Source organism: Paraburkholderia sp. IW21 (assembly GCF_041321145.1).
Classification (GTDB): domain Bacteria; phylum Pseudomonadota; class Gammaproteobacteria; order Burkholderiales; family Burkholderiaceae; genus Paraburkholderia.
In genome coordinates, this window is the sequence record NZ_JBGGWA010000014.1 from 1 (window position 1) to 55,624 (window position 55,624).

General features: G+C 62.3%; 53 protein-coding genes, 1 tRNA gene and 1 pseudogene (1 of these 55 cut by a window edge). 35 read left to right on the forward strand and 20 right to left on the reverse strand.

The window, feature by feature from the left end; translation table 11 throughout:
- Positions 1-392: 392 nt before the first annotated feature.
- Positions 393-1,169 (reverse strand): enoyl-CoA hydratase, encoded by a 777-nt coding sequence (locus ACAX43_RS27330; RefSeq protein ID WP_370711524.1) that lies wholly within the window; start codon positions 1,167-1,169, stop codon positions 393-395.
- 131 nt (positions 1,170-1,300) lie between these two features.
- Here ACAX43_RS27330 and paaN point away from each other — a divergent pair, with 131 nt between their 5' ends.
- The 5 genes from paaN (at position 1,301) to paaK (ending at position 7,074) form a co-directional block, all read left to right on the forward strand.
- Complete coding sequence (paaN, locus tag ACAX43_RS27335; protein WP_370711525.1) at positions 1,301-3,001, forward strand: phenylacetic acid degradation protein PaaN; 1,701 nt, start codon at positions 1,301-1,303, stop codon at positions 2,999-3,001.
- 126 nt (positions 3,002-3,127) lie between these two features.
- Complete coding sequence (gene pcaF / locus ACAX43_RS27340) at positions 3,128-4,330, forward strand: 3-oxoadipyl-CoA thiolase (RefSeq protein ID WP_370711526.1); 1,203 nt, start codon at positions 3,128-3,130, stop codon at positions 4,328-4,330.
- Between the two features lie 46 nt (positions 4,331-4,376).
- Positions 4,377-5,168 carry a 2-(1,2-epoxy-1,2-dihydrophenyl)acetyl-CoA isomerase PaaG gene (gene paaG, locus ACAX43_RS27345; RefSeq protein ID WP_370711527.1) on the forward strand — a complete coding sequence of 264 codons (792 nt, stop codon included), beginning with the start codon at positions 4,377-4,379 and terminating at the stop codon, positions 5,166-5,168.
- Position 5,169: 1 nt separating this feature from the next.
- Positions 5,170-5,631 carry a hydroxyphenylacetyl-CoA thioesterase PaaI gene (gene paaI / locus ACAX43_RS27350; protein WP_370711528.1) on the forward strand — a complete coding sequence of 154 codons (462 nt, stop codon included), beginning with the start codon at positions 5,170-5,172 and terminating at the stop codon, positions 5,629-5,631.
- Between the two features lie 138 nt (positions 5,632-5,769).
- Positions 5,770-7,074 carry a phenylacetate--CoA ligase PaaK gene (paaK, locus tag ACAX43_RS27355; protein ID WP_370711529.1) on the forward strand — a complete coding sequence of 435 codons (1,305 nt, stop codon included), beginning with the start codon at positions 5,770-5,772 and terminating at the stop codon, positions 7,072-7,074.
- A gap of 52 nt (positions 7,075-7,126) precedes the next feature.
- On the opposite strand, the gene ACAX43_RS27360 is transcribed toward paaK, so the two are convergent.
- Complete coding sequence (locus ACAX43_RS27360; RefSeq protein WP_370711530.1) at positions 7,127-8,251, reverse strand: murein transglycosylase A; 1,125 nt, start codon at positions 8,249-8,251, stop codon at positions 7,127-7,129.
- A gap of 28 nt (positions 8,252-8,279) precedes the next feature.
- On the opposite strand from ACAX43_RS27360, the gene ACAX43_RS27365 reads away from it, so the two are divergent.
- A complete protein-coding gene (locus tag ACAX43_RS27365) occupies positions 8,280-8,444 on the forward strand; it encodes a hypothetical protein (protein WP_370711531.1) in 165 nt (54 codons plus the stop codon).
- A 45-nt stretch (positions 8,445-8,489) separates the two neighbouring features.
- Here ACAX43_RS27365 and apaG read toward each other — a convergent pair whose 3' ends face one another.
- On the reverse strand, positions 8,490-8,864 hold the full coding sequence (gene apaG, locus ACAX43_RS27370; protein WP_370711532.1) for a Co2+/Mg2+ efflux protein ApaG: 375 nt from the start codon (positions 8,862-8,864) through the stop codon (positions 8,490-8,492).
- Positions 8,865-9,137: 273 nt separating this feature from the next.
- On the opposite strand from apaG, the gene rpe reads away from it, so the two are divergent.
- The 8 genes from rpe to ACAX43_RS27410 all read left to right on the forward strand — a co-directional run bounded on the left by rpe (position 9,138) and on the right by ACAX43_RS27410 (position 16,533).
- A complete protein-coding gene (gene rpe, locus ACAX43_RS27375) occupies positions 9,138-9,821 on the forward strand; it encodes a ribulose-phosphate 3-epimerase (protein WP_370711533.1) in 684 nt (227 codons plus the stop codon).
- Positions 9,822-9,858: 37 nt separating this feature from the next.
- Positions 9,859-10,575, forward strand: coding sequence for a phosphoglycolate phosphatase (locus ACAX43_RS27380; RefSeq protein WP_370711534.1), 717 nt, complete (start codon positions 9,859-9,861; stop codon positions 10,573-10,575).
- Positions 10,576-10,945: 370 nt separating this feature from the next.
- Positions 10,946-12,439 (forward strand): anthranilate synthase component I, encoded by a 1,494-nt coding sequence (gene trpE, locus ACAX43_RS27385; RefSeq protein WP_370711535.1) that lies wholly within the window; start codon positions 10,946-10,948, stop codon positions 12,437-12,439.
- A 13-nt stretch (positions 12,440-12,452) separates the two neighbouring features.
- On the forward strand, positions 12,453-13,046 hold the full coding sequence (locus ACAX43_RS27390; protein ID WP_370711536.1) for an aminodeoxychorismate/anthranilate synthase component II: 594 nt from the start codon (positions 12,453-12,455) through the stop codon (positions 13,044-13,046).
- A gap of 17 nt (positions 13,047-13,063) precedes the next feature.
- On the forward strand, positions 13,064-14,095 hold the full coding sequence (trpD, locus tag ACAX43_RS27395) for an anthranilate phosphoribosyltransferase (protein ID WP_370711537.1): 1,032 nt from the start codon (positions 13,064-13,066) through the stop codon (positions 14,093-14,095).
- Positions 14,096-14,113: 18 nt separating this feature from the next.
- Entirely contained in the window at positions 14,114-14,899 is a 786-nt protein-coding gene (trpC, locus tag ACAX43_RS27400) for an indole-3-glycerol phosphate synthase TrpC (protein WP_370711538.1), read from the forward strand.
- A 39-nt stretch (positions 14,900-14,938) separates the two neighbouring features.
- A complete protein-coding gene (locus tag ACAX43_RS27405; RefSeq protein WP_370711539.1) occupies positions 14,939-15,565 on the forward strand; it encodes a CYTH domain-containing protein in 627 nt (208 codons plus the stop codon).
- 116 nt (positions 15,566-15,681) lie between these two features.
- Positions 15,682-16,533, forward strand: a complete 852-nt coding sequence (locus ACAX43_RS27410) for a uracil-DNA glycosylase (RefSeq protein WP_370711540.1) — start codon at positions 15,682-15,684, stop codon at positions 16,531-16,533.
- A gap of 307 nt (positions 16,534-16,840) precedes the next feature.
- Here the strand turns inward: ACAX43_RS27410 and ACAX43_RS27415 are convergent, their stop codons facing one another.
- The 4 genes from ACAX43_RS27415 to ACAX43_RS27430 form a co-directional block, all read right to left on the reverse strand.
- A complete protein-coding gene (locus ACAX43_RS27415; RefSeq protein ID WP_370711541.1) occupies positions 16,841-17,437 on the reverse strand; it encodes an FMN-dependent NADH-azoreductase in 597 nt (198 codons plus the stop codon).
- Between the two features lie 154 nt (positions 17,438-17,591).
- Complete coding sequence (locus ACAX43_RS27420; protein ID WP_370711542.1) at positions 17,592-19,382, reverse strand: M61 family metallopeptidase; 1,791 nt, start codon at positions 19,380-19,382, stop codon at positions 17,592-17,594.
- A 94-nt stretch (positions 19,383-19,476) separates the two neighbouring features.
- Positions 19,477-20,202 carry a DsbC family protein gene (locus tag ACAX43_RS27425; RefSeq protein WP_370711543.1) on the reverse strand — a complete coding sequence of 242 codons (726 nt, stop codon included), beginning with the start codon at positions 20,200-20,202 and terminating at the stop codon, positions 19,477-19,479.
- 121 nt (positions 20,203-20,323) lie between these two features.
- The gene (locus ACAX43_RS27430) at positions 20,324-21,496 is read right to left on the reverse strand and encodes a UbiH/UbiF family hydroxylase (protein ID WP_370711544.1); all 1,173 of its coding nucleotides are present in this window, start codon (positions 21,494-21,496) and stop codon (positions 20,324-20,326) included.
- Between the two features lie 305 nt (positions 21,497-21,801).
- On the opposite strand from ACAX43_RS27430, the gene ychF reads away from it, so the two are divergent.
- Complete coding sequence (ychF, locus tag ACAX43_RS27435) at positions 21,802-22,896, forward strand: redox-regulated ATPase YchF (protein WP_370711545.1); 1,095 nt, start codon at positions 21,802-21,804, stop codon at positions 22,894-22,896.
- Between the two features lie 83 nt (positions 22,897-22,979).
- Here the strand turns inward: ychF and ACAX43_RS27440 are convergent, their stop codons facing one another.
- Positions 22,980-23,957: a glycerophosphodiester phosphodiesterase family protein gene (locus ACAX43_RS27440; protein ID WP_370711546.1), complete on the reverse strand. Its 978-nt coding sequence runs from the start codon at positions 23,955-23,957 to the stop codon at positions 22,980-22,982.
- A 310-nt stretch (positions 23,958-24,267) separates the two neighbouring features.
- Between ACAX43_RS27440 and ugpB the strand changes: the two genes are divergently transcribed.
- From ugpB to ACAX43_RS27470, 6 genes are all read left to right on the forward strand, one after another.
- Positions 24,268-25,593, forward strand: a complete 1,326-nt coding sequence (ugpB, locus tag ACAX43_RS27445) for a sn-glycerol-3-phosphate ABC transporter substrate-binding protein UgpB (protein ID WP_370711547.1) — start codon at positions 24,268-24,270, stop codon at positions 25,591-25,593.
- A gap of 71 nt (positions 25,594-25,664) precedes the next feature.
- Positions 25,665-26,549, forward strand: a complete 885-nt coding sequence (gene ugpA / locus ACAX43_RS27450; protein ID WP_370711548.1) for a sn-glycerol-3-phosphate ABC transporter permease UgpA — start codon at positions 25,665-25,667, stop codon at positions 26,547-26,549.
- Positions 26,546-27,391, forward strand: a complete 846-nt coding sequence (ugpE, locus tag ACAX43_RS27455) for a sn-glycerol-3-phosphate ABC transporter permease UgpE (RefSeq protein WP_370711549.1) — start codon at positions 26,546-26,548, stop codon at positions 27,389-27,391. Before ugpA ends, ugpE begins: the two co-directional genes overlap by 4 nt.
- Positions 27,392-27,471: 80 nt before the next feature.
- A complete protein-coding gene (locus ACAX43_RS27460) occupies positions 27,472-28,560 on the forward strand; it encodes a sn-glycerol-3-phosphate import ATP-binding protein UgpC (RefSeq protein ID WP_370711550.1) in 1,089 nt (362 codons plus the stop codon).
- Between the two features lie 206 nt (positions 28,561-28,766).
- The gene (gene ettA, locus ACAX43_RS27465; protein ID WP_370711639.1) at positions 28,767-30,431 is read left to right on the forward strand and encodes an energy-dependent translational throttle protein EttA; all 1,665 of its coding nucleotides are present in this window, start codon (positions 28,767-28,769) and stop codon (positions 30,429-30,431) included.
- 310 nt (positions 30,432-30,741) lie between these two features.
- Positions 30,742-31,863, forward strand: a complete 1,122-nt coding sequence (locus ACAX43_RS27470) for a DUF748 domain-containing protein (RefSeq protein ID WP_370711640.1) — start codon at positions 30,742-30,744, stop codon at positions 31,861-31,863.
- A gap of 85 nt (positions 31,864-31,948) precedes the next feature.
- Here the strand turns inward: ACAX43_RS27470 and ACAX43_RS27475 are convergent, their stop codons facing one another.
- From ACAX43_RS27475 to ACAX43_RS27485, 3 genes are read right to left on the reverse strand one after another with little or no spacing between them, the layout of a single operon-like run.
- The gene (locus tag ACAX43_RS27475; RefSeq protein ID WP_370711551.1) at positions 31,949-32,572 is read right to left on the reverse strand and encodes an HAD family hydrolase; all 624 of its coding nucleotides are present in this window, start codon (positions 32,570-32,572) and stop codon (positions 31,949-31,951) included.
- A gap of 35 nt (positions 32,573-32,607) precedes the next feature.
- The gene (locus tag ACAX43_RS27480) at positions 32,608-34,422 is read right to left on the reverse strand and encodes an aminopeptidase P family protein (protein ID WP_370711552.1); all 1,815 of its coding nucleotides are present in this window, start codon (positions 34,420-34,422) and stop codon (positions 32,608-32,610) included.
- Between the two features lie 19 nt (positions 34,423-34,441).
- Complete coding sequence (locus tag ACAX43_RS27485) at positions 34,442-34,696, reverse strand: hypothetical protein (protein WP_370711553.1); 255 nt, start codon at positions 34,694-34,696, stop codon at positions 34,442-34,444.
- A 201-nt stretch (positions 34,697-34,897) separates the two neighbouring features.
- On the opposite strand from ACAX43_RS27485, the gene ACAX43_RS27490 reads away from it, so the two are divergent.
- The 7 genes from ACAX43_RS27490 to ACAX43_RS27520 all read left to right on the forward strand — a co-directional run bounded on the left by ACAX43_RS27490 (position 34,898) and on the right by ACAX43_RS27520 (position 40,976).
- Positions 34,898-35,608, forward strand: a complete 711-nt coding sequence (locus tag ACAX43_RS27490; protein WP_370711554.1) for a response regulator transcription factor — start codon at positions 34,898-34,900, stop codon at positions 35,606-35,608.
- 62 nt (positions 35,609-35,670) lie between these two features.
- Positions 35,671-36,957, forward strand: a complete 1,287-nt coding sequence (hemA, locus tag ACAX43_RS27495) for a glutamyl-tRNA reductase (RefSeq protein ID WP_370711555.1) — start codon at positions 35,671-35,673, stop codon at positions 36,955-36,957.
- Between the two features lie 123 nt (positions 36,958-37,080).
- Positions 37,081-38,163, forward strand: a complete 1,083-nt coding sequence (prfA, locus tag ACAX43_RS27500; RefSeq protein ID WP_370711556.1) for a peptide chain release factor 1 — start codon at positions 37,081-37,083, stop codon at positions 38,161-38,163.
- 6 nt (positions 38,164-38,169) lie between these two features.
- Entirely contained in the window at positions 38,170-39,012 is an 843-nt protein-coding gene (gene prmC / locus ACAX43_RS27505; RefSeq protein ID WP_370711557.1) for a peptide chain release factor N(5)-glutamine methyltransferase, read from the forward strand.
- 114 nt (positions 39,013-39,126) lie between these two features.
- A complete protein-coding gene (gene grxD / locus ACAX43_RS27510; RefSeq protein WP_370711558.1) occupies positions 39,127-39,438 on the forward strand; it encodes a Grx4 family monothiol glutaredoxin in 312 nt (103 codons plus the stop codon).
- 43 nt (positions 39,439-39,481) lie between these two features.
- Positions 39,482-40,078, forward strand: a complete 597-nt coding sequence (locus ACAX43_RS27515) for a UbiX family flavin prenyltransferase (protein WP_370711559.1) — start codon at positions 39,482-39,484, stop codon at positions 40,076-40,078.
- 112 nt (positions 40,079-40,190) lie between these two features.
- The gene (locus ACAX43_RS27520) at positions 40,191-40,976 is read left to right on the forward strand and encodes a class III extradiol ring-cleavage dioxygenase (RefSeq protein ID WP_370711560.1); all 786 of its coding nucleotides are present in this window, start codon (positions 40,191-40,193) and stop codon (positions 40,974-40,976) included.
- A gap of 126 nt (positions 40,977-41,102) precedes the next feature.
- Here ACAX43_RS27520 and ACAX43_RS27525 read toward each other — a convergent pair whose 3' ends face one another.
- Entirely contained in the window at positions 41,103-42,698 is a 1,596-nt protein-coding gene (locus ACAX43_RS27525; protein WP_370711561.1) for an APC family permease, read from the reverse strand.
- A gap of 485 nt (positions 42,699-43,183) precedes the next feature.
- On the opposite strand from ACAX43_RS27525, the gene ACAX43_RS27530 reads away from it, so the two are divergent.
- Positions 43,184-43,387 carry a cold-shock protein gene (locus tag ACAX43_RS27530; protein WP_060858913.1) on the forward strand — a complete coding sequence of 68 codons (204 nt, stop codon included), beginning with the start codon at positions 43,184-43,186 and terminating at the stop codon, positions 43,385-43,387.
- A 109-nt stretch (positions 43,388-43,496) separates the two neighbouring features.
- Here the strand turns inward: ACAX43_RS27530 and ACAX43_RS27535 are convergent, their stop codons facing one another.
- Positions 43,497-44,747, reverse strand: a complete 1,251-nt coding sequence (locus tag ACAX43_RS27535; RefSeq protein ID WP_370711562.1) for an Hsp70 family protein — start codon at positions 44,745-44,747, stop codon at positions 43,497-43,499.
- 189 nt (positions 44,748-44,936) lie between these two features.
- Between ACAX43_RS27535 and ACAX43_RS27540 the strand changes: the two genes are divergently transcribed.
- Positions 44,937-46,412 carry an MFS transporter gene (locus ACAX43_RS27540; RefSeq protein ID WP_370711563.1) on the forward strand — a complete coding sequence of 492 codons (1,476 nt, stop codon included), beginning with the start codon at positions 44,937-44,939 and terminating at the stop codon, positions 46,410-46,412.
- A gap of 58 nt (positions 46,413-46,470) precedes the next feature.
- On the opposite strand, the gene ACAX43_RS27545 is transcribed toward ACAX43_RS27540, so the two are convergent.
- Together ACAX43_RS27545 and ACAX43_RS27550 are read right to left on the reverse strand one after the other, a co-directional pair.
- Positions 46,471-47,064, reverse strand: coding sequence for a nitroreductase family protein (locus ACAX43_RS27545; RefSeq protein ID WP_370711564.1), 594 nt, complete (start codon positions 47,062-47,064; stop codon positions 46,471-46,473).
- Positions 47,065-47,257: 193 nt separating this feature from the next.
- Positions 47,258-48,541 carry an MFS transporter gene (locus ACAX43_RS27550; RefSeq protein ID WP_370711565.1) on the reverse strand — a complete coding sequence of 428 codons (1,284 nt, stop codon included), beginning with the start codon at positions 48,539-48,541 and terminating at the stop codon, positions 47,258-47,260.
- Between the two features lie 155 nt (positions 48,542-48,696).
- Here ACAX43_RS27550 and ACAX43_RS27555 point away from each other — a divergent pair, with 155 nt between their 5' ends.
- Positions 48,697-49,335, forward strand: coding sequence for a TetR/AcrR family transcriptional regulator (locus tag ACAX43_RS27555; RefSeq protein ID WP_370711566.1), 639 nt, complete (start codon positions 48,697-48,699; stop codon positions 49,333-49,335).
- Positions 49,336-49,421: 86 nt separating this feature from the next.
- On the forward strand, positions 49,422-49,976 hold the full coding sequence (locus ACAX43_RS27560) for a DUF1415 domain-containing protein (RefSeq protein ID WP_370711567.1): 555 nt from the start codon (positions 49,422-49,424) through the stop codon (positions 49,974-49,976).
- Between the two features lie 46 nt (positions 49,977-50,022).
- On the opposite strand, the gene ACAX43_RS27565 is transcribed toward ACAX43_RS27560, so the two are convergent.
- Positions 50,023-50,865, reverse strand: a complete 843-nt coding sequence (locus ACAX43_RS27565) for an SAM-dependent methyltransferase (RefSeq protein ID WP_370711568.1) — start codon at positions 50,863-50,865, stop codon at positions 50,023-50,025.
- 385 nt (positions 50,866-51,250) lie between these two features.
- On the opposite strand from ACAX43_RS27565, the gene ACAX43_RS27570 reads away from it, so the two are divergent.
- Positions 51,251-51,571 (forward strand): hypothetical protein, encoded by a 321-nt coding sequence (locus ACAX43_RS27570; protein ID WP_042329129.1) that lies wholly within the window; start codon positions 51,251-51,253, stop codon positions 51,569-51,571.
- Between the two features lie 93 nt (positions 51,572-51,664).
- On the opposite strand, the gene ACAX43_RS27575 is transcribed toward ACAX43_RS27570, so the two are convergent.
- Positions 51,665-51,874 (reverse strand): DUF1059 domain-containing protein, encoded by a 210-nt coding sequence (locus tag ACAX43_RS27575; RefSeq protein WP_370711569.1) that lies wholly within the window; start codon positions 51,872-51,874, stop codon positions 51,665-51,667.
- A gap of 371 nt (positions 51,875-52,245) precedes the next feature.
- On the opposite strand from ACAX43_RS27575, the gene ACAX43_RS27580 reads away from it, so the two are divergent.
- Positions 52,246-53,529, forward strand: coding sequence for a TIGR03862 family flavoprotein (locus ACAX43_RS27580; protein ID WP_370711570.1), 1,284 nt, complete (start codon positions 52,246-52,248; stop codon positions 53,527-53,529).
- A 39-nt stretch (positions 53,530-53,568) separates the two neighbouring features.
- Here ACAX43_RS27580 and ACAX43_RS27585 read toward each other — a convergent pair whose 3' ends face one another.
- Positions 53,569-54,693, reverse strand: coding sequence for a methyltransferase (locus ACAX43_RS27585; protein WP_370711571.1), 1,125 nt, complete (start codon positions 54,691-54,693; stop codon positions 53,569-53,571).
- A 129-nt stretch (positions 54,694-54,822) separates the two neighbouring features.
- On the opposite strand from ACAX43_RS27585, the pseudogene ACAX43_RS27590 reads away from it, so the two are divergent.
- Positions 54,823-54,927 (forward strand): annotated as a pseudogene (locus ACAX43_RS27590) (BBE domain-containing protein); the annotation flags it as partial.
- Positions 54,928-55,230: 303 nt separating this feature from the next.
- Here ACAX43_RS27590 and ACAX43_RS27595 read toward each other — a convergent pair.
- A tRNA-Thr gene (locus tag ACAX43_RS27595) sits at positions 55,231-55,306 on the reverse strand.
- Positions 55,307-55,325: 19 nt separating this feature from the next.
- Positions 55,326-55,624, reverse strand: partial view of a ClpXP protease specificity-enhancing factor gene (locus ACAX43_RS27600; protein WP_370711572.1) — the 3' portion only. 232 nt of this gene lie beyond the right edge of the window; only the last 299 of its 531 coding nucleotides appear in the window; the start codon falls outside the window, past its right edge; it ends in the stop codon at positions 55,326-55,328.

The following is a 55,624-nucleotide window of genomic DNA, read 5'->3' on the forward strand; positions in this document are numbered from 1 at the left end:
AGGAAAACCTTCCTTTAATACTCGTGTGAGTCTTGATACTTTCGCTTCCGGCAGACCCCGAAAAGTCCACCGCGCGTCGCGCATCAAGCGCCCACACTTATCGGCTGTTAATTTTTAAAGATCGAATACGCAATCACCACCGAACCGTGCCAACCTCACCTACCCGGCACCGCTTCGTTCTGCGTCGCTGCATCAGCAGCAGAGAAACGAGATTATGGAGAACTTTCGCTACGTCGTCAACAGGTTTCTTCAGCTTCATCACCCTGCCCGACGCACCGGAAACCCCCGCCATTGCTGGCTCTCCCGCCCCCGTGCTCCGGTGTCCGAAGCACGAAAGAGCGAGATTCTAGCGAGCCAGACGGTGGCTTGCAAGCGTTATTTTGACAAGCGTATTACCGATGCTTGAAAACCGGTTTGCGCTTCTCAACGAAGGCGGCCATCCCCTCCTTCTGATCTTCCGTCGCGAAGAGCGAATGGAAGAGGCGACGCTCGAAATGCACGCCTTCCGCGAGCGTAGTTTCATATGCGCGGTTGATCGACTCCTTCACCATCATCACTGCCGGCAGCGGGAATTCGGCGATGGTGGCCGCCGCAGCTATCGCTTCGTCGATCAGGGAAGCGGCAGGAATCACCCGCGAGACCAATCCGGCGCGTTCAGCCTCAGCTGCATCCATGAAGCGAGCGGTAAGACAGAGGTCCATTGCTTTCGCCTTGGAGACGGCGCGCGGCAGCCGTTGCGTGCCGCCAGCGCCCGGCATGATGCCGAGCTTGATTTCGGGCTGGCCGAACTTGGCAGTATCTGCGGCGAGAATGATGTCGCACATCATCGCCAACTCGCAACCGCCGCCAAGCGCGAAACCCGCCACTGCGGCAATGATCGGCTTGCGGATAGATCGCACCGTTTCCCAGTTGCGGGTGATGTAGTCGCCCTTATACACGTCCATATAGGTATAGGTCGCCATCATGCCGATGTCGGCGCCAGCGGCAAACGCTTTCTCGCTGCCCGTGACCACAATTGCACCAATCGCCTCGTCGGCATCGAACGCGCGCAGCGCAGCGCCCAATTCATCCATCAACGCGTCGTTCAGCGCGTTCAACGCCTTGGGGCGATTCAACGTGACCAAACCAACCCGTCCTCGCGTCTCAACCAGAATGTTCTCGTAAGCCATGCCGCCTCCTAGTGTTAATGGCGCGCGAAAACGCTTCGCGCGGCCGTCTTAATAATGCTAACATTCACCAACCAACCGGTCGGTCAATTATTCGACAGGCTTTCCCCAACGCACAGCCAAGCCCCTCTGCCATGACACATCCGCTATTCACCAAGCACGAAGACACGCTGCAAAAGGCACTCACCGCGATCGAAACGCGCGGTTACTGGAGTCCGTTCGTCGAGATGCCCAGTCCGAAAGTGTACGGGGAAACAGCTAACGCGGACGGCGAAGCCGCATTCAAGACGCATCTGAACAAGCCATTCGAACTGGACCAGCCGTCGACCGGAGAAACCGTCGGCGCTGAAGTCTCGCCGTTCGGATTTCCGCTCGGCGTGCGCTATCCGAAGGCCGATCTTGACGCGCTGATCTCAGCGGCGGCCGCCGCGCAGCGCGACTGGCGCACGGCGGGCCCGCAAGCGTGGATCGGTGTCTGCCTCGAAATCCTCGCGCGCGTGAATCGCGCCAGCTTCGAGATCGGCTACAGCGTGATGCACACGACCGGCCAGGCATTCATGATGGCCTTTCAGGCCGGCGGCCCGCATGCGCAAGACCGTGCGCTTGAAGCAGTCGTGTACGCGTGGGACCAATTGCGCCGCATCCCCCCGAACGCCCACTGGGAAAAGCCGCAAGGGAAAAACCCGCCGCTCGCAATGCACAAGCGCTACAGCGTCGTGCCGCGTGGCACGGGCCTTGTACTCGGCTGCTGCACCTTCCCGACGTGGAACGGCTATCCGGGCCTCTTCGCTGATCTGGCCACGGGCAACACGGTCATCGTCAAACCGCATCCAGGCGCGATTCTGCCACTCGCGCTGACCGTAAAAATCGCGCGCGAAGTCTTGCGCGAAGCCGGCTTCGATCCGAATATCGTCACGCTGCTGGCCACCGAGCCAAACGACGGCCCGCTCGTCCAGGACCTGGCACTGCGCCCTGAAATCAAGCTCATCGACTTCACGGGCAGCACGCAAAATGGCACCTGGCTCGAGCGCAATGCGCATCAGGCTCAGGTCTACACCGAAAAAGCCGGCGTCAACCAGATCGTGATCGACTCGGTCGAGGACATCAAAGCCGCTGCTCGCAATATCGCCTTCTCGCTCGCGCTGTATTCGGGGCAGATGTGCACCGCGCCGCAAAACATCTATGTGCCGCGCGACGGCATCCGTACCGCCGAAGGCACACTCGGTTTCGACGATGTCGCGCAAGCTATCGCCGGCGCGGTACAAAAGCTTGTTGCCGACCCGGCCCGCGCTGTCGAACTGCTCGGAGCGATCCAGAACGAAGGCGTTATCCAGCGTATCGACGAAGCTAGCAAGCTCGGCCGCGTGCTTGTAGAAAGCCAATCGCTCGAACATCCGGCTTTTGCCGGTGCCCGTGTGCGCACACCGCTCGTGCTCCAACTGGATGCCACCACCGACCAAGCGCTGTTCACTAAAGAATGGTTCGGCCCGATCTCATTCGTGATCGCGACGGACTCGACGGCGCAGTCGCTCGACCTCGCCGGCGCGATCGCCGCCGAGCACGGCGCGCTGACGCTGTCGGTCTACAGCACGGACGAAGCCGTGCTCGAAGAGGCGCACGAAGCATCGATCCGGGGCGGCGTAGCACTGTCGATCAATTTGACGGGCGGCGTATTCGTCAATCAGTCGGCGGCCTTCTCCGATTTCCACGGCACGGGCGCAAACCCGGCGGCAAATGCCGCGCTGGCCGACGCAGCCTTTGTCGCGAACCGTTTCCGCGTCGTTCAAAGTCGCGTTCATGTTGAACCGAAAGCGGCACCGGCGGTAGCTGGCTGAACGGCATAAGACACAAGCACGGTTTTCGTCCTATGCCGTTTGGCCGAATGGACCGAGCCGGGCGCCCCAACTAACATGAGACATCGGATCGGCATCTCACGCCGATCCGTTCTAGCAGGTACCCACATGAACGACGCCTTCATTTGCGACGCGATTCGCACCCCAATCGGCCGCTACGGCGGCGCCCTGAAGGATGTCCGTGCCGACGACCTCGGCGCGGTACCGATCAAGGCGCTGATCGAGCGCAATCCCGCGGTCGACTGGCGAGCCCTCGACGACGTGATCTATGGCTGCGCCAATCAGGCCGGTGAAGACAACCGCAACGTCGCCCGAATGGCGGCACTCCTGGCTGGCTTGCCCACGGATGCGCCCGGTGCAACCATCAACCGCTTGTGCGGCTCGGGAATGGACGCGGTCGGAACCGCCGCTCGCGCGATCAAGGCAGGCGAGGCGCGGCTGATGATCGCCGGCGGTGTTGAAAGCATGACGCGCGCGCCGTTCGTGATGGGCAAGGCAACCAGCGCATTTTCACGGCAAGCCGACATTCATGACACAACCATCGGCTGGCGCTTCATCAATCCGCTGATGAAGCGTCAATATGGTGTCGACTCGATGCCCGAGACCGCCGAAAACGTCGCCGTCGAGTTCGGTATAAGCCGTGCGGATCAGGACGCGTTTGCGCTATTGAGCCAGCAGAAAGCGGCCCGCGCGCAGCGTGACGGCACCTTGGCTCAGGAAATTGTCAGCGTTGAAATTGCGCAGAAGAAAGGTGACCCGGTGCGCGTGACGCTCGACGAGCATCCGCGCGAAACATCGCTCGAAAGCCTGGGCAAGCTCAAGGGCGTCGTGCGCCCCGACGGCAGCGTGACTGCCGGCAATGCATCGGGCGTGAACGACGGCGCGTGCGCACTGCTGCTCGCGAATCAGGAAGCTGCCGATCAATACGGACTGCGTCGCCGCGCACGTGTAGTTGGCATGGCGACCGCGGGCGTGGAGCCTCGCATCATGGGCATCGGCCCGGCGCCGGCCACGCAAAAGCTTTTGAAGCAACTGAACATGACGCTCGACCAATTCGACGTGATCGAGTTGAACGAGGCCTTCGCATCGCAAGGGTTGGCAGTTCTGCGCACGCTTGGTCTGCGCGACGACGATCCACGCGTCAACCCGAACGGCGGAGCGATTGCGCTCGGCCACCCGCTCGGCGCGTCCGGCGCGCGGTTGATCACCACTGCGCTTTATCAGCTGGAGCGGATCAACGGCCGTTTTGCGCTTTGCACGATGTGCATCGGCGTGGGTCAAGGCATCGCATTGGTGATCGAGCGGCTCTGACACCAACGCCGCAGACCCGGGCAAAGAGACTTTGAGGAGACACCCAATGTCATATGAAGCGATCCGCGTCGACATCGACGCCTCGACTCGTGTAGCGACCATCACGCTGAACCGCCCCGACAAGCTCAACAGCTTTACGCGCGCGATGCACCATGAATTGAGCACCGCACTCGACCAGGTCGAAGCGTCCGGCGCCCGTGCGCTCGTGCTGACCGGCGCGGGCCGCGGTTTCTGCGCGGGACAGGATCTCGCGGATCTCGACTTCACGCCGGGCGCGATGACCGATCTGGGCGAACTGATCGACGCGCATTTCAATCCGCTGATTCGCCGCCTGCAAGCGTTGCCGTTGCCGGTGATCGCGGCGGTCAACGGCACGGCCGCCGGCGCCGGCGCCAATCTCGCGCTGGCTTGTGACCTCGTGCTCGCGGCTCGTTCCGCCAGCTTCATCCAGGCGTTCGTCAAGATCGGCCTGGTGCCGGATTCGGGTGGCACCTGGTTTTTGCCACAGCGCGTCGGCATGGCGCGCGCCTTGGGCCTCGCCATCACCGGCGACAAACTGAGCGCGGAAAAAGCCGAGAGCTGGGGCCTTATTTGGCAAGCGGTTGATGACGCCGAGCTCGCTGCCACAGCAGGCAAACTCGCGGTCCAACTGGCGCAGCAACCCACGCGGGCGATCGCCGCGATCAAGCAGGCGATGCGCGCGGGCGCGACACAAACCTTCGACCAGCAGCTCGATCTCGAACGCGATCTGCAACGCGAACTTGGTGCTTCCCACGATTACGCGGAAGGCGTGCAGGCATTCGTGGAAAAACGCGCCCCGCGCTTCGAGGGTCGCTGACATGTCCACACAACCGAACCACTCCGCCCAGATGACGCCGGACGAACTCGCCCGCGCAACCGCGGCCGCCATGTACGAAAACGACGTGTGCAGTCGGGCGCTCGGACTCGAAATCGTTGAAGTACGCGCAGGATACGCGCGCTTGCGCATGGCCATTCGCGACGACTTCCTGAATGGCCATCGGATTTGCCACGGCGGCCTGATTTTCACGCTCGCTGATTCGACGTTCGCTTTCGCCTGCAACACGTACAACATCAACACCGTCGCAGCCGGCTGCTCGATCGAGTTCCTGCGGCCTGTGCAAGGTGGCGACGTGCTGACGGCTGAAGCAATCGAGCAAACGTTGAGCGGCCGCACCGGCATTTACGATATTCGCGTTACGAATCGCGCGGAGGAGACCGTGGCGATGTTTCGAGGCAAATCGGCGCAGATCAAAGGCAACCTGATCCCCACGGGCGATTGAACAGCAGATTCCTAGCAGAGTCGCGATACGTTCGCGGCGCATTGGCAGCACATACACAAATAGCAGTGAGTCCCCGGTTTTCGCGCGCGAGCGCGCCACACACCCGACCTAAGCATTGAGGCAGCAAGGAGACATTCGATGACCACCGCCCTTCCGCTCGATCCCATCGAGACAGCCAGCCGCGACGAACTTGCCGCACTCCAACTCGAACGGCTCAAATGGTCGCTGAACCACGCTTATGAAAATTCGCCGGTCTATCGGCGCAAATTCGATGAGGCCGGCGTTCACCCGAGCGAAGTAAAGAGCCTTGCGGACCTGGCGCGCTTTCCCTTCACAACCAAGAAGGATCTGCGCGACAGCTACCCGTTCGGCATGTTCGCAGTGCCGCAGGAACAGATTTCGCGGATCCACGCGTCGTCCGGTACGACAGGTAAGCCGACGGTCGTCGGCTACACGGCGCGCGATATCGATACGTGGGCGAATCTCGTCGCACGTTCGATCCGTGCCGCGGGTGCGAAGCGCGGCGACAAGGTTCACGTGAGCTACGGCTATGGCTTGTTCACAGGCGGCTTGGGCGCGCACTACGGCGCCGAGCGAGCGGGGCTGACGGTGATCCCGTTCGGCGGGGGTCAGACCGAAAAGCAGGTGCAACTGATTCAGGACTTCCGGCCCGACATCATCATGGTGACGCCGAGCTATATGCTGTCGATCGCCGATGAACTCGAACGCCAAGGCGTCGATCCGGCGAATTGCTCGCTGCGCATCGGCATCTTCGGTGCGGAGCCGTGGACCAACGACATGCGCCAGGCGATCGAAAAGCGTATGGGCATCGATGCTGTCGATATCTACGGTCTGTCTGAAGTGATGGGGCCGGGCGTCGCCTCGGAATGCGTGGAAACCAAAGATGGCCCGACCATCTGGGAAGATCACTTCTATCCCGAGATCATCGATCCCGAAACCGGCGAAGTGCTTCCGGACGGCGAACTCGGTGAACTGGTGTTCACCTCGTTGACCAAGGAAGCGCTGCCGATCGTCCGCTACCGGACGCGCGATCTGACGCGCCTCTTACCGGGCAGCGCGCGCACTATGCGCCGGATGGAAAAGATCACGGGCCGCTCGGACGATATGATGATCGTGCGCGGCGTCAACGTGTTCCCGACACAGATCGAAGAACTGCTGCTCAAGCAGCACGCACTCGCGCCTCACTACCAGATCGTGCTGACCAAGGAAGGACCGCTCGACGTATTAACCTTAAACGTAGAGCCCTGCCCGGAATCGGCGCCAGATACTGCCGCGCTGAGCACGGCAAAACAGGCGTTGACTTACGACATCAAGGCGCTCATCGGTGTGAGTGCTGTCGTGAATGTGCTGGGTGTGAACGGGATCGAGCGCTCAGTAGGCAAAGCACGGCGAGTGGTGGACAAACGGAAGTCGGCGCTTTAATCCGGGCGACAGTCTCCAGAAGAAACCCGCCGCCCCCGCTACTGCCCGCCCCTTACGAATTCGGCAGCAACAACCACATCCGGCCGGCCTGCTTCATCTTGCCGGCCAGATCGCCGGCGTCGTCGCCGAGGCCCCAGAAGTAATCGGCGCGCACGCCACCCTTGATCGCGGAACCTGTGTCCTGCGCAAAGACGAGGCGATTCATCGGCGAATTCGTCAGCGGTCGCGTGGTCTGCAAGAACACGGGCGTTCCGAGCGGAATCGACGTCGGATCCACCGCGATCGACCGCTCCGGCGTCAACGGCACACCCAAAGCGCCGATCGGTCCGTCAGCGCCACCGCTCGGCGCGCTCGCGCCGGACGGCATCTCGCGGAAGAATACGAAGCGCGGATTCGTATCGAGCAATGCGTCGACCCGCGTCGGGTTCGCACGCGCCCATGCCTTGATGCCCTGCATGGTCGCCTGCGACGGCGTCAGTTCACCTCGATCGAGCAGCCACCGCCCGATCGATTTGTACGGCTGGTTGTTCGTGCCGCCAAAACCGAGCCGCATCACGCTGCCGTCTTCCATGACAATGCGCCCAGATCCCTGCACTTGCAGGAAAAACGCTTCGATCGGATCGTCGACCCATACGAGTTCATTACCGTTGAGCACGCCCGCACGTTCGAGCTGTGCACGCGCAGGCAGCGGAGCGCCCGCGCGATAACCGGATGGCCAGCGATACAGCGCCGTTTGATACACGCCGTGCCGTGTGCGCGAACCGCGCAGCAACGGCTCGTAGTAGCCGGTGACAAGACCCTCGAGCGTGCCATCGCCATTGGCTAACTGGAACGGCGTGAAATACGCCTCGAAAAACGCCCGCGCACTGGTGACGTCCAGATCGTCGATTTGGGAGGCCGCCGCACATGCGCGGGCCCAGTTCGGTTGACGCGCGAGCCTCACGCAGTTTTGCCGCAACGCGGCCGTCGCGCCGATCAGTGAATCGTCCTGCCAGCCTGGCACCTGCTGCCAGGCTACTGCGGTGAGCCGCGTCGCGGCGATCTGTCCGGGTATGATCGCGGCACCCGTGGGCGGCGAAACAGAGGGCCGGACTGCACCGCCCCCACCGCAAGAAGCCAGCATCACAGCAACCGAAAGCGCTCCGAGCCATGCTCCGGCCGTGCGGACAAAACGCATACAATGTTCGTTCTTGATGGAAACCGCCATGTCTGATCTGTTCGACGAATACCCGATGCTCATCTTCGCGCTGGAATCGCTCCTTGCGCTCTTCCTGCTCGTCTTTATCGTTGTGTGGACGTCGTCCGGCAAGAAAAAAGCCGCGCGCGCCGCCACGACCAACGAACAGCAAAAGCAGCAAAAACCGCAGTAACGCTGCGCGTAAAGCCTTTTAAAGACCGCGAGATGCGCTCCCGGTTCAATGCAACGTACGCGGCATGCGCAGAATGAACTCAGGTACGGGCGCATCGAAACGCTCGCCGTCTTCCGCCACGCAGAAATAGTCGCCGCGCATGGTGCCGACGGGCGTGGCGATCACGGCCCAACTCGTATATTCGAAGTGTTCGCCCGGTTTGAGCAGCGGCTGATGCCCGACGACGCCCAAGCCTTTTACTTCCTGCACGTTGTTGTCGCTGTCGGTGATCACCCAGTGACGCGCGATCAATTGCGCGGGCACCTGGCCGCTGTTACGGATAGTCAGCGTGTATGCAAACGCATACTGGCGGCGCTCCGGGTCCGACTCGTCGGGCAGATACTGCACCTGCGCCGAGACGCTGAATTCGTACTGGCTCATCCTGATTCCGGTCTGGTGAAACGGGTGTGAAAAATCGCGGGAAGCCCCGAACGCCAATGGTTTGCGGGCGCATTGGCGAAGCGGCGCGTATGGTTTGGCATTCTGCTTGATGCGCGGCACGCCCGCAACCGGACAATCCCTTTGGCCAAGGGCCTTTAAGGCGTCTTGTCATTTTCCCGCGCAATCCGGAACCGGCCACGAACCGCTCGGGAGCCGGTCCGCAGGCGCACAAAACGGTAAAATAGCGTTTTCCCGCCTGCATCCGCCCCCGTCATGACGCAATTCCGCATCGCTCCCAGCATTCTGTCCGCCGATTTCTCGCGCCTTGGCGAAGAAGTCCGCAACGTTGTCGCCGCCGGCGCCGACTGGATTCATTTCGACGTGATGGACAACCATTACGTGCCGAACCTGACAATCGGCCCGCTCGTCTGCGAAGCGATTCGCCCGCACGTGGACGTACCGATCGACGTGCATCTGATGGTGCGCCCGGTCGACCGCATCGTGCCGGACTTCGCCAAGGCCGGCGCGAACCTGATCAGCTTTCACCCGGAAGGCTCGGACCATATCGACCGCACGCTGTCGCTGATTCGCGACCACGGCTGCAAGGCGGGTCTCGTGTTCAATCCGGCCACGTCGCTGAACTATCTGGACCACGTGATGGACAAGCTCGACCTGGTGCTGATCATGTCGGTGAATCCGGGCTTCGGGGGGCAATCGTTCATTCCTGAAGCGCTGAACAAGCTGCGCGAAGCGCGCAAGCGGATCGACGCCTATCAGGAAAAAACCGGCCGCGAGATTCATCTCGAGGTGGACGGCGGCGTGAAGGTCGACAACATCGCCGAGATCGCGGCCGCTGGCGCGGATACGTTCGTGGCCGGCTCGGCGATCTTCGGCGCGCCGGATCACAAGGCGGTGATCGACAAGATGCGCGCCGCACTCGCCAACATCGAGCACTGATCGAGCACTGAGAACCGGCACTTATCCAGCACGCAATATGACGACTTCGTTCCCTGCCCCGACCTTCACCGGCCCGCGCCTGCAAGCCGCGATCATCGACCTCGACGGCACGATGATCGATACCGCAGACGATTTCACCGCCGGCCTGAACGGCATGCTCGCGCAACTCGACGCGACTGAAACGTCGCGCGAGGAAGTGGTGGGCTATATCGGCAAGGGCTCGGAGAATCTGATCCGCAGCGTGCTGGCGCAGCGCTTCGAAACGGACCACGCACAGGACCGTTTCGACGAGGCGCTCGCGATCTATCAGGCGGAGTACGCAAAGATCAACGGCGTGCACACGCGGATGTATCCCGAGGTCGAAGCCGGCCTCGGCGCGATGCGCGACGCCGGCCTCAAACTCGCCTGCGTGACCAACAAGCCGCACCGTTTCGCGGTCGAATTGCTGGAACAATACGGGCTCAGCCAGTATTTCAGCGTCGTGCTCGGCGGCGACAGCCTGCCGAAAAAGAAGCCCGATCCACTGCCAATGCTCACCGCCGCGGAGCAACTCGGCGTCGCGCCACAAGCAACGGTCGCCATCGGCGATTCGGAAAACGATGCGCTGGCAGGCCGCGCCGCAGGCATGGCAACGCTGACGCTGCCATACGGCTACAACCACGGCCGCGCTATACAAGAAATAAAATCCGATGGTATAGTTGCCTCGCTGCTCGATGCCGCAAAGGCTATCGCAGCGCACCATTCCACGACTTGAAAAGTCCTTCATCCTCATGTTTCTGAATAAAAAACGGAGTCTGATTAGCATCGACCGGGGAGCCTGGCCCTGGCGTCGCTGGTCGCGCTAACCTCGCCTGAGGTACGCTGAAGCTCGTCTTCGGCAACCGTTTTTTACTTCGCTGCGCTCACGCGTTTTTTCCATCACTTTGTTTCGCTGCATCGGTTGATTCGGCCTTCGTGTACCCGCAAAGTACATGGATGCGCTGAAACCCCTTGCATGCGTCGATGGGAAACTCGCGCCGGTCGGTATCATCGTGTCGAAACGTCGAACGAACGCCTGACCGGGCGCGCCGCGCCCCGCTTTGTCCGACGCATAGTGCCGTCTGACGTACGTACAGGATCGGAACATGACCGAACTCGAATTCCAGTCCCTCGCCAACGAGGGTTTCAACCGCATTCCGCTGATCGCCGAAGCGCTCGCCGACCTCGAAACGCCGCTCTCGCTGTACCTGAAGCTCGCGCAGAGCGAACGCAACGGCGCCAACTCGTTCCTGCTGGAATCGGTGGTGGGCGGTGAACGCTTCGGCCGCTATTCGTTCATCGGACTGCCGGCGCGTACGCTGCTGCGTACCCGCAACGGCGTGTCGGAAGTAGTCCGGGACGGCAAAGTCGTCGAAACGCATGAGGGCGATCCGCTCGCATTCATCCAACAATTCCAGGGCCGCTTCAAAGTGGCGCAGCGCCCGGGCCTGCCGCGTTTCGCGGGCGGTCTCGCCGGTTATTTCGGCTACGACGCGGTGCGCTACATCGAGAAAAAGCTCGCGCATACCGCGCCGAAAGACGATCTGAATCTGCCCGACATCCAGTTGCTGCTCACCGAAGAAGTCGCAGTGATCGACAACCTCGCAGGCAAGCTCTACTTGGTGGTGTACGCCGATCCGACGCAGCCCGAGGCGTACACAAAAGCCAGGCAGCGTTTGCGTGAATTGCGTCAGCGTTTGCGCACGACCGTGCAGCCACCCGTCACGTCGGCCAGCGTGCGCACCGAGACCTACCGCGAGTTCGCGAAAGACGACTATCTGGCCGCCGTACGCAAGGCAAAGGAATACATCGCTGCCGGCGAGTTGATGCAGGTGCAGGTCGGTCAGCGTCTGATCAAGCCGTATCGCGACAATCCGCTCTCGCTGTATCGTGCGCTGCGTTCGCTGAATCCGTCGCCGTATATGTACTACTACAACTTCGGCGACTTCCATGTGGTCGGCGCGTCGCCGGAAATCCTGGTGCGTCAGGAAAAGCGCGGCGAGGATCGCATCGTCACGATCCGGCCGCTCGCCGGCACGCGTCCGCGCGGCAACACGCCGGAACGCGATGCGGAACTCGCCACCGAACTCCTGAACGATCCGAAGGAAATCGCCGAACACGTCATGCTGATCGACCTCGCGCGCAACGACGTGGGCCGTATTTCGCAGATCGGCTCGGTGGTCGTCACCGATCAGATGGTGATCGAAAAGTACTCGCACGTGCAGCACATCGTGAGTTCGGTCGAAGGCAAGCTGAAACCCGGCACCACCAATTTCGACGTGCTGCGCGCCACCTTCCCGGCAGGCACGCTGTCCGGTGCGCCGAAGGTCCGCGCGATGGAACTGATCGACGAACTCGAACCGGTGAAGCGTGGCCTGTACGGCGGCGCAGTCGGCTATCTGTCGTTCACCGGCGAAATGGATATGGCCATCACGATCCGAACCGGCGTGATCCACAACGGCAATCTGTATGTGCAGGCCGCCGCGGGTGTAGTCGCGGATTCGGTGCCGGAATCCGAATGGCAAGAGACCGAGAACAAGGCGCGTGCCGTATTGCGCGCCGCCGAGCAAGTGCAAGACGGCCTCGATAGCGACTTCTGACCGGAGACACACCATGCTGCTCATGATCGACAACTACGACTCGTTCACCTACAACCTGGTGCAGTACTTCGGCGAACTCGGCGAAGACGTGCGCACCTATCGGAACGACGAAATCACGCTGGACGAGATTGCGAAGCTCAACCCGGAGCGCATCTGCCTGTCGCCCGGTCCGAGCAACCCGCAACACGCCGGCATCACCCTCGACGTGCTGCGCGAGTTCGCCGGCAAGACGCCGATTCTAGGCGTCTGCCTCGGCCATCAGGCAATCGGCGAAGCCTTCGGCGGCCGTGTGGTGCGCGCACAAACCATCATGCACGGCAAGGTGAGCACGATCGAAACCGACTGCAAAGGCGTGTTCGCCGACCTGCCGAAGCATTTCGTCGTGACGCGTTATCACTCGCTCGCGATCGAACGCGAATCGTTGCCTGACTGCCTCGAAGTGTCCGCCTGGACCGAGGACGGCGAAATCATGGGCGTGCGCCACAAGGAACTGGCTGTTGAAGGCGTGCAGTTCCATCCGGAATCGATCCTGTCCGAACAGGGTCACGCGCTGCTTGAGAACTTCGTGAAACAGTCGAAGGCCGCAACAACGAAACGCAACGCTTGATAAAGAGAGACGAGATCATGTCGATTACGCCCCAGGAAGCGCTGCAACGCACGATCGAGCACCGCGAGATTTTCCACGACGAAATGCTGCATCTGATGCGGCTCATCATGCGAGGCGAACTCTCGCCCGTGATGTCGGCGGCGATCATCACCGGCTTGCGCGTCAAAAAAGAGACCATCGGCGAAATCACCGCCGCCGCCACGGTGATGCGTGAATTTGCCCGGCACGTCGAGGTGCAGGACAACTCGAACTTCGTCGATATCGTCGGCACCGGCGGCGACGGCTCGCACACCTTCAATATTTCCACGGCGACGATGTTCGTCTCGGCCGCGGCCGGCGCGAAAGTCGCGAAGCATGGCAATCGCGGCGTCTCGAGCAAGTCGGGCAGCGCAGACGTGCTCGAAGCACTCGGCGTAAATATCGATCTGCAGCCGGAACAGGTGGCGGCGTCGATTGCGGAAACCGGCATGGGCTTCATGTTCGCGCCGAACCATCATCCGGCGATGAAGAACATCGCGCCAGTGCGCCGCGAGCTCGGCGTGCGGACGATTTTCAACATTCTCGGGCCGCTGACCAACCCCGCCGGTGCGCCGAATCAGCTGATGGGCGTGTTCCACGGCGACCTCGTCGGCATTCAGGTTCGCGTGATGCAGCGCCTCGGCGCGAAGCACGTGCTGGTGGTGTACGGCATGGACGGCATGGACGAAGTCTCGCTCGGCGCGGCCACGCAAGTCGGCGAGTTGCGCGACGGGCAGATCCACGAGTACGAGATCCATCCGGAAGACTTCGGCATGCAGATGGTGTCGAACCGCACACTGAAAGTCGCCGACGCCACCGAATCGAAAGCGATGCTGCTCGAAGCGCTCGACAACAAGCCGGGCGTCGCGCGTGAAATCGTCACGCTGAACGCGGGCACGGCGCTGTATTCGGCGAACGTGGCGGCGTCGATTGCGGACGGCATCCAGTTGGCGCGCGAAGCGATCGCGAGCGGCAAGGCACGGGCGAAGGTCGAAGATCTGATCCGCTTCACCCAACAATTCAAGCAGTAACTACGTAGCGAGACACTCATGAGCGACATCCTCGACCGTATCATCGCGGTCAAGCACGAAGAAGTCCGCGCGGCCGAACAGAGCGCGCCGCTCGAAGAACTGCGCCTCGAAGCATCGTCGCGCGATATCCGCGATTTCGTCGGCGCGCTGCGCGCTAAACACGCGGCAGGTCTGGCTGCGGTGATCTCCGAGGTCAAGAAAGCGAGCCCGTCGAAAGGCGTCCTGCGCGAAAACTTCGTTCCGGCCGATATCGCCCGTTCGTATGAAAAACACGGCGCGGCCTGTCTCTCCGTGCTCACCGACGTGCAGTTCTTCCAGGGCAGCGTCGCGTATCTCGAGCAGGCGCGCGCCGCCTGCAGCCTGCCGGTGCTGCGCAAGGACTTCATCGTCGATCCGTACCAGATCGTCGAAGCCCGCGCGATGGGTGCCGACGCGATTCTGCTGATCGCGGCCGCTTTGGAAACCTCGCAGATGCAGGAGCTGGAAGCGCTCGCGCATTCGCTGGGACTCGCGGTGCTGGTCGAAGTCCACGACAGCAACGAACTGATGGAAGCACTCACGCTGAAGACGCCGCTGATCGGTATCAACAACCGCAATCTGCGCACCTTCGAAACGTCGATCGAGACAACCATCGGCATGCTCGAATCGATTCCGGACGACCGTATCGTCGTCACGGAGTCGGGCATTCTGTCGCGCGTCGATGTCGAACGGCTGCGCGCGATGGACGTGCATACGTTCCTCGTCGGCGAAGCGTTCATGCGCGCGGCAGAACCGGGTGTGGAACTTGCGCGGATGTTTTTCTGAGCGCGGTTTCAGCACTCGGCATACGTAGCGGAGCACACCATGGGCATGGAACGTGAAATCAAGCTGGCGCTGCCGGCTACGCAGGTGAAAGCGGCGACCCAGTGGTTCGTCGCGCGCACCGGCAATGAGGGCCGCCCGATCGAGCTGGCGAATATCTACTTCGATACGCCCGAGCTGACATTGGCGAATTCGAAAAGTGCGCTGCGTTTGCGGCATACGCCGGACGGCTGGTTGCAGACCTTCAAGACGGTCGGCAACGCGCAGGACGGTTTGCACAGCCGGCACGAATGGGAAATGCCCGTGGCGAGCGAAAAGCTGGAGATCGACGCATTGCTGCGTGAATGTGACGAGCCGGCCGCCGCCGAAGCGTTGCGTCAGGCAGCGCCGGCGTTGATCGAATTGTTCCGCACGAATTTTACGCGCACGGTTTGGCATGTCGAGTTGGACGGCGCGAAAGTCGAAGCGGCCATCGACCAGGGCGATGTCGTCGCCGAGATGCATGGCGAAGTCCGCCGCGCGCCGATCTCCGAGGTCGAGCTTGAACTGAAGTCCGGTGACGAAGCCGCGCTCAACACGCTGGCAGCGGAGCTTGGCAAGCAGGTGGCCGGGCTCGCGCCGGACAACATCAGTAAGGCACAGCGCGGGTATCAGTTGCGGGCGCGTTAAACCTTCGGCACGCCGGCGCGTGCGCGGCCGCCCGACACACGCTCGCACGGTGTGCGAACCCCTCGCGGTAGAACTCACCTTGAGCTAGCCCGCATTTGCTGCGACACTTCCCGGCCATGACCTCAGCATCCCGCAACCGCTCCAATTCGTCGCAAGCTTCGTTGTTCGGCGACACCTCGGCCACGCCGTCCGGCGCAACAGCGCAGCCGCAGACACCGGCAGCAGCAGTAGCAGCAGCCGACTCGCCGCCGCCGACGCTCGAAGCCCAGTTCGCCGCCCTGCCCCCGGCATGGCGCGCGCACCTCAAGCCGTTCATCGAAAGCGACGCCTACGCGCCGCTGTGCCGTTTCGTCGACGGTGAGCGCGCTGCCGGCAAAACCGTCTATCCCGCGGACGTGTTCCGCGCGTTGCGCCTGACCAGCCCCGACGAAGTCAAAGTGGTGATCCTTGGCCAGGACCCCTATCACGGCGAAGACCGCGGCACACCGCAAGCGCACGGACTAGCATTCTCCGTGGCGCCCAACGTGCGCACGCCGCCGTCGTTGCGCAACATCTTCAAGGAGATCGCCGCGAGTCTCGGTCATGAGCCGCCGCGTCATGGCTGTCTCGACACCTGGGCCAAGCAAGGCGTGTTGCTGCTCAACACCGTGCTGACGGTCGAGCGCGATTCGGCTGCGAGTCATGCGAAACGCGGCTGGGAGAAATGCACGGACACGCTGATTCACGAACTGGCGATGCGCCACGACGGCCTCGTGTTCATGCTGTGGGGCGCGCATGCGCAAGCCAAGCGCGCGCTGCTCGGCGGCAAGTCGCATTACGTGCTGGAAGCGCCGCATCCGTCGCCGCTGTCGGCGCATCGGGGCTTTCTCGGCTGCGGGCACTTTGCTTCGGCGAACGAGTATCTCGCGAAGCACGGTCGCCAACCGATCGACTGGCGCTTGCCCGACGAAGCGCAGGTGCTGGCGTAACGCTCATCGCGCGAAACGCACCGACGCTAGCCAAAGGCCTGAGACCGCAAACCGGAAACTTGAGTCCTGGAACCAGAAGCCGAGGAGCGGGTGCTGGGTGCTGGGTGCTGGGTGCTGGGTGCTGGGTGCTAGGTGCTAGGTGCTAGGTGCTAGGTGCTAGGTGCTAGGTGCTGGGTACCGAGTCGAGCACCAGGCATCAAGCACCAAAGATCGCCGCCACAAAAACAAAAACGCCACGGACTCACACTCCGTGGCGTTTTTCATTCCGCCGCACCGCGATCACGCAGTGCGAGACACACCTCACACCTTACGCAGCAGCGATCGCTTCACGCGCGCTAGCCAGCGCTGCGCCAGCCGCGTCCGGACCCATGTTCAGGCCTTCGGCGTAGATGAAGTTCACATCGGTCATGCCGAGGAAGCCGAGGAAGCTCTTCAGATACGGCGTTTGGCTATCGTTCGGCGTGCCCAGATACTTGCCGCCGCGTGCCGAAACCACGAACACCTTCTTGCCCTTCACGAGACCTTCCGGGCCGTTCGCCGTGTACTGGAACGTGATACCGGCGCGTGCGATGAAGTCGAAGTACGTCTTCAGTTGCGACGAGATGCCGAAGTTGTACATCGGAGCGCCGATCACGACGATGTCGGCGGCTTGCAGTTCGGCGATCAGCGCTTCGCTGCGTGCAGCGATCGCGGCTTGTTCCGGCGTGCGTTGGTCAGCCGGCGTGAAAAACGCACCGAGCACAGCGTCGTCCAGATGCGGCAGCGGTTCAGCTTGCAGGTTACGGACGACGACTTGCGCGCCCGGATTCGATTGTTGCAGCTTGGCGGTCAGCTCGTTGACGAGAAGCGTCGAGTTTGCGCCTTGCGAGCGGGCTGCCGAGTTGATTTGCAGGATCGTGGTCATGGTTGACTCCAGTAGGGGCGCGCAGTTCTGCGCGAGTGGAGCCATTGTGATTTTTTACCGACTCGGGAAAAAGCCGTCCGGCGGCGACGGATTGTTGCACTGGTAGAACAATCCGCCGCCTTGAGCCGTCGATTGACGACGGTTCGGATGGCGATCAGCTTGCCAGCCAGCGCTCCCGCGCCTTGCGGGCGGCAGGCCGTTTGTCGCTCACGGTGAGCTTGTAGCGCACCACCTCAGGCCCGTCCAGCTTGACTTGCGCGGTGCGCAGCTCGTCGCGGCGGAAGGCGTGGACTTCGACTTTCGCGCCCGGCAGATAGCGCGACAGCAGCGCGTCAAGATTCGAGCCGTTCACGCGCAGACCGTCGAGCGCAATCAGCACGTCGCCTGCCGAGAGGCCGGCTTTTTGCGCGGCGCTGCCTTCGTGAACCGCCGTTAGCGTGCAATCCGCCCCGCCGCGTACGCGCGCACCGAGCGACGGCTTGCCGTTCTTGTCCATTTCGGGTGCGAGCGTGACGCCGAACGGCGCGAGCAGCGTGTCGAGGGGCAGATCGCGCGTGCTATGCACGGCCTCCGCAAACAGCCCGCCCAATTGAACGCCGGTCGCTTCGACAAATATCGCCTCGATTTCGCTTTCTTCGACACCGACCGGTTTGCCGCGATAGAAGTCGCGCCCAAAACGCTGCCACAGCAGACGCATCACGTCGTCGAGCGATTTCCGGTTGCTGGTCTGCGCGCGAATCGTCAGATCGAATGCGAGCGCGACGAGCGAGCCCTTGGTGTAATAGCTGACGATCGCGTTCGGCGCGTTTTCGTCCTGCCGATAGTATTTGACCCACGCGTCGAACGAGCTTTCGGCCACCGTCTGCTTCAGGCGCCCGCTGCCGCGCTGCACGCCGCCGACCACTTTGCCGAGCATGCCGAAATAGTCGTCTTGCGAGATCAAACCGGTGCGCACGAGGATCAGATCGTCGTAATAAGACGTGAAGCCTTCGAACAGCCACAGCAGCGGCGTGTAGTTTTCGACGCTCAAGTCATACGGCGCAAACACGGCCGGCTTGATGCGCTTCACATTCCACGTGTGAAAGTATTCGTGGCTGCACAAACCGAGGTAGGTCCGGTAGCCCTCGGTGGGCGTATCGCGGCCTTCAACCGGCAGATCGCCGCGATTGCAGATCAGCGCCGTCGAGGCGCGATGTTCCAGGCCACCGTACCCGTCGGTGACGGCCTGCGTCATGAATACGTAGCGATCCACGGGCGCTTTCTTCGACTTCGGCTCAAACAACGCGATCTGCGCTTCGCAGATACGCTTCAGGTCGGCGGCCAGTCGCGCCATATCCAGCCCGACCACACGGCCCGCGATCACAATGTCGTGCGGCACGCCGTGCGCCTTGAAAGTCGCCAGCGCGAACTCGCCCAACGTGACCGGATGGTCGATCAGCTCATCGTAGTTCTGCGCGCGATACTCGCCGAAGCCATAGCGCTTCGTGCCGCGCGCTTCCGGCAACGCGGTCGCGACGCGCCAGTTGCGATACGCCGTGCCTTCCGGCTTCCGGATCTCGACCACGCACTGCGCTTCCTCGTGACCGAGCGGCGACAGAAACACGCTGGTGCCGTTGAAAAAGCCCGTCGTATCGTCCAGATGCGCCGCGCGCACCGACAGATCCCATGCATACACCTCGTAGCGCAACGTCAGCGCGCCTTTGACCGGCGCGGCCTGCCACGTGTGCTTGTCGGTCTTTTCGACGCGCACCTTGCGGCCCGCGTCGTTGACGGCGCGCAGCGTGACGATGTTGCGCGCGAATTCGCGCACCATGTAGCTGCCCGGAATCCAGACCGGCAGCATGAAACGCTGACCGGCCGGATCGGGGTCGGCGACGGTCACGGTGACTTCGAACAGATGGGCGGCGGGTCGCTTGGGAACGATGGTGTAGCGGATCGGCTTCATCGGCGGCAATCAGGGGTTTCTGGCGGGAATGTTCGGGGCTTGATGTGAAAGGAGGCGCACTTCGCGCCTCCTTTCTTCAACTTGTGCTGCGTGCTCAGCGCACGGCGGACAGTTCCTTGTCCAGCCGGTCTGCCGGCACGGCGCCGGGCAGGCGGCGGCCGTCGGCGAGGAACACGGTGGGTGTGCCGTCGACGCTCATGGCCCGGCCGAGCGCCAGGTTCTTGTCGATCGCGGCGGTGTCGCAGGTGCCGGCGGCGGTGGGCGCCTGATGGTCCTGCATCCACGATTCCCACGCCTTCGCGCGGTCGGTCGAGCACCAGATCGACTTCGACTTGGCCGTCGAATCCGGCGAGAGCACCGGGTAGAGGAACGTGTAAACCGTGACGTTGTCGATCGACTTGAGCGTCGTTTCTAGCTGCTTGCAGTACGGGCAGTTCGGATCGGAGAACACGGCGATCTTGCGTGCGCCGTTGCCCTTCACGACCTTTACCGCGTTCGCGAACGGCAGGCTCGCGAAGTCGATGCGGTTGGTGTCCGACAGACGCGCGTCGGTCAGATTCTTGCGGGTCTTCGCGTCGACCATGTCGCCGAGCATGAGGTAGTCGCCGTTCGCATCGCTATAAATGATCTGCGTGCCGAGGTTCACTTCGTAGAGGCCGGCAATCGGCGACTTCGTCACGCTCTTGATCGTCACGTCGTTCAGACGCGTTTGCAGCGTGGCTTTGAGCTTGTCGGTGGTCTGATCGGCCTGCGCGGAGCAGCCGATCGTCACGGCGGCGATCGCAAGCGCGACGGCCGCCATGCGGAAGGATTTTTTCATGCTGAATTCCTGGAGTTCAATCGCGCGCGGGGCGCGTTTTTGGGACGTTTCTGGTCTGCCCAGAACGGCGTCCATCCGTTCATGATACCTGTCTCGCCGGCCGGGCATGCCGGCGCGCGCTTTACCCCAGCGCGGCCGACACCAGCCAGCGCTTGATGAAAGGCTGCGAACCGACAAACGCCATGCCGGTATTGCGCAGTACCTTGGCGAACGGGCCGGGTGCGGAGAAGAGCTTCTGCAGGCCGTCGGTGGCGATCATCAGGGCGCGGATGTCTTCACGGCGGGCGCGTTCGTAGCGGCGCAACAGCACCATGTCGCCAAGATCGCGGAACGCTTCCTTGCCGGCGACCGTCTCGGCGAGCGCCGCGACATCGCGCAAACCGAGGTTCATGCCTTGACCCGCCAGAGGGTGAATCAGATGCGCGGCATCGCCGACCAGCGCGACGCGCGGCGCCACCAGCTTGTCGACCGTTTGCAGCGCGAGCGGAAAACCTTGCGCGGGCGTCACGCATTCGAGCGCGCCGAACTGACCGCCCGTGACGCGTTCGACTTCGGCGGCGAGTTGCGCGGGATCGAGCGCCACCAGTTGCCCGGCGTGCTCAGTGCGTGCCGACCAGACCAGCGACACGTGGCCGTCCGGCATTGGCAGCAGCGCGATGATCTCACCGTCTTTGAACCATTGATAAGCGGTTTCGCTGTGCGGCTTGTCGGCCTTGAAATTCGCGACCACGCCGGTTTGCTGATAGTCGCGCCGGTTCATCTTCGAGCCGATCTGCGCGCGCACCCACGAATGCGCGCCGTCCGCGCCGACCACCAGATCGGCCTCGAGTACATTGCCGTTGGCCAGACCGACGCTCGCACTGTCGGCGGTAAAGTCCAACGCTTGAGCGCGCGTGTCGATCCAGGTGAGATTCGGCTGAAAACGCAGCGCGGCATCCAGCGCGCGCTCGATCACCGACGACTCGACGATCCATGCCAACTGCGGCACCGACGCCTGAAAAGCGGAGAAATGGAGTTCGGCGTGCGCATCGCCGTAGACGCGCATGTCGTAGACGGGCCCGAGTTTCGACAGATCGAGCGCCTGCCAGACCCGCAACCGCTCCAGCAGAGCCTGCGAACTCGACGACAACGCATAGACCCGCGAGTCGAAGGTGGCGCCGGCGGGCAGCGCCGCGCAGGGTTGCGCGAGCAGCGCCACGCGCAGTCCGCCTTGCGTCAGTGCAAGCGCCGCGGTCTTGCCGACGAGCCCGCCGCCGATCACGGCGGCATCAAAGGTCTGGTGGTGTGCGTTCATCCGCGCATTATAGCCGCGGGGGTTGCGGGGGACGGATCGAGGCATGCGGCATTTCGGCCTGAAATGCGCCGGACGTGTTGAAGCGCCCGCCCGCTTTCCCCCCAGCGCCAGGAACCCCGTCCGAACGGGTTACAATTGCGCTTTCCGTGACAAAACTCGCCCTGAATCGTTGAGGCAACGCCCCGATTTGGTGTCTTGTCCCGCTCCGCTGCGTTTCCTCCGCCACGCCAAACGCGAAGGCTTTTCGAATCCTGCACACAGCGTCGAGCGCATCACGCAACTTACTGATTCTCTGAAGGATTTCCATGAGCCTCAAATGCGGCATCGTCGGCTTGCCTAACGTCGGCAAGTCCACCCTGTTCAACGCGCTGACCAAGGCGGGCATTGCCGCCGAAAACTATCCGTTCTGCACGATCGAGCCGAACGTCGGCATCGTCGAAGTGCCGGACGCCCGCCTCAAGGCGCTCGCCGACATCGTCAAGCCGGAGCGCATCCTGCCGGCCGTGGTGGAATTCGTCGACATCGCCGGTCTCGTGGCCGGTGCGAGCAAGGGCGAGGGTCTCGGCAACCAGTTTCTCGCGAACATTCGCGAAACCGACGCGATCACGCACGTAGTGCGCTGTTTCGAAGACGAGAACGTGATTCACGTCGCAAACAAGGTCGATCCGCTGTCGGATATCGAAGTGATCAACACCGAACTGGCGCTGGCCGACCTCGCGACCGTCGAAAAGGCGCTGTCGCGTTATTCGAAGGCCGCCAAGTCGGGGAACGACAAGGAAGCCATCAAGAACGCCGCGGTGCTGGAAAAAGTGCGCGCGCAGCTCGACCAGGCCAAGCCGGTGCGTGCGCTCGATCTGTCGGATGAAGAAAAGGCGACGCTCAAGCCGTTTTGTTTGATCACCGCGAAGCCGACCATGTACGTCGCCAACGTGAAAGACGACGGTTTCGAGAACAACCCGCACCTCGACGTAGTAGCGAAATTCGCGGCTGCGGAAAACGCGCCGGTCGTGGCCGTGTGCGCGGCGATCGAAGCGGAAATCGCCGACCTCGAAGAAGCCGACATGGAAGTGTTCCTCGCCGACATGGGCATGGAAGAGCCGGGCCTGAACCGCGTGATCCGCGCGGCTTTCAAGCTGCTGGGCCTGCAAACCTACTTCACGGCCGGCGTGAAGGAAGTGCGCGCGTGGACGATTCACATCGGCGATACCGCGCCGCAGGCGGCGGGCGCGATTCACACCGACTTCGAGCGCGGCTTCATTCGTGCGCAGACCATCGCGTTCAACGACTTCATCACCTACAAGGGTGAGCAAGGCGCGAAGGAAGCCGGCAAAATGCGCGCGGAAGGCAAGGAATACATCGTGCACGACGGCGACGTGATGAACTTCCTGTTCAACGTGTGAGGCTCAGCCTCGGCGCGAGGCGGTGGCCGGCGAAACGCTGAGCGCCGCCCCACTCGAAGAAGGCCCGCGAAATGCGGGCTTTTTTATTGGCCGCCCGGCGCCCCCTTCTGCACCTCACACCGCAGCGGCATAGCCATACTTGCCTTGATGGCGGCCATCCTTTGCGGTGAATCGGCCAGCACCGCATTGATCCCCAGACACGCCGCCGTCCGATAATCGTCCGCATTGTTCACCGCGATCGCGACGATCCGTACATCGGGCTTCTGCCGGAAGCAAGCGACCGTTGCGGGCGTCCACAGCGTTGCCTGAACCTCGGAGCGGCCTTCGCCCAGCGTGAATTTTTCCACCACGGTCATCGCCCGGTGCAACTCGAACGCTGCGGCGGTGTGTTCAGCCGGCGCGTCCACGCAGCCCTGGTTGAGCAGCACGCGTACGAGCCGCCCCCGTGTCGCATCGCGCGACTCGAACAGCTTGGCCTGCGAGTAGGCGGCGAAGCTCTGCTGATAATCCGCTTCGGTCGAATAGATGGTCACGCGTGACCACGCGCTTTCTTCATTGAGCACTTGCGCGACCGCCTGAGCCTGCGGCGCAGCCGGCAATGCTTTCATATCCAGGATGATGGGCATGGCCAGTGGAATCGTGCGCAATGCTTCGCGCAGCGTAGGAATACCGATCGGATGATTGCGATAGGGATAGATATCGCCGCTCCGGAAACTCCAGCCGGCGTTCACGCGCGCCAACTCCGCGGCCGTCAGGGCGGACACCGGACCTTTGGCATTGGTCAATGCCGACAGGTCGGCCGGCCGATACAGAACTGGCACGCCGTCCTTGCTCAACTGAACAGTCAGCCACATCTCGTCGGCATGATGCGCGATCGACTGGCGAATCGCTTCGAGCGTGTTCTCCGGTGCGTCGCCGGTGCCGCCGCGATGCGCAATGATCGTCGGCAACGATGTCACCGGTGGCACCCTGGCGTCCGCAGTCTCAGGCGTCAGCGCACAACCCGCCAGCATGAGACCCACTATCGACCCGCAAACCGCCCATCGCACTGAACTCAGCATCTGGATTCCTGATGAATAAGTACTCTGACCAAACGTGCACGATCGTGCAAAGCACGTCCCCACCTCGCCGTCTATCATGCCCGCGCGCAGGCAGCCGTGGTCTGCGACCTGGGTTCAGCCTTGACCTCGCGCAAAGCTGCCCTTTCAGACGCCCAATGTTTCCGTTTCGTGACAGCCGGTGTTAAATTGCGGCATTCGGCGCTTGTCAAAAAGTGGGCCGCCGTCCGGCCTCCGACGCCGGACTGTCATCGAACACAAATAGAATCGCGCGATTCCCATCCGCGCCCCGTTCCGATCAGGAGACAAATCGATGAGTTGCAAGCCGCTGTTCCGTTCGCTTTCCGTCGCCGCCGTGTTGAGCTTCGGCATCTGCCAGGCAGCCCACGCCGCCACTGAAATCCAGTTTTGGCACGGCATGGAAGCCGCCCTCGGCGAACGTCTGAACGACATCGCCAACGCGTTCAACGCGTCGCAAAGCGACTACAAGATCGTGCCGGTTTTCAAAGGCACCTACGACCAGACCCTCGCCGCCGGCATCGCCGCTTATCGCAGCGGCAATGCGCCGGCCATTCTGCAGGTCTACGAAGTCGGCACCGCCACGATGATGCAGGCGAAGAAAGCCGTGATACCGGTCTCCGAAGTATTCAAGCAAGCCGGCGTGCCGCTCGACGAAAAGGCCTTCGTGCCAACCATCGCGAGCTATTACAGCGACGCCAAAACCGGCGAGTTGATCTCGATGCCGTTCAACAGCTCGACGCCGGTGCTGTACTACAACAAGGACGCCTTCAAGAAAGCCGGGCTCGATCCGAACCAGCCGCCGAAAACCTGGGCCGAACTGCAAGTGGACGCGCAGAAGCTGAAGGCGTCGGGCATGGCCTGCGGCTATTCCTCAGGCTGGCAAAGCTGGATTCAGCTCGAAAACTATAGCGCGTGGCACGGCGTGCCGTTTGCGTCGAAGAACAATGGTTTCGATGGCGCCGACGCACAGCTCGAATTCAACAAGCCGCTGCAGGTCGCGCACATCCAGTTCCTGCAGAACATGGAGAAGGAAGGCACCTTCACGTACGTCGGCCGCAAGGACGAACCGGTGTCGAAGTTCTATAGCGGCGACTGCGGGATCATCACGAACTCGTCGGGCTCGCTCGCCACGATCAAGAAGTACGCCAAGTTCAACTTCGGCACCGGCATGATGCCGTACGACGCGAACGTGAAGGGCGCGCCGCAGAACGCGATCATCGGCGGTGCAAGTTTGTGGGTGCTGTCGGGTAAAGATCCGGCTGTCTACAAGGGCGTGGCGAAATTCCTCGCGTATCTGTCGTCGGCGCCGGTTGCGGCGAAGTGGCACCAGGACACCGGCTATCTGCCGGTCACGACCGCCGCGTATCAATTGACGCAGCAGCAAGGCTTCTACGAGAAGAACCCGGGCAGCGACACCGCGATCAAGCAGATGCTCAACAAGCCGCCGCTGCCTTACACGAAGGGCTTGCGTCTGGGCAACATGCCGCAGATCCGCACCGTCATCGACGAAGAACTCGAACAAGTGTGGGCACAGAAGAAGACGCCGCAACAGGCGCTCGATTCCTCCGTGTCGCGCGGTGACGAACTGCTGCGCCGCTTCGAGAAAGCGGGTAACTAAGTACGAGGCGGCAGGGTTTCGGTGCGCTCGCGCCGAAACCCGTCGTTGCTGTGGAACCTTGGGAATTCTCGATGGAAAAGCGCTCTAGCTTCGGCACCAGTGTGCTGCCCTATCTGCTGGTCGCACCGCAACTTGCGATCACGCTGCTGTTCTTTCTGTGGCCGGCGGGCGAAGCGCTGTGGCAATCCACGCAGAGTCAGGACGCGTTCGGCACGTCGAGCGAGTTTGTGGGCCTGGCCAATTTCAAGCAGTTGTTCGCCGATCCGCTCTACTTGTCGTCGTTCAATACGACGCTGATTTTCTGTGCGCTCGTCGCCGGGTCCGGACTGGTGATTTCGCTGTTGCTCGCAGTCTGCGCGGATCGCGTGACGCGCGGCGCGAAGACCTATCAAACCCTGCTGATCTGGCCGTATGCGGTCGCGCCCGCGATCGCCGCCGTGCTGTGGTCGTTTCTCTTCAACCCGAGCATTGGCCTCGTCACCTATACGCTCGCGAAGTACGGCATCGTCTGGAATCACGCGTTGAATGCGGGTCAGGCGATGTTTCTCGTGGTGCTGGCTTCCGTGTGGAAACAGGTCAGCTATAACTTTCTGTTCTTTTATGCGGGCTTGCAGGCGATTCCGCGTTCGCTGATCGAAGCCGCGGCAATCGACGGCGCCGGCCCGGTGCGGCGTTTCTTCGGCATCGCGCTGCCGCTGCTCTCGCCGACCAGCTTCTTCCTGCTGGTGATCAACATTACCTACGCGTTCTTCGACACCTTCCCCGTGATCGACGCGGCCACCGGCGGCGGCCCCGCGCAATCGACCCGCACGCTGATCTACAAGATCTTCGCGGAAGGCTTTCAGGGCCTCGACATCGGCAGCTCGGGCGCGCAATCGGTCGTGCTGATGGTGATCGTCGTCGGGTTGACGGTCGTGCAATTCCGCTTCATCGAACGCAGGGTTCAATACTCATGATCGAGAACCGCCGCGGTTTCGACCTGTTCTGCCATGCGGTGCTGATTCTCGGCGTCGTGCTGGTGGTGTTTCCGGTGTACGTCGCGTTTTGCGCCGCGACGATGAGCGAGCATGAGGTGTTCACCGTGCCGCTGTCGCTGGTGCCGAGCACGCATCTGTTCGAGAACATCGCAACCGTCTGGTCGCAAGGCAGCGGCAATGCGGCGGCGCCGTTCGGCCGTATGCTGTTCAACAGCCTTGTGATGGCGCTGGTGATTTCGATCGGCAAGATCGCAGTCTCGATGATCTCTGCTTACGCGATCGTTTTCTTCCGCTTTCCGTTTCGCAATCTCGCGTTCTGGCTGATCTTCATTACGCTGATGCTGCCGGTCGAAGTGCGCATCTTTCCGACGGTGCAGGTCGTGTCGTCGATGCATTTGAGCAATACGTACAGCGGTTTGACGTTGCCGCTGATCGCCTCGGCCACCGCCACTTTCCTGTTCAGGCAGTTCTTCATGACGCTGCCGGACGAATTGATGGAAGCGGCACGCATCGACGGCGCCGGCGCAATGCGTTTCTTCTGGGACGTAGTGCTGCCGCTGTCCAAAACGAATATGGCGGCGCTCTTCGTGATCACGTTCATCTACGGCTGGAATCAATATCTGTGGCCGATCCTGATTACGAGTCAGCAATCATTGACCACGGCCGTGGTCGGCATAAAAAGCATGATCGCGTCCGGCGACACCGCGACCGAATGGCACCTCGTGATGACCGCGACGTTGCTCGCGATGCTGCCGCCGCTCGCCGTCGTGCTGACGATGCAGCGCTGGTTCGTGCGCGGCTTGGTGGATGCAGAGAAGTGAGCGGCGTCACTTCGGCGAACTCCCGCATTGGAATAAAAACACCGCGCAACACGCGGCTAGCAAAGAAAGGCTAAAACGGCATGGCTGCACTGTCTCTGCAAGGCGTCAAAAAGACCTACGACGGCAAACAATTCGTGTTGCACGGCATCGACGTCGATGTCGCGGACGGCGAATTCGTCGTGATGGTCGGCCCGTCGGGTTGCGGCAAATCGACCTTGCTGCGGATGGTGGCCGGGCTCGAACGCATTTCCGAGGGCACGATCTCGATCGCCGGCAACGTAGTCAATCAACTGGAACCGAAGGATCGCAACATCGCGATGGTGTTCCAGAACTACGCGCTGTATCCGCACATGAGCGTCGCTGAAAACATGGGTTACGCGCTGAAAATCGCCGGCGTCGATCGTGCGCAGATTGGGAAGCGCGTGCAGGCTGCCGCGCAGATTCTTGAACTCGAAGCATTGCTCACGCGCAAACCGCGCGAGTTGTCCGGTGGTCAGCGGCAACGCGTCGCAATGGGCCGCGCGATCGTGCGCGAACCCGCTGTGTTTCTGTTCGACGAACCGCTGTCGAATCTCGATGCAAGGCTGCGCGTGCAGATGCGCCTCGAAATCCAGCGCCTGCACGCGCGGCTCGCGACCACCAGCCTCTACGTCACCCACGATCAGATCGAAGCGATGACCCTGGCGCAACGCGTGATCGTCATGAACAAAGGCCACGCGGAACAGGTCGGTGCGCCGACCGAAGTCTACGAGCGGCCGGCAACAGTGTTCGTTGCAAGCTTCATCGGCTCGCCGGGGATGAATCTGCTGGAAGGCCGCGTGTCCGACGACGGTTCTCTGTTCGAGGTGGCTGGCAACGGTCCGAAGCTGCCGCTGACGGGAGTGACAGCGATTGGCCGCGCAGTTGCCAAGGGACGCGAATGGATGCTCGGCATCCGCCCGGAGCACATGACGCCGGGCCAAGCGGATGCGTCTCACGTCACCCTGACGGTCGACTCCTGCGAACTGCTCGGCGCGGACAACCTCGCACATGGCCGCTGGGGCAAGCACGACGTGACCGTGCGTCTGCCGCATACGCATCGGCCCGCGGCAGGCGAAGCGCTGCAAGTGGCGTTGCCCGAGCAGCACCTGCATTTCTTCGATCCGTCGAGCGGACGGCGGGTGGACTGACGTCGGGGCGGCCTCTCCCTGCCGCCCCACCCCCACCCCGAAGTACAATGCCACCTGAACCACCCGCCCGCGCGCGGGGCGTCGCGCAGTTCGACGCCGCGCCCGGCCGGCGCCAGGCGCACTGCGCGGCCATAACACCGATTACCCATCCACCCACGAACGCCCGCCCCCACGCGGCCGGCGTCGTCAACGTCTATTGCAAGCAAATGGCCCAATACGTCTTCACCATGAACCGGGTCGGCAAAATCGTGCCGCCCAAGCGTCAAATCCTGAAAGACATCTCGCTGTCGTTCTTCCCCGGCGCGAAGATCGGCCTGCTCGGCCTGAACGGCTCGGGCAAGTCGACGCTGATCCGCATCATGGCCGGTGTGGACAAGGATATCGAGGGCGAAGCCACGCCGATGCCGAACCTGAACATCGGCTATCTGCCTCAGGAACCGCAGCTCGATCCGAACAAGACGGTGCGTGAAGCGGTCGAAGAAGGTCTCGGCGACGTCTTCGGCGCGCAAAAGAAGCTCGACGAAATCTACGCGGCCTACGCGGAGCCGGACGCCGACTTCGACGCACTCGCCGCCGAGCAGGCGAAGTACGAAGCGATTCTGGCCACCACCGACGGCAGCGCCGAACAGCAAATCGAAATCGCCGCCGACGCACTGCGTCTGCCGGCATGGGACGCGAAGATCGAACACCTGTCGGGCGGCGAAAAGCGCCGCGTGGCACTGTGCAAGCTGCTGCTCGAAAAGCCGGACATGCTGCTGCTCGACGAGCCGACCAACCACCTGGATGCCGAATCGGTCGACTGGCTCGAACAGTTTCTCACGCGCTTTCCGGGCACGGTCGTCGCCGTCACCCACGATCGCTACTTCCTCGATAACGCCGCCGAGTGGATTCTCGAACTCGACCGTGGCCACGGCATTCCCTGGAAGGGCAACTACAGCAGCTGGCTCGACCAGAAGGAAGAGCGCCTGAAGCTGGAAGAGTCGTCGGAATCGGCGCGTCAGAAGGCGATCAAGAAGGAACTGGAGTGGGTGCGCCAGAACCCGAAGGGCCGCCAGGCGAAATCGAAGGCGCGTATCGCCCGCTTCGAGGAACTGAACAGCCAGGACTACCAGAAGCGCAATGAAACCTCGGAAATCTTCATCCCGGTCGGCGACCGCCTGGGTAACGAAGTGATCGAGTTCAAGAACGTCAGCAAGTCGTATGGCGACCGTTTGCTGCTCGACGACGTCAGCTTCAAGATTCCGGCGGGTGCGATTGTCGGCATCATCGGGCCGAACGGCGCCGGTAAGTCGACGCTGTTCCGCATGCTGACCGGCCGTGAACAGCCGGATTCGGGCGAGATCGTGCAAGGCCCGACGGTCAAGCTCGCGTACGTGGACCAAAGCCGCGATGCGCTCGACGGCTCGAAGACCGTGTTCGAAGAAATTTCCGGCGGTGCGGACGTGCTGACGGTCGGCAAGTATGAAACGCCATCGCGTGCGTACATCGGCCGCTTCAACTTCAAGGGCGGCGACCAGCAAAAGACCGTTGGCAATCTGTCGGGCGGTGAGCGCGGCCGGCTGCATCTGGCAAAGACACTGATCGCGGGCGGCAACGTGCTGCTGCTGGACGAACCGTCGAACGACCTGGACGTCGAAACGCTGCGCGCGCTGGAAGACGCGTTGCTCGAGTTCGCCGGCTCCGTCATGGTGATCTCGCACGATCGCTGGTTCCTCGACCGGATCGCGACGCACATCCTCGCGTTCGAAGGCGATTCGCAAATCACGTTCTTCGACGGTAACTACCAGGAATACGAAGCGGACAAGCGCGCACGTCTCGGTGAAGAAGCTGCACGTCCGAAACGTCTGCGTTACAAGCCGATCGCGCGATAAAGCCGGGCACAGCGGCCCGCTCGTCGGCTGACGAGCGGGCCGCTTTTTTCTGGCCGTTTTGTTGATCGCTTTTGCCAGCCGTCTGGTTGACCGCTGCGCTCGTCACATTGCTCACTGCGGCACGCCGGACACACCTGATGTTCGCCGGATGGGCGGTAGGGCACACACCTTGCGTGCCACCGCGTGATATACGTCGCCCTCGCGGGATGCACCCGCTCCCGGCGTCAAATCATCAAATGCCGGTCAAACCGGCGTACCCACGGACCGATCAATGCCACGCCGCGAACCGCGCGGCGACGAGGAGGCAAGCATGGCGATGTCGAAGGGCAAGCGCTGGGCCATTGCCGGAGGCGGTGTATTGCTGGTGCTGATCGTCGTCGCGGTCGGCGCGTTGCTGTTCGCGCAGCGCGAAGTCAAGGACCGCGTGATCGCGGCGCTCGGCCCACTGGGTAGCGCCGAACGCATCGACGTCGGCCTCACCTCGGTTCATCTCACCAACGTTCTGCTCAAAGCGCCCCCTGGCTGGCCCGCTGGCGACCCTTTGCGGGCCGACGAAATCACAATCACGCCCGATATCCGTGATCTGATCGCGCGGCGCATGCATATCCGCAGCGTGGTGGTGCGCGGCTTCGACATCGCCGTGCTGCGAACCAGGGACGGCGCGATCCGTCTGATGCCGAATCTGCGGAAATCAGTGAACGGCTCCGGCAACGAAGCCGGCGGCGGGGCAATACCTGCCTCCCGTGAAAAGCTGGTCGACCGCATCAGCTTCGAGCAAGGCAATTTCCATTTCTACGACATGACGGTCGGTCCGCCGGCATTCAAAGTAACGGTCAGCAACGCCAACGCGACTGTCGACCACCTGCATCTGCCCGCGCTCACCGAACCGACCAACGTCAGCGTCACCGGCTCGATCAAGGGCCCGACGCACACGGGTACCGTCTCGTTTGACGGGTGGATCAAGATCGCCACCAAGGATTCGCAGACCACCAGCAAACTGCGCGGCATCGACGTCGTGACGCTCGATCCGTACCTGCTGAAAAAAACCGGCGCGAAGGCGCCGGTAATGGGCGGCACGGTCGACCTGACGGTGGAATCGACGGTACGCGACTATCACCTGCACGCGCCTGGCACGGTGACGATTCACCATCTTCAGCTCGCCGGCAGCGACAATCCGGTCGACACCTTCATGTCGATTCCGACCCAAGCCGCCATCGCTGCGCTCAAGTCGCACAACGGCGACATCACGCTGCATTTCGTGCTGGATGGGAATTTGCGCGACCCGAAGTTTTCGGTGCAGGAAAGTCTGATGGCACGCCTTGGCGCCGGTTTTGCGAAAGTGCTGGGCGTGAGCGTGGAAGGCGTGGCGAAGGGGGCCGGGGAGACAGTGAAAGGATTGGGTAACGCGTTGAAGAATCTGCTTGGTCAGTAGACAGGCCGAGGCAGGCGGCGCCGTTAAAGTGAAGTTGGCGCCGCGTCGCCACTTTGTCGGCATCCGCGTCAACCGGCATCCCGCGCTAGACCGGCAGGCCCAATTCGCGCAGCTTTGCTTCGGTTTTCGCCGCGCTCGTGTGATGCACGCCGTGCCAGCCGAGCGCCGTTGCCGCCTCGGCGTTTTTCAGATTGTCGTCGATGAAGACGAGTTCGCTGGCTTGAATGCCGGGTAGTTGCAATTCGATCCGCTGACGCATTGCCGCGAAGATCGCGGGATCGGGCTTCACCAGCTTCACCCGCCCCGACACGACGATGTCGCGAAACCGCCGCAGCACCGGAAAGTGCTCCCACGCATACGGAAACGTCTCCGCCGACCAGTTCGTCAGCCCGAAAAGCGGCACGTCGACGGCTTCGAGCTTTTCCATGATCGCGACGCCTTCTTCGAGCTCGCCGGCCACCATCTCGTGCCAGCGCTCGTAGAACGCGCGGATGAGCGACGCGTGGTCAGGAAACTTCCCGACCAGCTCGTCCGTGGCCTCGACGATTGGCTGACCGCCATCCTGACGGATCACCCAATCCATTGAACAAACGTGCGTCAGAAACCAGCGGCGCTCCGTTTCGTCAGGAATCAGTTGCCGATACAGATACTCGGGGCTCCAGTCGATCAGCACGCCGCCGAAATCGAACACGACTGCCTTGATGGCCATGCACTCTCCGTCAGTAAGGTCGTGGCGACCCGATCTCAGATAGGTTGTGTACGCAACTCGAGCCAGGCCTTCGCTTCGCCCGATACATGCGGCGACAGGCGCGTGCGCACCCTCTCGTGATACGCGTTGAGCCATGCGCGTTCGTCGTCGCGCAGCAGCGACAGGTCGAGGCAACGCGTGTCGATCGGACACAGCGTCAGCGTTTCGAACTTGAGGAAATCGCCGAATTCGGTTGTCTCCGCAGGCACGTTCAGCACGAGGTTTTCGATCCGCACGCCCCACTTGCCCGGCCGGTAAATGCCCGGCTCGACCGAGGTGATCATGCCCTCTTCCATCGCGGTCCAAGGTTCGGCCGGCGCGTAGTGCGAAATCACCTGCGGGCCCTCGTGCACGTTCAGGAAATAACCCACGCCGTGACCGGTGCCGTGCCCGTAATCGGAGCCCGCTTCCCAGATCGGCGCGCGGGCGATTGCATCGAGCATCGGCGAACGGATGCCGCGCGGGAATTTCGCACGCGACAGCGCCATGGTGCCTTTGAGCACGATGGTGAAGTCGCGCCGCTGTTCTGCGCTAGTGTTGCCGATCGGCACGACGCGGGTGATATCGGTCGTCCCGCTCAGATACTGCGCGCCCGAATCGATCAGCAACAGGCCGTTGCCCTCGATCACCGAATGCGATTCGTCGGTGGCGCGGTAGTGCGGCATCGCACCGTTCGCGTTGAAGCCGGCAATCGTCGCAAAACTCAGCGACACGAAACCCGGACGGCGCGCGCGCGCCGCCGTCAAACGTTCGTCGATCGTCAGTTCAGTGATCGTTTCGCGGCCCAAAGCGCCTTCGAACCATGCGAAAAATTCGGCAAGCGCCGCGCCGTCCTGCTCCATTGTCTCGCGCACATGTTTCGCTTCGGCTTCGGTCTTGCGCGACTTGAAGAAGGTGGACGGATTCACCGCCTCGACCACTTTCACCGTCGATGGCACCGATTGCAGCGAGCCGTACGTAATGCGGCGCGGGTCGATCAGCAGCGTGCTGCCGGCCGGCAGCGCGGCCAGTGCATCCGCCGCCTTCGCATACGGCTCGACGCGGATGCCGTCACGCGCAAGCGCATCGGCCAACGCTTGCGGCACCTTGCCTTGCGCGACGAAGAGCGACGCATGGTCCAGACCGATCAGCGCGTGCGCCACGAACACCGGGTTGTAGCTCACGTCGGCACCACGCAAATTGAGCAGCCATGCAAGGTCGTCGAGCGTGGAGATGAAGTGCCATTGCGCACCCGTCTCCGCCATCGCGCGACGAATCTGCGCCAGCTTTTCTGAACGGGCGACGCTCGCGTGCGGCGCGGCGTGCTCGAACACGGCGGCCGCAGGCAGTGACGGGCGCTGCGGCCAGATCGCGTCGAACAGATCGACGTCGGTGCGCAGCTTCACACCGCTCGCGCTGAGGGCCTGGCTCAAGGCACGCGCCGCCGACACACCGAGCACGGCACCGTCCACACCGACAGCGCCGCCGGTCGCCACGTTCTGCGCGAGCCATTCGAAATGCGGCGCGCTCTGCTGGCCGCCGGTCATCTTCATCAACTGGACGCCGGTGCCGGCAAGTTGCGCGTTGGCCTGTTCCCAATAGCGGCTATCGGTCCACACACCGGCGAAATCGGCGGTCACGATCAGCGTGCCGGCCGAGCCGGTGAAACCCGACAACCACTGCCGGCCTTGCCAGCGCCCAGGCAGATATTCGGAAAGATGCGGATCCGCGGACGGCACCAGATAGGCGGCCACGCCTTCGCGCGCCATTGCATTGCGCAATGTCGCGAGGCGTTCGGGGATGGAGGAAGTTTCGGGGATTCGGGCATTCATCGGGGTCACCTGCAAAGATTCATCGACGGGAAAGCAAGCCGACCGTCACGGCAACGGCGATCAGCGCGATGGCGGTGCATACCGGCCATTCGAGCGTATCACCGTCATGAAAGAGACCGATCACGTTGCCGGCCATGCTTGCGACAGCCGCACCCAGCACGCCGGCCAGCAGCGCCATCCACCATTGGGCGCGGCTCGAGCGGCGCAGCGGATGCAGCCACCAGCCCGCAAGGCCGATCGCCGCCCCGAGCAATACGATTCCGGGCCACCCCATCAGCGGCAGGCCTCGCGCAGTTTCAGATTCGTCTCATGGGCGCCAGAGGTCTGGACAGCTAGCATTTTTGTCTCATCAACTATAGGTTCAGCACGGCGCTTTCCGCATAGCGGATGAGTTTAGGGGTCGGGGTGAGGTTAGGCAAGCTGCAAGCCTTACGGAGAAGCCCGGGCCACCGCAATTGCCACGCTGAAGCTCGCCATGCGAATCGCCCTTATCGAGCCGGACCTGCGGCACGCCAAACTGGTTGGCCGGCTGATTTTCGCCGGCGGCCATGCGTGCCAACACTTCACCGCGAGCATCCCTTTCCTGAATCGCGCCGCCGACGAATTTTTCGATCTTCTCATCACTGAAAGCTGGGCCGGCGACCATTCCGCAGAGGACGTGATCCTGCGCGCCCGCTCCATCCTGCCGAGCTTGCCGGTGATCGTATTGATGTCGGAACCACGCGAAAGCCAGATCGTTGCCGCGCTGCACGCCGGCGCCGACGATTGTCTCAGCAAACCGGTTCGCGGCCCGGAAATGCTGGCCCGGGTGGACGCGCTGCTGCGGCGCGCGGGCCTGCGGCGGCCGCCCAACCGGCGGCGCGACACGATCGGCGGCTATGCGTTCGACGCGGCGCAATTCGCCGTCACATTCCGCAATCAGACCGTCACCCTGACACCGAAGGAATTTCGCTTTGCGCTGCTGCTATTCACCAATCTGTCGCGGCCGGTGTCACGCGCGCATATTCTCGAAACCGTCTGGACGCGCCGCCGCGACGTAAGGTCACGCACGGTCGACACTCACGCGTCGCGCGTGCGGACCAAATTGCAGTTACGCCCGGAACTCGGCTATTGCCTGACGCCGCTTTACGGCTACGGCTACCAACTCGACGCAATCCCGCCGGAAGCCATTGTGGAGGCCGGTTGACGCGCGCAGAATGAAAGAATTGTGGAAACGCTATAATATTGGGCTAAACCATAGCTCCCCATATGCAGCTCCTAACGATCGGAATCAATCACCACACTGCGCCTGTCGCCTTGCGCGAACGCGTGGCGTTTCCGCTCGAACAGATCAAGCCTGCATTAGACACCTTCAAGAGCATCTGGCTCGGCCGCACCGCCCGCACGGCACCGGAAGCGGCGATTCTGTCCACCTGCAATCGCACCGAACTCTACTGCGCGACCGACGACCAGGCCGCGCGTGAAGCCGCGATCCAGTGGTTCTCGAAGTACCACAACCTGCCTATCGACGAACTCGCGCCGCACGTTTATGCGCTGCCGCAGTCGGAAGCAGTACGCCACGCGTTCCGCGTCGCATCGGGGCTGGATTCGATGGTGCTGGGCGAGACGCAAATCGTCGGACAAATGAAGGATGCGGTACGCACCGCGTCCGAAGCGGGCGCGCTCGGCACGTATCTGAACCAGTTGTTCCAGCGCACCTTCGCCGTCGCGAAGGAAGTGCGCAGCACGACCGAAATCGGCGCGCAGTCGGTTTCCATGGCGGCAGCAGCCGTGCGCCTCGCTCAGCGAATTTTCGACAAGGTCTCGAATCAGCGCGTGCTGTTCATCGGCGCGGGCGAAATGATCGAGTTATGCGCCACGCACTTCGCCGCGCAGCAGCCGCGCGAACTCGTTGTCGCGAACCGCACGGCCGAGCGCGGTAGCCGCCTCGCCGAGCGCTTCAACGGCCGGGCCATTCCGCTCTCGGAACTGCCCACGCGGATGCACGAGTTCGACATCATCGTGTCGTGCACCGCTTCCACGCTGCCGATCATCGGTCTGGGCGCGGTCGAGCGGGCGGTGAAAGCGCGCCGCCACCGGCCGATTTTCATGGTCGATCTGGCTGTTCCGCGCGATATCGAACCGGAGGTCGGCAAGCTCGAAGACGTTTTCCTGTACACCGTCGACGACCTCGGTGCGATCGTGCGTGAAGGCAACGCGTCGCGGCAAGCCGCGGTCGCGCAGGCGGAAGCGATCATCGAAACGCGCGTGCAGAACTTCATGCAATGGCTCGACGCACGCAGCATCGTGCCGGTGATCCGCCATATGCATACGCAGGCCGACGTGCTGCGCCGCGCCGAAGTCGAACGTGCGCAGAAAATGCTCGCACGCGGCGAAGACCCGGCGGCGGTTCTCGAGGCGCTGTCGCAATCGCTCACCAACAAGCTGATCCACGGCCCCACGCACGCGCTCAATCGCGCGAGCAGCGAAAACCGTGACACGCTCATCGAACTGATGGGCGGCTTCTACAAACACTCCGGCTCTTCGGAGCGTTAGCGGCGCAGCCACCGCCGCACCGTCCGCGCCACTCGCGAGTGGCCCGCGACGTGCTTCTGACAAGGGCATCCGCCCACTCCCCTAGTCGCCGTCCTTGCCGGAGCCCGCTCCGAAACCCGTCCGATGAAAACGAGCATGCAACGCAAGCTCGACCAGCTCACTACCCGGCTGGCCGAACTGAACGATCTGTTGAGCCGCGAGGACATCACCTCGAATCTCGATCAATACCGCAAGCTCACTCGCGAACACGCCGAGCTCGACCCGGTCGTCGAGCATTACGCGCTGTGGCGCCTTGCAATGAACGACGCGGCGACCGCGCAGGAACTGCTGGCGGACGCGTCGATGCGCGACTTCGCGGAGGAAGAAATCCGCGCGGCGCGCGAGCGGATGGAAAAGCTCGGCGCCGAATTGCAGAAAATGCTGTTGCCGAAAGATCCGAACGACGACCGCAACATCTTCCTCGAAATCCGCGCGGGCACGGGTGGCGACGAATCGGCGCTGTTCGCGGGCGATCTGCTGCGTATGTATCTGCGCTTTGCCGAACGCAACCGCTGGCAAGTGGAGATGATGTCGGCGAGCGAATCGGACCTCGGCGGCTACAAGGAAGTGATCGTGCGGATCGCCGGCGAAGCGGCGTATTCGAAGCTCAAGTTCGAATCGGGCGGACATCGCGTGCAACGGGTGCCCGCAACCGAAACGCAGGGCCGCATTCACACGTCGGCCTGCACGGTCGCGGTGATGCCGGAAGCGGACGAGATCGGCGAAGTCGAAATCAATCCGGCCGATCTGCGCATCGACACGTTCCGCGCGTCCGGCGCGGGCGGACAGCACATCAACAAGACCGATTCGGCTGTGCGTGTCACGCACTTGCCGACTGGCATCGTCGTCGAATGTCAGGACGACCGGTCGCAGCATAAGAATAAGGATCGTGCGCTGAAAGTGCTCGCCGCACGGATCAAGGACAAACAATCGCACGAGCAGCAGGCGAAGGAAGCGGCCACGCGCAAGAGCCTGATCGGCTCGGGCGACCGTTCGGAGCGGATTCGCACCTACAACTTCCCCCAAGGGCGTCTGACGGATCATCGGATCAATCTGACGCTATATCGCCTGGACGCGATCATGGACGGCGATCTCGACGAATTGATCGCAGCCCTGGTCAGCGAGCATCAGGCCGAGTTGCTGGCATCGCTCGGCGACGCGGACTAAGCGCGGATGGATCCGGTCACGCCCGCCGCGCTGTTGCGCGCCTCGCCCCTGCCGCCGCTCGAAGCGCGGATTCTGCTCACGCACGTGCTCGGCTGGCGAGCTACGCAATTGATTACGCGCAGTGATGAACCGCTCGCCCGCGCCGCCCTGGAACGTTATAAAACGCTGGAAGCACGCCGTGAAGCCGGTGAGCCGGTGGCGCAACTGGTCGGCGCACGCGAATTTTTCGGGCTTGATTTCGAAGTGACGCCGGACGTGCTGATTCCACGCCCCGAAACCGAGTTGCTGGTCGAAACGGCATTGGCGGCGATGGAAAACATCTCGCGGCCACGCCTGCTCGATCTCGGCACCGGCACCGGCGCGATTGCCGTGGCCATTGCGTCGACGCGGCCCGACGCGCAAGTGTGGGCGCTGGACCGTTCTGCCGAAGCGCTGGCGGTGGCCACACGCAATGCGGCGCGCCTGCTGGACGCCGAGCGCCCCGGCGACGCCGTGGTATTGAAACAAAGCGACTGGTACAGCTCACTCGATACAGAACTGCGCTTCGACGTGATCGTCAGCAATCCGCCGTACATCGCGAGCGGCGATCCGCATTTGTCGGAAGGTGATCTGCGCTTCGAGCCGCGCGGCGCGCTCACCGACGAAGCCGACGGCCTCGGCGCGATCCGCGTGATCGTCGCCGGCGCGCCCACACGATTGAGCGCCAATGGCGTATTGTGGCTCGAACACGGCTACGATCAGGCAGAAGCCGTGCGCGGCCTGCTGACTGCGCAAGGTTTCGCGGACGTCCGTTCAGAGCGGGATCTCGCCGGCATCGAGCGAATCAGCGGCGGAAAGTTGCCCGGCTAATTGCACTGGATGGCCTCAGTCGCCGAGGGGGCAAAGCGGCCCTCCGCCGGTCTTACCGAAATCCGCTATCATTTCAGCCTATTCCCTACACATAACGGAACCGCAAGGTCAGTCATGGATACGCAACAACGCATCAAGCAAATCGTCGACGAAAACAACGTCGTGCTCTTCATGAAGGGCAGCGCTCAGTTCCCGATGTGCGGCTTTTCGGGCCGCGCCATCCAGATCCTGAAGGCGTGCGGCGTCAACGAAATCAAAACCGTCAACGTACTCGAAGACGAGGAAGTCCGCCAGGGCATCAAGCAATTCTCGAACTGGCCGACCATTCCGCAGCTCTACGTGAAGGGCGAATTCGTCGGCGGTTCGGACATCATGATGGAAATGTACGAATCGGGCGAACTGCAGCAACTGTTCGCCGCTGCCTGAACGTTCGCTGTCCGAGCATTCATCCCATCAGGCGCCGCGAGCCATGGAAACACGCGCTGCGGCGCCACGCCGGCTGATCGTCGCGATAACCGGTGCGACCGGTGCCATCTACGGCATCCGGTTGCTCGAGACGTTGCGCAGGCTGGGCGGCGTCGAGAGTCATCTGCTGATTTCGAGCGCGGGCTGGCTCAATATCCAGCACGAACTCCAGTTGAGCAAAGAAGACGTGCATCCGCTCGCGGATGTCGTCCACTCGGTGCGCGAAGTCGGCGCGAGCATCGCGTCCGGCTCGTTTGCGACTGACGGCATGGTGGTCGCCCCTTGCTCGATGAAGACACTGGCGAGCGTCGCCCACGGTTTTTCCGATAACCTGATCACCCGCGCGGCCGACGTCACGCTCAAAGAGCGCCGCCGGCTCGTGCTGCTGGTGCGCGAAACGCCGTTCAATCTCGCGCATCTGCGCAATATGACGGCGGTCACTGAAATGGGCGGCGTGATCTTTCCGCCCTTACCTGCTTTCTACAACCAGCCAGCCTCGATCGATGAGATGGTCGATCACACGGTGGCGCGCGTGCTCGATCTATTCGCGCTAGGACCGGCCCTGTCGCCAGCGTGGACGGGGTTGCGCCGTCCCGATTAATAACAACCGCGACACAATCAATTCCGTTTTCGTCCGTTTATCAAACGCCGGTGCGGATCTATATTGATAGCAACCTCACTTCTGCGCCGCGCCTCGCGGCGGCGTTGCTGCCATGAATCGCTTACCGTCGCTTTTCCTTTCCCACGGCGCGCCTACACTGCCGATCGATCCGTCGCTGCCGTCCGCCGAATTCGGCACGTTGTCGGCGCAATTGCCGCGTCCGGAAGCCGTGCTCATGCTGTCGGCCCACTGGGGCACGGCGCAGCCGGTGGCGAGCACGTCCACGGCGCCGGAAACCATCCACGATTTCTACGGCTTTCCGCGTGAGTTGTATGAGATTCAGTATCCGGCGCGAGGCGCGCCCGATGTGGCGCGCCGCGCCGCCGTCCTGCTAGGGAATAGCGGCATCCTCGCCGACGCCCAGCCGCATGGGCTCGACCACGGCGCGTGGGTGCCGATGCTGCTGATGTTCCCGGCAGCCGACGTGCCGATCGCGCAGTTGTCGATCCAGCCGCACATGGACGCCGCCCATCACTTCCGTGTGGGTCGCGCGCTGCGCTCGATGAAAGACGACGGCGTGATGGTGATCGGCTCAGGCCAGATTACGCACAACCTGCGCGCCGCCGACTTTTCCGCGCGTCCGGAAGACGCCGATCCGCGCGTGGCCGAGTTCACCGACTGGTTCGAGGCCAAGCTCGCCGCGCACGACATCGACGCGTTGCTCGACTACCGCCGTCAGGCGCCGCACGCGGTGCTCATGCATCCGACCGACGAGCACCTGCTGCCCGTATTCGCGGCGCTAGGCGCGGCGGACGACGATTATTCACTGGCGATTCAGTCGCTCGGGACCTACCAGCGCTCGCTCGCCATGACGAACTACGTGTTCGGCACCGCCTGATACAGCGCCGCCTACGCAACCTTGGCGGGGTCATCAGAAAAAAAGCCCGCCTGAGCAACTCAGGCGGGCTTTTTTCGTACTGGGCGCCGGATCACGACGGTCCGGCACGACACTCAGCGCAGCAACTTAATGCGCGCCCATGCCTTCGAGGACTTCGTCGTGCGTCTGACGCTCTTCCAGGTATTCCGAACGGTAGCCGCTATTCACGCCCCAGTAGTAGAACACCAGCGAGAACGCGATCACCACCAGCATGTCCCAACCGTACGGCAGAACGCCGCGGCCGCCGAATTCCTTGCTGCCGATCAGCGACAGGATCGCCATCACCGGCAGGTAGGCCACGAGCCACCATGCAGCCTTCAGATCACGCCCCCAGCCGCTGAATCCCGACTTCGCCTGGAAATAGAAGTACACCGGCAGCGCCACGACCATCAGCAGAATGATTTCGCCGGTCAGCGGCCACTTCGCCCAATACAGGATCAGCGATGCGCACACGAACGCGAACGGCGCAATGATCTTCATGCCCGGAATGTGCAGCGGACGCTCCAGATCGGTCGCCGCGCGGCGCAGTGCCATCAGGCTGATCGGGCCGGTCAGGTACGAAATCACGGTCGCAACCGAAATCACCGCGGCCAGCGAACTCCAGCCACGGAAGAAGAACAGGAAAATGAACGATACAAACAAGTTGAACCACATCGCCTGACGCGGCACGCCATAGAACGGGTGCACGTTGCCGAACATCTTCGGCATCGTGTTGTTGCGCTCCATTGCGTAGATCATGCGGGTGGTGGTCGCCATGTAGGTCGTGCCGGTACCACTCGGGCTGACGAACGCGTCGACGTACAGCAGGATGGCCAGCCAGTTCAGGTTCAGCGCGATCGCGAGTTCCGCGAACGGCGATGCAAAGTTGAAGTGGCTCCAGCCCTTCATCACGTCGCCCGGGCTCACCGCGCCGATATAAGCGATTTGCAGCAGCACGTAGATCACCAGCGCCAGCAGGATCGAGCCGATCACCGCGAACGGCACGCTCTTGGCCGGGTTTCGCGCTTCACCGGCGAGGTTGATCGGGCTTTGGAAGCCGTTGAACGCGAACACGATGCCGCTCGTCGCCACCGCCGTCAGCACGGCCGACCAGCCATACGGCGCGAAGGTGCTCACCTGGCCGAAGTTTTCCTTGTGGAAGCCCGTCAGCATCAAGCCGAGGATCGTCGCACCCGGAATCAGGAACTTGAAGACCGTGATGGCCGAATTGGCGCGCGCGAACAGCTTCACGCCCCAGTAGTTCAGCAGGAAGTAAATGATCACCAGAGCGGCGGACAGCAATAGCCCATTGGTGGTTAATGACCCATTCACGAATAGCGCATGCGCCCATGGATACGGCCAGGTGCTCATATATTGAATGGATGCTTCTGCCTCGATTGGAATCACCGAGACAATAGCGATCCAGTTAGCCCATGCACTGATGAAGCCGACCAGCGCACCGTGCGAATAGCGCGCGTAACGCACCATGCCGCCGGACTCAGGGAACATCGCGCCGAGTTCCGCGTAGGTCAATGCGATCGCGAGAATCACCACCGCGCCGATGATCCATGCACAAATGGAAGCCGGCCCGGCAATTTTTGCAGCCTTCCACGCGCCGAACAACCAGCCCGATCCGATGATCGAACCCAAGCCGGTCAGCAGCAGTGCCACCGGCCCGATGTTCCGTTGTATAGAACTTTTCACGTCTTCTCCTGTGTCGGCCGCAGTGAGCGCTTTGGCACCCCACTCCGGTCCCATGCAAGTTTGCAGCAGAACCATGGCGGCACCGCGTGACCTCGCTTGTGGCGTAGAGACGGGGTGACGCGCATACAAGCGCGACGGCCCATACCAAGCAGGTGCAACCGACGCGCGGCGCGTAGTTTAACGGTTGCACCCTCGCGTTGCAGCGAAACCAAGGGTTCTCCCTAACAAAATTCTCGGACGAATAGCAAGGTTTGTAAGCAAAATTTGAGCCCATCTATCAAAAATTTGTAAAGATGCGGGGAGAGTGTTGACCTTCGCCCGAAATCGCCGTATAACGTTCGGGCAGGATTTCAAGCGGCGAGTGAATTGGTCTTTCGTAGTTCGCCCATCAACGGTACTCCGGTTGGTCCCATTACCCCCTTCCTTGATTTTCATGCGCACCCATTGGGCTTCGGCCTTATTTACCATCTTTAGGAACAAGTAATATGGAAACCGGTACCGTCAAGTGGTTCAATGACGCAAAGGGCTTTGGCTTCATCACGCCGGACGGCGGCGGCGAAGATCTGTTCGCGCATTTCTCGGAAATCCGCACGGAAGGCTTCAAGACGCTGCAAGAAAACCAAAAGGTTACGTTTGAAGTGAAGACGGGCCCGAAGGGCAAGCAAGCTGCTAACATCAAGCCGGCGTAAGCAACTCGCTTCCTTCTGGACGCAAAAAACCCCGCCTCGGCGGGGTTTTTTTATATCCGTTGCAACTGCACGCGGTGATTATCTACGCAATATGCGATTGATTAGTCGGTTATCCGAACAGACGCCGCGCGTGAATACCGAGACCTGTCGCGACACTGGCGAGACGGTCGCCGAATACCGCTTTAGCATCCGGAAATGCCGCAGCCAATGCGCCCGATAGAAACGCCAGGCCAGTTGAGCCGCCCGTAAAATAAATCGCACTGACGTCGCGCGTGGCCAAGCCGGCCGCCTGCACCGTGTCGCGCGCCGCCTGCACGATGCGCTGCGTTTCGTCCTGACCCGCCTTGATAAGCTGCGCTTCGTCGAACGCGAGGCGCAAATCGTCTTCCATCTCGTCGAGATCGATCACGGTCTCGCCGCCCGCCGCCACACCGATCTTCGCCTCTTCCGCGTGCGCCGCCAGCGCATGCCCCAAGCGCCGCTCCACAACGCGCATCAGGCGGTCGTGATGTTTGGCCTGGATGAACAGATGCCGCATGAGCGCGAGTTCGCTGACGCGCTTCGGCGCGTAGACCGTGTTGATCAGATGCCAGGTCGCCAGATCGAAATAGATGCGGCTCGGAATCTCACGGCCTTCGGGATCGAGCGTCTGGTAGCCGAGTTCGCGCAGGATCGTCGTCAGTTCGACCCGACGGTCGAAATCGGTGCCGGCGACGTGCACACCGTGGTGGGCTAGCACGTCGTCTTTGCGTTCGACGCGCTTCATCCGCTCCGGCCCCACCCTCACCAACGAAAAGTCCGACGTACCACCGCCGATGTCGGCCACCAGCACGAGCCCCTCTTGCGTCAGATGCGACTCGTAGTCGAACGCGGCCGCGATCGGCTCATACTGAAAGTGAATCTCCCGAAACCCGACTGAACGCGCCGCCGCTTCGAGTTGCTGCTGCGCCATCTGGTCGGCGCGCGGATCGTCGTCGACGAAGAACACCGGGCGGCCCAGCACGGCGCGGCTGATCGGGCCGCCGGCACTCTTCTCGGCGGAGCGCTTCAGATGGTCGACGAAAATCGCGATGACCTCCGTGTACTTGATCGCCGAGCCGTCGCCGAGATCGGTCGAATTCTCGGCGAGCGACGAGCCGAGAATACTTTTCATCGAGCGCATCAGGCGGCCGTCGAACCCGTCGATGTACGCCGCCAGCGCCGAGCGCCCGAATTCGCGGGTGTTTTCGTCGGTGTTGAAAAAGACGGCAGTCGGCAGGGTCGTGTAGGCGCCCTCGACCGGCGCGAGCCTCAGCTCAGCACCGTCAGGGACGGCCACGGCCGAATTGGAAGTACCGAAGTCAATCGCGCAATAGTTCATGGCAGGAATCGCCGCTTACGGCTGGCGCGGACAGAAGGGGGAGCGGCTTTGTAACACGAAAGCCCAATCAGCATCAACTAACGCTTTCCGGTAGCCCGCGACAATGTTCAAAACCCGTCGTACGGAACAAAAATTGCTGGATTCGTCAGGATACGCCGCCAATTTTCGGGAATCAGGAGACTTGCAACAATGAGCGCGCCGCCTACCGCCGTTGTCCACAAAAAGAACTCCGCTGTCATTGAAACCGATCTGCCCTCGCGGCTCGACCGCTTGCCATGGGGGCGCTTTCACTTGCTGATCGTGGTCGCGCTGGGCGTGACGTGGCTGCTCGACGGTCTTGAAGTGACGCTGGCGGGCGCAGTGGCGAGCGCGTTGAAGTCTAGCCCATCGTTGCACTTCACCAACGCCGACGTCGGCCTCGCCGGCAGCGCTTATATCGCCGGTGCCGTGCTCGGTGCGCTCGGCTTCGGCTGGCTGACCGACCGGCTCGGCCGTCGCAAGCTGTTCTTCATCACGCTCGCGCTGTACGTGGCCGCCACCGCGGCGACCGCTTTGTCGTGGAATCTCGCCAGCTTTCTGCTGTTTCGTTTTCTCACCGGCGCGGGCATCGGCGGCGAGTATACAGCGATCAATTCGACGATCCAGGAATTCACGCCGGCGCGGGTTCGCGGCTGGACCGATCTCGGCATCAACGGCACCTTCTGGGTCGGCGCGGGACTCGGCGCGGCGGGCTCGCTGGTGCTGCTCGATCCGAATCTGCTGCCGGCGGACTGGGGCTGGCGCGCGTGCTTCTTCATCGGTGCGGTACTCGCGCTAGGGATTCTGCCGATGCGCATGTGGGTGCCGGAAAGCCCACGCTGGCTGCTCACGCACGGCGACGAGCGCGATGCGCGTTCGATCGTCGAAGGCATTGAAACGCGCTTTCGCAACGAGGGCCATGCCCTCTCCGATGACCACCTCGCGCGCCTGCGCCTGCGCGCACGCGGACATACGCCGCTACGCGAGGTGTTCCACACGCTCTTCAACGTGCATCGGCGACGCGCACTGGTCGGCCTGTCGTTGATGACCGCGCAGGCGTTCTGCTACAACGCGATTTTCTTCACCTACGCGCTGGTACTCACCGATTTCTATCAGGTACCGGGCGACCACATCGGCTGGTATCTGCTGCCGTTCGCGCTCGGCAATTTTCTCGGGCCGCTGCTGCTCGGCCGTCTCTTCGATGTGATCGGCAGACGCACGATGATCGCGGCCACCTACGGTCTGTCCGGCATCCTTCTGGCGCTGAGCGGCTACCTGTTCGAGCAGCAGATGCTCACTGTCGTGACGCAGACGATCGCGTGGATGGTGGTCTTCTTTTTCGCGTCGGCGGCAGCGAGTTCGGCGTATCTGACCGTCAGCGAATCGTTTCCACTGGAAATCCGCGCACTGGCGATCGCCGTGTTCTACGCGTTCGGCACGGCGCTTGGCGGCATCGTCGGGCCTTCCTTCTTCGGCCGGCTGATCGATACGCATCAACGGGGCGAAGTATTCGCGGGCTATCTGGTCGGCTCCGGACTGATGATCGCGGCCGCGGTGGTCGCTGCAATCTGGGGCGTGGACGCGGAACGCAAGTCGCTCGAAAGCGTCGCCACACCGCTTTCGAGCGTGGCGGACGGCGCGGAATAAAAAAACGCGCGGTCAGTTCAGCACCGCGCGTTTTTGCCACCACCAGGCTGCGAGGCGTTCAGAACGCCTTCTTCCAGCCACCGCCATAAGCGATGTCGGCAAGCGGCAAACGCTGACGCACCGACTTTTCGCGTTCGCGCAGCACCGGATCGAGCTTGTCGACGTCCCCGTAATGGCCGAGCGAAATAATGGCGATCACGTCGACGTCGTTTGGCAGCTTGAACGCCGTGCGGAACGCGTTCGGGTCAAAACCGCTCATCTGATGCGCGGCGAGGCCGAGCGCATGCGCCTGCAACACCAGCGCCATCGCCGCCGCGCCCGCATCGTACGGCGCGCAACGGTTCACTTCGCCCTTGTTGGTGAGCGTATGCGTGGTCACCGCGATCAGCACCGGCGCCGGCGCATTCCAGCCCTGGTTGAACGGCACCAGCGTGGTGAAAGCCTGCTTGAACGAAACTTCATCGACGCTGCGATCGAATACGAGAAAACGCCACGGTTGCGCGTTATACGAAGATGGCGCCCAGCGTGCCGCTTCAAGAACCGTATGCAGATGCTCGCGGCTCACCGGCTCGCTCGAATACGCGCGCGGGCTCCAGCGGCCTGCAATCAGCTCGTGAATGGCAACTGCGGTAGGGGCGGGTTTGTTGGTCATGCGCTTCTCTCGGTCGAAATTCATGATCGACGGGCAACTGCCCGGGGTCACATAGCATAACCGGGCTGAGCCGCTCGCGCTCCCTCGCGTGCGCAGTTCGCAGTTGGTTTTCACGTCGGCTACAACGGCAAACGGCCCCGTACGAGGCCGTTTGCGCTAGTTCGCTTTGTTCACCGTACAGAGGTCCGCAGCTTCACACCGCTTGGGGCTGCGGCACCTTGGCCGGCCGGTTGATCCGCAGCACGATCACGGCTGCAATCAGGCACAGGCCGCCGGAAATCATCGACGCCACCGTATAGGTGCCGAGGCTCGCGCGCAGCATGCCCGCGCCGAGTGCCGCGAAGGCCGCGCCGAGCTGGTGGCCGGCGACCACCCAGCCGAACACGACCGGCGCCGCTTCCTTGCCGTAGACGTCGGTCGCAAGACGCACGGTAGGCGGTACGGTGGCAATCCAGTCGAGACCGTAGAACACCGCGAACAGCGGCAGACCGAAGAAGTCGATGCCGAACGCGTGCGGCAGATACATCAGCGACAATCCGCGCAGACCGTAATACCAGAACAGCAGTACGCGGCTATTGAAGCGGTCCGACAGCCACCCCGAGAGCGTCGTGCCGAACAGATCGAATACGCCCATTGCGGCGAGCAACGACGCGCCCTGCACTTCGGTCATGCCGTAGTCGCCGCACATCGCGATCAGATGCGTGCCGACGTAACCGTTGGTGCTCGCGCCGCAGATGAAGAAGCTGAAGAACAGCAGCCAGAAATCGCGCGTCTTGCTGGCCATGGCGAGCGTGCCGAAAGCGATGGCCAGCGGATTCTGTTTGGTTATAGCCGTGTTGATCGGCGTGTCAGCCGGTTCGCCGACCGGACGCAACGCCATATCCGCCGGCCGCTCCGGCAAAAGAAACGCGACCAGCGGCAATACGATCGCTGCCGCGCCCGCAACGACCCACACCACCTGGCGCCAGCCGTAGTGCTCGGCGATAGCCGCGAGCATTGGCAGGAACACCAGTTGGCCGGTGGCTGAACTGGCCGTGAGAATTCCCATCACGAGGCCACGGTGGGTGGTGAACCAGCGCGTCACAACGGTCGCCGACAACGACAGCGCCGCCACCCCCGTCGAACCGCCGACCATCACACCCCAGATCAGGACCATCTGCCACGGGTGCGTCATCAGCGAGGACAGCGCCACGCCCGCCGCCATCGTGCCGAGCGCGATCAGCAGAGTAGGACGCACGCCGAAGCGCTGCATCGCCGCGGCCGCGAAGGGTCCCATCAGGCCGTAGAGCGCAATGTTCACGGAGATCGCGAGCGAGATCGTCGCGCGGCTCCAGCCGAATTGATGCTCCAGCGGCACCATCATCACGCTTGGTGTGGCGCGCGTGCCGGCCGCCGCCAGCAACACCAGGAATACCACCGCGACGGTCAACCAGCCGTAGTGGAAACGTCCGCCAATCAGTCTCGCTGCCCAGTTCATCGATTCTCCAATCGGTGCGTGCCCCGCTGGCCGCGCCGCTCGCATTGTTACGACTTCGGTAAAGGACTTGTGACAGATCAGTCACAATAGGTGTTGCGATATTAGTTACTGATCGGTAACATGTCAAGGCGTCAATTCAATTCAGGTGGCACGCCATGTCAGACAGCGAAACCCTCAAGCCAGAAGCACGGCGAGCGCGCGGCGCCCAGACAGCCGGCCCGCAGGCGCAGCAGCATCTGCTGCGCGCCGCGGACGAACTGTTCTATCGCGAGGGTGTGCGGGCGGTCGGCGTCGACGCGGTAGTGGAGCGGGCGGGCGTGAACAAGATGAGTTTGTACCGCCAGTTTTCGTCGAAGGACGAGTTGGTGATGGCGTATCTGGAGCGCAAGGACGAGCAGTTCTTCGGCTACGTGGAGAAGAGTTTTGCGAAGCATCCTGGCGAGCCCGCGAAGCAGCTTCAGCAATATTTCGACGACCTGGCGGTGCGGGCGTCAATCAACGACTACCGCGGCTGTCCTTTCGTGAATGTTTCCGTGGAGTTTCCCGACGTGGAGCATCCGGCGCGGCAGTTTGTGTTTCGCAACAAGGAGCGGCTGATGGCGCGGCTTCTGGAGCTGACGACTGCGGCAGGCGCCGAAGATCCGGCGGCGTTAGCCAATGGTTTGGGTTTGATGATCGAAGGCGTGTATGCGGCCAGCCAGACTTACGGCCCGGGCTGCGGGCCGATTCTTGCCGCGCCCAAGATGGCGGCGCAGTTGATTGCCGCAGCGTGCGGCGGGGCGGTTGCAGGTTGAGGTTTTTTGTCCCGTTGCCGCCTGGTGCGGATTGGCGTCGCTCCGGGCCATTAGAATGGCACTTTTCCCTCCTTTCGCCGCTTGCCATGCCGTCGCCTGCCGAATCTCATGATGCCGTCATCACCGCCATTCGTCATTGGCTGACAAAGGTCGTGATTGGACTTAATTTGTGCCCTTTTGCCAAAGCCGTGCATGTGAAGGGGCAGATTCGCTATGTCGTAAGCGATGCTGTAGATAGGGAAGGCGTGTTGACCGATCTCGAAACCGAGATCCAGGCGCTAATCGCGGCGGATCCTGAAGCGGTGGATACCACGCTTCTGGTTTTACCCCACGCGCTTGGCGATTTTCTCGACTATAACGATTGCCTGTTTTTCGCCGATCGGCTTATCAAGCAACTTAGGCTGGAAGGCATTATTCAGATTGCCAGCTTTCACCCTCGTTATCAATTTGAAGGCAGCGAACCCGACGATATCGAGAATTATACGAATCGGGCGCCCTATCCTATTTTGCATCTGCTTCGCGAGGATAGTATTGAACGGGCAGTTAATGCTTTTCCCGATGCGGAAGATATTTATGAACGGAATCAGGAGACCCTTCGGAGGATCGGCCTTAAGGGCTGGAATGATCTGATGAAGAGGTAATTCATGCGGTGGCCGAGTCTGATGCAAAGCCACCGCCGCAAAAAAGTCAGGCAGAAACAAAAAACCTTTCTTTCAGCTCATCGATTCCAAGGGTCTCCATCACTTCATTAAGTCGCTCGGTCGGCCGGCGTCTCGGCAGATCCTTAAACTGAGCAATAATCAGTTCATTCTTCATGGAATGCTCCCACCCGACCAGCTCGGTCACGCTCACCTGATATCCATGCGCTTCCAGCTGCAAGCAGCGCAGCACATTAGTAATCTGACTCCCAAACTCCCGGGTATGCAGCGGATGCCGCCAGATCTCGGTCAGCGCATTCCCAAGCGATTTGCCCTTGTTCTGCCGTAAAACCCCAGCCACCTCAGCCTGGCAACACGGCACCACCACGATGTACTTTGCATGCTTTTCCAGCGCAAACCGGATCGCGTCGTCAGTCGCCGTATTGCACGCATGCAGCGCCGTCACGATATCGATCTGCGGCGGCAAACGATCCGAGGTAATCGACTCGGCCACCGACAAATTCACAAACGACATCCCCGTAAAGCCCAGCCGCTCAGCCAGTTCCTCGGACTTCGTCACGAGATCCTCGCGTGTCTCGATGCCGTAAATGTGCGAAGCACCACCAGCGGCGCCCTGAAACTCCTTGAAGAAAAGGTCGTACAGGATAAAACCTAGGTATGACTTGCCCGCGCCGTGGTCGACGAGCGTCAGCGCGCCCTGCTGGTCTTTGAGGTCCTTCAGCAGCGGCTCGATGAACTGGAACAGGTGGTAGACCTGCTTCAGCTTGCGGCGACTGTCCTGGTTCATCTTGCCGTCGCGCGTCAGGATATGAAGCTCCTTCAACAGCTCGACAGATTGGTTCGGACGGATTTCGTGAGTTTTGCTGGACATCGTGGGGACCGTCATCGATTGCAGCGCGAACGTGCGACAGGTGACGGAAAAAAAGAAAAGTTGCTGCCAGTTTACCCAAAGCGCAGCCGGCTCACCTAGGGAGCTGCGCGGATGATGCGAGAAACGTGGCCAACCTGGAACAATTCCTGCTCGAATAGCACTGCGCGGGACGTTTCCAGAGTGGCGAAAAAAGCAGCTTGTGTGTCGGCTCACCCGATAGCGTAAGCCGTGCCACGCATAACAACAGGCTGCCGGCCGTGGCTTCGATCACGCGAACCGAATGCATGTGGGGAGGACGACCCCGGAACACGGGTCGAACGTTACGTAACCAGCAGCGCGCCGCGATCCCAACCGGACGCGCGCTCGGATAATAGAAGAGGCAGCAATGGATACGGTACCCAACGGAAACGTCGAACAGAAGTTTCAGGAAATGCTGGCGAAGCTCACCGCCACGCCCGCGTGGTCGGAAAAGCAGCAACTCGAACTGGAGATGGCGCGCGACATCTCAACCGAAATGCTGCGTCTGGCCGAAGTCATGCGCGACGGCAGCGTCGACATGGAAACATGCCTGACGATGCTCAAATACGCAAAAGTGCTCGACTTCGTCATGACGACGCTCGCCTCACGCCGCGACATCAAACCGCAAACGCTGCGGGTTATTTTCAAACTCGCCGGCCTGAAGGTAGATGAGGCCTACCCCGGCTAGGACACTCCGGCAACGCCGCGACCCGCGCAGGCGGCTTGCCGCCGCCCGAACTGGTCAACCGCCACCATCCTCACCGAACTGAAGGACGACGAATCACGCGCGCGGCGCCTCCACCGGCGGTGTGCCTTCATGAAACAGCGTCTTCAGTTGCGAACGCAGTTCCGGCGAGTCCGTATGTTTGTGCACCGTGACGGCATGCTGCACGGCCGCGTCGAGCAATTCGCCTTCGGTGTCGGCGGATAGGGCAACGGTGCAATTCATCTCGCTCGGGAACTCCCGACAATCGATGTATTTGCGAGTCATGGCAGTCTCCTTGGTCGAAACGTCGAAACATCCCAACGAACAGCAGGCGCACAGACCACGTCGCTAGCCGCGACGCGTCAGCAATGGCCACGTCGGGCGGAATGAAAGCGGTGAGCGGGTTTGACGCGGGCAAGGCGCGGACTGCGTCCGATGGAAGGTGTCTGAAAAGTATAGTTCGCGCGTGGGGATTGCAACGAAGCGGGCGCAAACGCAGCGGATACGAAAGCGCCCGAACCCAGCGTTTTTCAGCCTGCCAGCTTCCGCCGCCTGTTTGCCGTACGCTGCCCACGGTGTGAAAATAGCGTCCTTCGTGCTGCCCGATCGTCGGATCCGGCCAACGCACCGCCTTTTCCGCTCCTCCGCAGGACTGCATGTCACCCTCCCTCAATTCCCCCCGCGTCGCCATCATCGGAGGCGGCCCCGCCGGCTTGATGGCGGCCGAAGCGCTCGCCCAGCAGGGCGTTCAGGTAGACGTCTACGACGCCATGCCGTCGGTCGGCCGCAAATTCCTGATGGCGGGCAAAGGCGGCATGAACATTACCCATTCGGAATCGCTCGAACCGTTCCTCTTGCGCTACGGTGCGCGTCGCCAGCAGATCGCGCCGCTACTCGACGCCTTCGGTCCCGACGCCTTGCGGGCCTGGCTGCACGGGCTCGGCGTCGAAACCTTTGTCGGCAGTTCAGGGCGGGTTTTTCCGACGGACATGAAAGCCGCGCCAATGTTGCGGGCGTGGTTGCATCGGTTGAGAGAAGCAGGCGTGCGCTTTCATATGCGCCACAAGTGGACCGGCTGGGAGACCGCTAGCGATGCCGATGACGGCCATGCCGCTGCATACGGCCTACGGTTCGAAACACCCGACGGCGTGCAAATCGCGAGCTGCGATGCCGTGGTGTTCGCCTTGGGCGGCGCAAGCTGGCCTCGGCTCGGGTCGGACGCCGCCTGGGTGCCGCTGATGAACGCTCGCGAGGTGCCGGTGACCCCGTTGCGCCCCGCGAACTGCGGCTTCGATGCGGACTGGAGCCCCTATCTGCGCGAGCGTTTCGCGGGTCAGCCGGTGAAATCGGTGGCCATCACGCTCATCGACGTAGACAATATAGTCCACAATCGACAAGGTGAAATACTTCTGACCGAAACGGGGCTTGAGGGGAGCCTGATTTACGCATTGTCGGCAGCCATCCGGGAGCGAATTCTGGCCGACGGCGACGTCACGATCACGCTGGATCTGGCGCCAGGCTTGACATTGGAGCGAGTCGTGGCCGAAGTCACCCGGCCGCGCGGCTCGCGCTCAATGTCGACTCACCTGCACGGCAGAATCGGCATTAGCGGTGTAAAACTCGCTTTATTGCACGAGATTTTGTCGAAGGAAGCCTTCGCCGATACGAACCGTCTGGCCCACGCCATCAAGGCACTGCCGGTGCGGCTCACGGGGGCCCGGCCGATCGCGGAAGCGATCAGTACCGCCGGCGGCATCCCTTTCGAAGCGCTGGATACGCATTTGATGATCGAGCACCTGCCCGGCGCGTTCTGCGCGGGTGAAATGCTCGACTGGGAAGCGCCGACCGGGGGCTATCTGCTCACCGCCTGCTTCGCCAGCGGCCTCGTGGCCGGACGCGGTGCATTGGCGTATCTCAAGGCGCGCGGCGCCTCGGCCTGACACGCCGATCTTCGGCGGCACGTCATCGCAGCCTATCGGCTAGCGCGCCTTGAGACGCCACAGCGACGTCACTTCAGCCACCCGCGCCGTGTGCAGGGCGTCGGTTTCATCGGTCGACTTCGGATGCCGCGGACGAATATCCTCGCGTCCGACAACGGTCAGCCCGGCCTTTTCGATGGCGGCAAGCAGCCATTCGCGCGTGCGCAAACCAAGATGCTCGGCGAAATCCGACATGATCAGCCACCCTTCCCCGCCTGGCGACACGTGCTCTGCCAAGCCGTTCAGGAAACCAAGCAACATGCGGCTTTCCGAATCGTAGACCGCATATTCAATGGGTGATGCGGGCCGGGCCGGCACCCACGGTGGATTGCAGACCACCAGCGGTGCCCGGCCTTCCGGAAACAGATCCGCTTGCACGATCTCGACCTGCTGGTCGTAGCCGAGGCGGCTGAGGTTTTCGCGCGCGCATGCAAGCGCCCGCGGGTCCTGATCGGTTGCGACGATTTTCTTCACGCCGCGTTTGGCGAGCAAGGCGGCCAGCACGCCGGTGCCGGTGCCGATATCGAACGCCTTGTTCAACGACGGCAACGGCGTGCGCGCAACCAGGTCCACATATTCGCCGCGCACCGGCGAAAATACGCCGTAGTGCGGATGGATGCGTTCGCCCAGCGCGGGGATTTCGACGCCCTTCTTGCGCCACTCGTGCGCACCGATCAGACCGAGCAATTCGCGCAGCGACACGACGGAAGGTTCGCCGGTAGACGGTCCGTAAGTTTCGATGCAAGCCTGTTGTACTTCAGGCGCGCGGCGCAGCGGAATGCCGTAAGCGGCGTCGAGCGGGATCAGAATCATGCCGAGCGTGCGGGCGCGTTGCGACTGCGCCTGACGATGCAGGTTGAACGCGTCGATCGGCGTCTCGCCCTGCTTGCGCGGTTTGCGTTCCAGCCGACGGGTGACCGCCTGCAACAGTTGGCGGGCGTTCTGAAAATCGCCGTTCCACAGCAGCGCCGTGCCTTCGCAAGCGAGGCGGTAGGCCGAGTCGGCTGTGGTGCGGTCATCCGCGACGACGACGCGCTTGGGCGGCGGCACGGCCGCTTCGGAACGCCAACGCGCGGTGCGGGGGCCGTCGGCTTCGGGCCAGGTGATGGTTGCGGGGCTGGTCATGGTGAAGGTGGGGTCTGTGTTGCGGGAGGGACGCGGTGAAACGTCGCGTCGTCGGGGGCGTTGCCCGCCGGAGTGACTGATCGTGATGCCGACTGACGCCCGAATAGTACCTCTGTCAGCAGGGTTCGGCCGCAACTGTATTACGGCAATGGCGGGCACTCTGGATTTTTGCAGGACGTAAGGCATCGCTACGATCCGAACACTATCTTTCATCACGCGATGTCGATACGACCGGCGTCGCCCAAGAACGGATCATGGCCGGGGCGCCCGGCCCTCACCGGCCTGTCTCGTGACGACAACGCAAGAAATTCGTAGACAAAAACGTCCAGTATCGACAAGGTGAAAGAGATCTGGTCGAAATGGCCGTTCTGACCCGGCAACCGCATGCCGAGAACGTTGTGGCTGGAGCCATGCCGCAGCGCTGAATACAAAGCTCCGCATGGCGCCAGACGTTACCAGCACGTCGAACTTGTCTAATTCCCGCCCAGAATAAAAAAACGGGTTTCTGAAATTTTCAGAAACCCGTTTTCGTACTACTGGTGCCGGCTGCAGGACTCGAACCCGCCACCTCATGATTACAAGTCAAGCGCTCTACCTGATGAGCTAAGCCGGCATGAGGCCGTGATTCTACTTCATTTCACGATCTTAAGGCGAGCCCTTCCGCCACCTTTCGATCCGTCATCGTCAGGCTGGGGGCCGTCCGTCGCGCTTTCCGCTTTGGCGGTCGCGGCGTCGGTACCCGGTGACGAAGTTTCGACCGCGCGCGGCGCCGTAGAGCGCGGTGCAGCCGGCGTTTCGGTCTCGTCCGCCAATTCCGCATCGGCGCCCGAATCCTGCGCTTCACCGCCCGCCGACTCGACCGGAAACGCCATGCCCTGCCCGTTTTCGCGCGCGTAGATCGCGAGAATATTGGCGATCGGCACCTCGATCT

Bases quoted from the DNA above. Each gene is read 5' to 3' on its own strand.
- ACAX43_RS27555 (WP_370711566.1), top strand. From the start codon at position 48,697: ATGTCAGACAGCGAAACCCTCAAGCCAGAAGCACGGCGAGCGCGCGGC.
- prfA (WP_370711556.1), top strand. From the start codon at position 37,081: ATGAAAACGAGCATGCAACGCAAGCTCGACCAGCTCACTACCCGGCTG.
- ACAX43_RS27530 (WP_060858913.1), top strand. From the start codon at position 43,184: ATGGAAACCGGTACCGTCAAGTGGTTCAATGACGCAAAGGGCTTTGGC.
- ACAX43_RS27520 (WP_370711560.1), top strand. From the start codon at position 40,191: ATGAATCGCTTACCGTCGCTTTTCCTTTCCCACGGCGCGCCTACACTG.
- ACAX43_RS27430 (WP_370711544.1), bottom strand. From the start codon at position 21,496: ATGAACGCACACCACCAGACCTTTGATGCCGCCGTGATCGGCGGCGGG.
- ACAX43_RS27360 (WP_370711530.1), bottom strand. From the start codon at position 8,251: ATGCGTTTTGTCCGCACGGCCGGAGCATGGCTCGGAGCGCTTTCGGTT.
- pcaF (WP_370711526.1), top strand. From the start codon at position 3,128: ATGAACGACGCCTTCATTTGCGACGCGATTCGCACCCCAATCGGCCGC.
- ugpA (WP_370711548.1), top strand. From the start codon at position 25,665: ATGGAAAAGCGCTCTAGCTTCGGCACCAGTGTGCTGCCCTATCTGCTG.
- paaK (WP_370711529.1), top strand. From the start codon at position 5,770: ATGACCACCGCCCTTCCGCTCGATCCCATCGAGACAGCCAGCCGCGAC.
- ACAX43_RS27585 (WP_370711571.1), bottom strand. From the start codon at position 54,693: ATGACCAGCCCCGCAACCATCACCTGGCCCGAAGCCGACGGCCCCCGC.
- ACAX43_RS27540 (WP_370711563.1), top strand. From the start codon at position 44,937: ATGAGCGCGCCGCCTACCGCCGTTGTCCACAAAAAGAACTCCGCTGTC.
- ACAX43_RS27550 (WP_370711565.1), bottom strand. From the start codon at position 48,541: ATGAACTGGGCAGCGAGACTGATTGGCGGACGTTTCCACTACGGCTGG.
- prmC (WP_370711557.1), top strand. From the start codon at position 38,170: ATGGATCCGGTCACGCCCGCCGCGCTGTTGCGCGCCTCGCCCCTGCCG.
- ACAX43_RS27580 (WP_370711570.1), top strand. From the start codon at position 52,246: ATGTCACCCTCCCTCAATTCCCCCCGCGTCGCCATCATCGGAGGCGGC.
- grxD (WP_370711558.1), top strand. From the start codon at position 39,127: ATGGATACGCAACAACGCATCAAGCAAATCGTCGACGAAAACAACGTC.
- hemA (WP_370711555.1), top strand. From the start codon at position 35,671: ATGCAGCTCCTAACGATCGGAATCAATCACCACACTGCGCCTGTCGCC.
- trpE (WP_370711535.1), top strand. From the start codon at position 10,946: ATGACCGAACTCGAATTCCAGTCCCTCGCCAACGAGGGTTTCAACCGC.
- ACAX43_RS27390 (WP_370711536.1), top strand. From the start codon at position 12,453: ATGCTGCTCATGATCGACAACTACGACTCGTTCACCTACAACCTGGTG.
- rpe (WP_370711533.1), top strand. From the start codon at position 9,138: ATGACGCAATTCCGCATCGCTCCCAGCATTCTGTCCGCCGATTTCTCG.
- ACAX43_RS27515 (WP_370711559.1), top strand. From the start codon at position 39,482: ATGGAAACACGCGCTGCGGCGCCACGCCGGCTGATCGTCGCGATAACC.
- ACAX43_RS27535 (WP_370711562.1), bottom strand. From the start codon at position 44,747: ATGAACTATTGCGCGATTGACTTCGGTACTTCCAATTCGGCCGTGGCC.
- ACAX43_RS27475 (WP_370711551.1), bottom strand. From the start codon at position 32,572: ATGGCCATCAAGGCAGTCGTGTTCGATTTCGGCGGCGTGCTGATCGAC.
- ACAX43_RS27380 (WP_370711534.1), top strand. From the start codon at position 9,859: ATGACGACTTCGTTCCCTGCCCCGACCTTCACCGGCCCGCGCCTGCAA.
- ACAX43_RS27560 (WP_370711567.1), top strand. From the start codon at position 49,422: ATGCCGTCGCCTGCCGAATCTCATGATGCCGTCATCACCGCCATTCGT.
- ugpE (WP_370711549.1), top strand. From the start codon at position 26,546: ATGATCGAGAACCGCCGCGGTTTCGACCTGTTCTGCCATGCGGTGCTG.
- ACAX43_RS27365 (WP_370711531.1), top strand. From the start codon at position 8,280: ATGTCTGATCTGTTCGACGAATACCCGATGCTCATCTTCGCGCTGGAA.
- ychF (WP_370711545.1), top strand. From the start codon at position 21,802: ATGAGCCTCAAATGCGGCATCGTCGGCTTGCCTAACGTCGGCAAGTCC.
- trpC (WP_370711538.1), top strand. From the start codon at position 14,114: ATGAGCGACATCCTCGACCGTATCATCGCGGTCAAGCACGAAGAAGTC.
- ACAX43_RS27415 (WP_370711541.1), bottom strand. From the start codon at position 17,437: ATGACCACGATCCTGCAAATCAACTCGGCAGCCCGCTCGCAAGGCGCA.
- ACAX43_RS27330 (WP_370711524.1), bottom strand. From the start codon at position 1,169: ATGGCTTACGAGAACATTCTGGTTGAGACGCGAGGACGGGTTGGTTTG.
- ACAX43_RS27405 (WP_370711539.1), top strand. From the start codon at position 14,939: ATGGGCATGGAACGTGAAATCAAGCTGGCGCTGCCGGCTACGCAGGTG.
- ACAX43_RS27575 (WP_370711569.1), bottom strand. From the start codon at position 51,874: ATGACTCGCAAATACATCGATTGTCGGGAGTTCCCGAGCGAGATGAAT.
- ACAX43_RS27485 (WP_370711553.1), bottom strand. From the start codon at position 34,696: ATGGGGTGGCCCGGAATCGTATTGCTCGGGGCGGCGATCGGCCTTGCG.
- apaG (WP_370711532.1), bottom strand. From the start codon at position 8,864: ATGAGCCAGTACGAATTCAGCGTCTCGGCGCAGGTGCAGTATCTGCCC.
- ugpB (WP_370711547.1), top strand. From the start codon at position 24,268: ATGAGTTGCAAGCCGCTGTTCCGTTCGCTTTCCGTCGCCGCCGTGTTG.
- paaG (WP_370711527.1), top strand. From the start codon at position 4,377: ATGTCATATGAAGCGATCCGCGTCGACATCGACGCCTCGACTCGTGTA.
- ACAX43_RS27470 (WP_370711640.1), top strand. From the start codon at position 30,742: ATGGCGATGTCGAAGGGCAAGCGCTGGGCCATTGCCGGAGGCGGTGTA.
- ACAX43_RS27410 (WP_370711540.1), top strand. From the start codon at position 15,682: ATGACCTCAGCATCCCGCAACCGCTCCAATTCGTCGCAAGCTTCGTTG.
- paaI (WP_370711528.1), top strand. From the start codon at position 5,170: ATGTCCACACAACCGAACCACTCCGCCCAGATGACGCCGGACGAACTC.
- trpD (WP_370711537.1), top strand. From the start codon at position 13,064: ATGTCGATTACGCCCCAGGAAGCGCTGCAACGCACGATCGAGCACCGC.
- ACAX43_RS27490 (WP_370711554.1), top strand. From the start codon at position 34,898: ATGCGAATCGCCCTTATCGAGCCGGACCTGCGGCACGCCAAACTGGTT.
- ACAX43_RS27570 (WP_042329129.1), top strand. From the start codon at position 51,251: ATGGATACGGTACCCAACGGAAACGTCGAACAGAAGTTTCAGGAAATG.
- ACAX43_RS27565 (WP_370711568.1), bottom strand. From the start codon at position 50,865: ATGTCCAGCAAAACTCACGAAATCCGTCCGAACCAATCTGTCGAGCTG.
- paaN (WP_370711525.1), top strand. From the start codon at position 1,301: ATGACACATCCGCTATTCACCAAGCACGAAGACACGCTGCAAAAGGCA.
- ettA (WP_370711639.1), top strand. From the start codon at position 28,767: ATGGCCCAATACGTCTTCACCATGAACCGGGTCGGCAAAATCGTGCCG.
- ACAX43_RS27545 (WP_370711564.1), bottom strand. From the start codon at position 47,064: ATGACCAACAAACCCGCCCCTACCGCAGTTGCCATTCACGAGCTGATT.
- ACAX43_RS27440 (WP_370711546.1), bottom strand. From the start codon at position 23,957: ATGCTGAGTTCAGTGCGATGGGCGGTTTGCGGGTCGATAGTGGGTCTC.
- ACAX43_RS27420 (WP_370711542.1), bottom strand. From the start codon at position 19,382: ATGAAGCCGATCCGCTACACCATCGTTCCCAAGCGACCCGCCGCCCAT.
- ACAX43_RS27425 (WP_370711543.1), bottom strand. From the start codon at position 20,202: ATGAAAAAATCCTTCCGCATGGCGGCCGTCGCGCTTGCGATCGCCGCC.
- ACAX43_RS27480 (WP_370711552.1), bottom strand. From the start codon at position 34,422: ATGAATGCCCGAATCCCCGAAACTTCCTCCATCCCCGAACGCCTCGCG.
- ACAX43_RS27460 (WP_370711550.1), top strand. From the start codon at position 27,472: ATGGCTGCACTGTCTCTGCAAGGCGTCAAAAAGACCTACGACGGCAAA.